We start from the raw sequence: 56,701 nt of genomic DNA on the forward strand, positions 1-56,701 counted from the left end.
CTTCATCTTTCGTTTGTGAGCACTTGATACAAACTTGTGGCGATCCCCGAAGGGTTCGACTCGCTCATTCCAAGCGCCCACACTTATCGGCTGTTAATTGTTAAAGAGCAGTGACAGTTGCCTGTCGTTCTACTGACTAACCCGGCTGGCTCGTCGCGTTTAGCGCTTCGTGCCTTGCTGTGTTAGCAGCAGAGAAACGAGATTATGAAGCAGATCAGGCAGTGTGTCAAGCGTTTTTTTGAAGAAGCTAGAAAGTTTTAAAACCGTCCAACTCGTCCCGCTTAAACCAGAACTTTCGTTCTTTCCTACCTGCTGAACAATCAACCGTGAGGCTAACCATCCAACTTCACAAACAAGGGTAAATTTTCAAATTCGTTTCAACCTTCGAAACCGCTTAAAAACTTAACGTTGCGTTCTCTGGAGCAGAACCTAGAACTTTAACACAGAATTTTCTGTTTTGTCAAGCTCCGGGTTTTACACCGTGTCAGTTACCTGACTCAGTCATCAAAGCTTCGGTGCGGGCCTCTTGGCCAAAGCGGTGAAACTTGTCTAACTGCTCTCTGTAGCGCTTCAGGGAAAACCCTGTGTGTGCTGCAGCGAGAAAAGAACTATAGCATGAGGATTTTCCGCTTTGCAAGCGTTTCATGGGGTTTTTCTCGGTATTTCAGGAGAGAAAACTCCGTAAAACGATGTAGCTGATTGATAACTATGAAGAATAACTATAAAAATAATTTTTTGCTTATTTCGACTTTTTGCCTCCAGGCAGGAGGCTTCAAGCTTCTTCAGAGCAAAACACGAACTGAAAGCTATTTTTCTCACAGAAATTCGTTAAATCATCTCCCCCGTTCTCTGACAACTCCTCCCTCTATCCTCCTCTATATAGATAGAAGAGAAACTCCCTCCGAAAAACAGTCGCCAGTCGATGGGTTGGTTGGTTGCTGGATGGATGGCGGACAAAAGAACGGCCACACGAACACTGCATCGGCCCTGTGCCTTCAACCAACAGTGTCTATATATAGATAACGAGTTGAATGGCCTCCAAGATCGAGCATTATGCAGGGCTGCTAGCCACTCGGGGCCCCGGGACCGGGTGTTGGGGCGAGTCAGAGTACTTGCCGCAGTCGGAGTCACAATCGGGGATGCAAGCAGTCTGCTGTTTGAGCCCAACGTTTGTGATTGGTCCGGGGGACCAATCACTGGGCGAGTTCAGACTGCGCCCCGATGGTGACTTCGACAAGGGTACCGGCGCGTTGCGCCGGCAAGTCGTCCGCCCCAACACCCTGTCCTGGGGCTTCGAGTGGCGCCCTACGTAGAGCGGCTGGAACAATGAGCGCCACCCTCTATATAGCCAGGCCTTTCATCACTGCGACTCTACTCTCTATATATAGATAGAAGACGGCCTCACCAAGAAGTAAACCAATCCGCGCCCCCTCAATGCCTCAATGCCTCAATGCCTCAATGCCTCAATGCCTCAATGCCTCAATGCCTCAATGCCTCAATGCCCTTCAGTATCCCTCCGAGTCTCAGCCTCGTTGCCTTTGATACGTCGGATTTTCGAACCTTTGAGCCTCTGAACCTTTGGGTCTCTAAGTCTCCATCCGTTAGAGCACCAAACACACCACCCCCCCTCTCTTGTAAAGACAGCGCAGCCTTCTCTTACCTATAAAGCTGTCTCTCTCTATAGACCCTCTATATATAGAGGGAACAAAAACACACTTACCTGCTAGATAGACCCAACCACATAAACACAATCCCCCAAGGCGAGCTTTAAGCAAAGCCCCCCTTACACCTCCAAGCAATAAGCTAATCCCCAATTCATTGTTATTTTCTGTAGCCACGTTCATTACCATTCCTTATGCACTTAATCCTCTAAGCAGGCCTCTGCTTACTCAAGAGAGTAATAATGATCAAACCAATCCTCATCTCCCTGGCATTTGCATTCAGCACGGTCCTGGCACCGACTGCCTCCGCGGAGCCAAGCACGCCCGACACAACAGCCAAACCAGCCGCCTTGATCTCGGCTGGCGACCTGGCCACCAAGCTGGATCAAGACAAGCTGCGCATTCTGGATATCCGCACAGACAAAGAATATGCAGCAGGCCACGTCCCCGGCGCCGTTCACACCCCATACGGTGCCTACCGCGGCCCGGCCGAAAACGCCGGTGCTCTGCGCTCCGAAGCCGAGCTGTCTGCCCTGTTCAGCAAAGCCGGCATTTCCAAGGACAGCTACGTTGTCGTCACCTACGCGGGCGCGAACCCCACAGACTTCGGCGCAGCAGCACGCGTGTACTGGACACTGAAAGCTGGCGGCCTGACCCAGCTATCCATTCTGGACGGCGGCCTGCAAGCCTGGGAAGCCGAAGGCAAAGCCCTGAGCAAAGACACCCCCACTGTCACCCCCACCGAATTCAGCTACCACTACAACAAAGACATGGTGGTCAGCACACAAGAAGTCGCTGACTACATCAAGAACGGCCAGGCTCCCGTCTTGCTGGACGCTCGCCCAACCGAATTCTTCAAAGGCGAAAAGCGCGTTGACGCCGCCGCCCGCTACGGCACCCTGCCCGGCGCACGCGAGCTGGACTTCAACAGCTTTTTCCGTAGCGACAAACCTGTCCTGAAAGACACCGGAGAACTCGTCAAGATCGTCAAAGAACAAGGCCTGGACGACAAACCCACCGTTTCGTTCTGCAATACCGGCCACTGGGCTGCCACGAACTGGTTCGTCCTGTCCGAACTGGCCGGCAACCCCAACGTGAAGCTCTACCCCGAGTCCGTCGTGGAATGGAGCCGCAGCAACTTGCCTATGGATAACCAGCCCTCCCGTTTCGAAGTTCTGAAACTCGATGCCAAGCGCGCCATTAACTAAAGAAATCGATCATGCTTTATCTGACTAGACTTGGCTTTATCCTGGCCAGCCTGGCCCTGATTGTTGGGGTCGCTCTGGTAGGTGGACTGCGCCAAGGCCTGCTCGCCCTGCTGGGGATTGGCTTTGGTGCCGTCCTGCAAGGAGCCCGTTTCGGTTTCACGACCGGATGGCGTAACTATATCGAGCGCCGTGACCCTCAAGGTATCTGGGCACAAATGCTCCTGCTGGTATTGGCCGCTGCCTTCACCCTACCCTTGATCGCCGATAGTGGCGGTGAGCTGGTTGGCGCGATTGCCCCATTGACCATCAGCCTGGTATTGGGTGCCTTTCTGTTTGGCGCTGCCATGCAACTGGCCGATGGCTGCGGTTCCGGCACTCTCTATAAAGCAGGCGCAGGCGCACCGATTTCCTTTGCGGTTCTGCCTACCTTTGCCATTGGTAGCTTTCTAGGCGCATCGCACCAGCCCGGCTGGATTGCCCTGGGCGGCCTACCCGCTATCGACCTGACCGTGTCCTTGGGCTGGCCCACTGCCTTGTTGATTACCGTACTAGGCTGCGCCGCCGTATCCTGGTTCGTCGGCCGAGGTGCACGTCGCCATCGGAAAGAGCAAAACAGCCCACCTGCCAAATGGGAAATGCGCTGGTGGATGGGCGCTTTGCTGCTGGCCGTGCTGTATGCCATTCACATGATCGTCGCAGGCCAACCCTGGGGCATCGTCTATGGTATTGGCTTGTGGGGCGCAAAAGTATTCTCGGCTCTGGGTTGGTCCCCAGTTGGCGACGCGTTCTGGGGCGTGGCTCCACATGCACAACGTCTGGCTGAACCCGTCCTGGCTGACGTTACTTCGGTCACCAACTTTGGTTTGATTTTGGGCGCCATGGCAGCCTCACGCTGGAACCATCCTGCCAATTTCAAATCCCCCAATGCCCGCACTTTGTGGGTAGGCGCAATTGCGGGCCTGGTGATGGGCTACAGCGCCCGTATGGCCTTCGGATGTAATGTGGGCGCATTCCTGGGAGGCATCGCCTCGGCCAGCATCCATGGCTGGGTCTGGTTTGCACTGGCCTTTGCCGGGTCCATCATAGGCGTGCGCATTCGTCGCCGCGTTAATCCTTGAGTCGTGCAAGCATGAGCAAAACTACTTTCCGCCTTATTACCAGTACCTTCTGGCTGGTCGTTGTCTTGCTAGTTGTCATGGACAGCCTGCAAGACTATCCCTACCGCCCCGAGCCCGCCCCCATTGCCTGGGGTAGTGGACAAGCCGCTAGCGGCGGCCACTGCTCGGGTCGATAAGCCGGGGCCTACCCGGCCTGCAACACCCCTGATGGGAGAAAACCAGGCAGCCTTACTTGGCTGCATCGGGTTTCACCATCAGGGGTTTTCTTTTGGGTGAAGGAAAGCGCATCCGCTTGTAGTGACAAACCGACAGCCTGCATTGCCCGCCCCCACACAAGCGCCAGAGCACGACAAAGCAAGCACAGAGCCGTGCTAGCATCAATCAGATTTCCCAACCCTCTGTTGTCATGCTGACCTTCCTTCGCACCACCTTTAGCCGCAGCCTGCGCATGTTTTATACCGTTGCGCGCATCATGCTCCCCATCATGATTGCGGTGCGTATTGCCGCGCAGTTGGGTCTGATCGAGCAAGTCGGTAAACTGATAGGCCCGATCATGGCACTGGTTGGCCTGCCAGCCGAAGCCGGTATTGTCTGGGCAACCACTGCTCTGGCCGGTATTTACGCTGGCATAGGATCAATGGCGGCCTTGGGCGACAGCTTGAGTTTCAACGTGGCTCAAATCAGCGTCTTGGGCACCATGATGCTGTTTGCACACAATATGCCTATGGAACAGGCAATTGTGCGTCGGGCCGGAGCCAGCTTCTGGTTTACCGCCACGCTGCGGATTGTCTGCGCCCTGCTTTACGGTGGCCTGCTGGCCTGGGGTTTGAATAGCGCCGGGCTGTTACAGGAACCCGTGTCCCTTGCCTGGCTTTATGGGCAATCCAATGCCACACAAGGCGGTTGGCAAGGCTGGGTAGACTGGTTGTGGGGAACGGCCAGCTCGCTATTCATGACTTGGCTGATTATTCTTGGCCTGCTCCTGATCCTGTCAGTCCTGGAGAAAATCGGCTTCACCCGATTGCTGACTCGACTCCTGCTTCCCTTGCTCCGCTTTTCAGGCTTGGAAGAACGAGTCGCCCCCACCACCACGATTGGCGTATTGCTGGGCTTGAGCTACGGCGGTGCCTTGATTATTGATGAGTCCCGCCAGCAGAACTACAGTCCCAGAACACGCTTGCTGGCCTTGTCCTGGCTGTCATTGAGCCACTCCCTGATTGAAGACACCATTCTTATTCTGGCTCTGGGTGCCAACATCTGGGTGGCCCTGGTCGGCCGACTTGTTCTGACCTTGTTGATTATTGGCCTGATGGCCCGTCTGACATTACCAGGTAGCGCCCTGTACAGACGCTACCTTGCTTCTGCCTCGCACCCTCAGGATGCTTAGCTTTTGACCAGCAGATCCTGAAAACGCTGGTAGAACTTCTTGAGCTTGGGCGCAATGACCATCTGGCAATAGGCTTGCTCGGGGTGCAATGCAAAATAATCGTGGTGATAATCCTCGGCCTCCCAGAAAGTGGAACTGTCGAGCACATGGGTCACGATCGGTGCATCAAACTGCGATTTGATTTCTTCGATGACTTCAAAGGCCTGGCGGCGCTGTTCTTCATTTTGACAAAAAATTGCCGACGCATACTGTGGTCCCTGGTCAGCGCCCTGACGATCCGGCGTGGTAGGGTCATGGGTCAGGAAAAATACCTCCAGCAAATCCCGATAGGAAATGACGGAAGGGTCGAATTCCACTTTGACCACTTCAATATGGCCGGTCTGCTTTCCGCAAACCTGCTCATAGGTGGGATGCTCTACATGGCCGCCACAATATCCGGGCACCACAGACTGCACACCTTGCAAGGCTTTGAAAATCCCTTCAGTGCACCAAAAACATCCGCCACCTAATATGGCTGTTTCCTTCATGAATTCTCCTTTGTTGACGAATTGGCTAGACTCAGCAACCAGGCTGCAATAGCTTGTGCTTGCTCGGCGCTGATCCGGTTTTGAGCGGGCATGGGAATAGCTCCCCAGTTCCCCCGACTACCCTGTTGAATTTGTCGCTGCAAATACGCCTGAGTTTCCTGCGCCGGACCTGACGCGTAGCGTTGGGCGATCTCCCGAAAAGGGGGCCCGACCCGTTTACGATCAATTTGATGACAGGACAAGCACTGCGCCTGCACGATATCCATCAGCGCTACCGTATCAGCCTTTGCCACCGGATTAAAGATCATCAATCCACAAAAAACTACTAATGGTAAACGTCTGGCCCAAGAGACTGAATGCAGCATGATCCTTCCCTTACAATTTACCCAGCCCTGGTCTGGGCTCGCAGTCACGCTATTATCTGATATTCATCTCTGTAATGGGCACGCATGTTAATTCACCCGCAGTTTGATCCCGTCGCCATACAACTTGGACCCCTTGCCATTCATTGGTATGGCTTGATGTATTTAGTGGGCTTTGGCCTGGTTTGGCTGGCTGGCACAGCGCGTATCCGTGCGGGCTATGACTTGCTGACCCGCAAGGACCTGGAAGACCTGATCTTTTACTGCGTCCTGGGCGTGGTGGCAGGTGGGCGTCTGGGCTACACCCTGTTCTACCAACCCTCTTACTACTTGTCGCACCCGCTGGAGATTCTGTATGTCTGGCAAGGTGGCATGTCCTTTCATGGTGGTCTGATCGGTGTGCTGGTGACAATTGCGCTGTTTGCTCGAAACCGTCAACGGCGTTTTCTGGAAGTCAGCGATTTTCTGGCTCCCCTGATTCCCCTGGGGCTGGCCGTGGGCCGCCTGGGTAATTTCATTAACGGCGAACTATGGGGTCGCCCCAGTGATGTGCCCTGGGCCATGGTATTTCCGCAAGTGGATGCAACCCCCCGCCATCCTTCGCAGTTGTATGAGATGGCCCTGGAGGGCATTGCCCTGTTTATCTTGCTGTGGTGGTTCACGCGTCGTCCACGCGCCGTCGGTCAGACCAGTGCCCTGTTCCTGATCGGCTACGGTTTCTTCCGCTTCATGGTGGAATACACCCGCGAGCCCGACGGCTACCTGGGTCTGCTCAGCGCAGGCTTGTCGATGGGGCAGTGGTTGTCCTTGCCCATGATTGTCGCTGGCCTGGCTCTGTTTGCGTATGCCAGCAAACGAGACGTTGCGCCTGGCAGTCAGAAATAAACAAAACAGCAGAAAAGAAAAAAGCCCGTCCAGATCTGGACGGGCTTTTTTTGTAGGTGCCCCACCATTGCCGTCAAGACCGGCATCCTGGAACCGAGGGTCCAAGATCGGCTGTCATCAAGCCAGCTTCGGGTTCGTCGACGAGGACGATCGCTCCTACTGGCTAATCCAACAACCTGTATGCCAAAAGCATTGGTTCAAGGAATGTATGGTCGTGTCACGAACACGGCAGGGACTTACTGGGATGAAGCGGCCCGCGAGGGACAACAAGGGACTGCTTTCAAATTTGGTTTAGCGCGCGGTACCCGAAGGTTCGATGACCTCGTCAATCATTGCGTGCATGTCTTCAATTTTACGCTTGAAATCGCCAAAAGCAACATTAGCCAGAGGACCATCAGGTGCTTTAGCGGATAAAAACTCGCTGGCGATCTGAATGGCGGCCATGACGGCGATACGTTCGTTGCCAGAGACACGGCCCGAACCCTTGATAGACTGCATGCGCTGGTCTACCAGTTTGACAGCTTCCAGCAAGCGCGCTTTTTCGGAAGGAGGGCATGCCAGAGAGTAATCGCGGCCCAACAGGGAAATATCGACTCGTTCCATGACTTACTCCTGTACGGCACCGGGTAAACGCATCAGGATCGAACCAATCTGGTCGCGAGCCTGTCCTGCTACATCACGCAACACACCCATACCCGCGCGTGCGCTGTCCAACTCGCGACGCAAGGCAACTACCTGGGCCTGTTCCTGTTCAAGCAGCTTTTTCAGTTCTGCCTGATCAGCCTGCGCTTGTTGCTGCACCACATCCAGTTGACGCTGATGCGAAGCAACACCGGTGGACAGGGACTCGAACTCATCTTGTTGACGACGATTTTGCTGGCGCAAGGCGTCCAGCTCGGCATCCTGAGTTTTCAGACGAGCTAATAATTGAGCGCGTTCAGCGTTGAGCTGACGAGATTGCTCTACCAGTTGACCGATACGGTCAGCGAGAAAGTCGAGATCTTGCAACATGGGCCTTATCGTAAACCATTGCTAGCGTTACTGGGTAGAGGAATTTCATACTAATGATAACCTTTCACCCATCTTTCCATTACCTTTCAAACTTCTTTCAAAGCCTGCCATCCACCTACGAACACGCTCCCAAAAAACCCTAAATTTCCGGAATTACCGGGAAAACCCTTAAAAACTAGGGTCATCTCAGGGTTTCCAGTCTTCAAGTGCTCCATTACCATGCGTCACCTCTGTTCAATGCAGTCGGCACACGCAGAGTATGGAGCCCGCTCCACTATAAAGAAGCTGACACAGGAAAAAGGAAAACCAATGCGCAAGGCAGACAAGGAGAATCCACCTTATGCAAATTAAAAATAAACAGGACTTCTGGTCCGGGGTCATGTTCGTGGTCGTGGGCGCCGCTTTCGCGCTCGGGGCCACCAGCTACTCGATGGGAACAGCCGCCCGCATGGGGCCCGGCTACTTCCCCTTCTGGCTTGGTGTATGCCTGAGCTTGTTAGGGGCGGTTGTCACTTTGGGCTCGATGTCTGCCAAAGCAGAAAGCACCGAGGTAGAGAAGTTTAACTGGAAAGTGCTCTTCGTTATCATCGGCGCGGTCGTGCTTTGCGGTCTGACACTGAACTCGCTGGGTGTTTACATCTCCATTTTCCTGCTTGTACTGATCAGCAGCTTTGCCAGCCATGAATTTAGCTGGCCTGTTGCACTGGGCGCAGCCGTCTTTTTGGTGCTGTTCGTCTGGTTGGCATTCATCAAGGGCCTGGGGCTGGTGTTCCCCCTGTGGCCAAGTTTTCTGGCCTGATTAGGGGGTGAACGAATATGGAATTATTTGACAACCTGATGCTGGGTTTCTCGGTGGCGATCACGCCCGAGAACCTGGCCTACGCTTTGCTCGGTTGCATACTGGGCACCTTGATTGGCGTGTTGCCTGGCATTGGCCCTGTGCCAACCATTGCCATGCTGCTGCCTATTACGTATGTACTGCCTCCCGTTGCGGGTCTGATCATGCTGGCCGGTATTTACTATGGCGCCCAATATGGTGGGTCTACAACCGCCATTCTGGTTGCCCTGCCGGGGGAAACTTCGGCCGTAGTCACCGTGCTGGACGGACACCAGATGGCCCGTAATGGCCGGGCCGGTGCTGCCCTGGCGATTGCTGCTCTGGGTTCTTTCTTTGCCGGTTGTGTGGCCACCGTGCTGCTGGCCGCTTTTGCACCGCCCTTGGCTGAAGTCGCCTTCAAGTTTGGACCTGCGGAGTATTTCTCATTAATGGTCTTGGGCCTGGTCGGTGCTGTGGTGCTGGCTTCCGGCTCCCTGCCCAAAGCTATCTGCATGATCTTGCTGGGTCTGCTGCTGGGTATGGTCGGTACCGACGTGAACTCCGGTGTTGCCCGTTACGACTTTGGTATTCCAGAACTGCAAGACGGTATCGACTTCGCCGTGGTGGCCATGGGTGTGTTTGGTTTCTCCGAAATCATGAACAACCTGGAGCTGGGCGATCAACGCGTGGAGATCACTGGCAAGGTCGGCTCGCTGTACCCCAACAAGCAAGAGTTCAAGGAGTCCTGGCCTGCTGTCGTGCGTGGTACCGCCATGGGTTCTTGCCTGGGTATCTTGCCCGGTGGTGGCGCGGTGCTGTCCTCCTTTGCGTCTTACACACTGGAGAAGAAAATCTCCAAAAACCCGGAACGCTTTGGTAAAGGTCACCCTGCTGGTCTGGCCGGTCCCGAGTCTGCCAACAACGCTGCCGCTCAAACCTCCTTCATCCCGCTGCTGACCCTGGGTATCCCCGGTAACGCTGTGACCGCGCTGATGATTGGTGCCATGACCATCCACAACATTCAGCCTGGTCCACAAGTGATGACCAGCCACCCTGAACTGTTCTGGGGTCTGATCGCCTCCATGTGGATTGGTAACCTGATGCTGGTGATCCTGAACCTGCCATTGGTAGGCCTGTGGGTGAAACTGCTTAAAGTGCCCTACCGCCTGCTGTTCCCCGCCATTCTGGTGTTCTGCACGGTGGGTGTGTACTCGCTGAACTACAACGTGTTTGACATTCTGGTCACCGCCGCCTTCGGTTTGGTGGGCTACGTCTGGTCCAAGCTGCGTTGTGAAGGTGCTCCGCTGTTGCTGGGTCTGGTCCTGGGACCAATGATGGAGGAAAACTTCCGTCGTGCCCTGCTACTGTCCCGCGGTGATTACACCACCTTTGTGACACGTCCTCTGTCCCTGTCGCTGCTGGTCTTGGCTGCCTTCCTGGTTGTGGTTGTGGCCCTGCCTTCGGTGAAAAAGAAACGCGAAGAGACCTTCGTCGAAGAGGACTAAGACACCGTCCGTTCTCTGGTTTGAACGCTCCCGCTGAAAGGGAGCATTCAAACCGGCGCAGTCAACAAGAAGGCCTGATTTCGTCTCTCCACGAAATCAGGCCTTTTTCTTTGTCAGCTGATTTCGCTGCCTGCTTTCAAGACAGCCAAATCTTTGAAAGAGCGCACAGCCCTACGTCAGGAAACAAGCCTCAGGCAGCCAGAACTGCCTGCGTACACAAGCTTCCCAACAAGGGAGCCAGAATGACACCGGGGTGGGCCACGACGGCGAACAAACCCTCTACAGTCCCAATAGGCCCACACAAGGGCTGCTTGTTACTAGTCATGGGGCGCTGCCCGACCTCTATAGACAAGATGCGCGGGACAGAAGGCAGTTGCAGCAACTGGGCAATGGACTGACAGGTTTGCTCGGCCAGACGCTGCAAACCTGCCTCGCCTTCCAAGGGATAATCCAACGCCGACATCAACCCTCTTTCTTTGCCCGGTCGCAACTCCAGATCCTGAGCACAGAGTAAATGCCGGACCCGATTTCTATCAGCATCCAGGCGCAGTAACACGGCGGGCTGTTGCTGTATAGGCAACGCTACCCCTGCACTGGCTGCCAAAGCCAAGGCACCATAAGCATTGGCCAGCACCACCTTGTTGGCCTCGATGACTTGCCCTTGCACTTCTATACCGTTCACTCGCCCTCCTGCCGACAACACACGCTGTACCGTACCGGACAAAACCGTGGCGCCATTCGCTTGCGCCGCTTGAATAAAACAACGTGCCAGATCTACTGGCTCCAAGGCGAAATCATCGGGCGCCCACATTGCCAAATCCGGTACAGCTGCCAACGACGGTTCTTTCTGACGCACTTGCGCGGCTGACAGGCTTTCAACCCTGGAACCGGCTGCCAGATGCTCGGCAATCAAGGCGGCTGTCTCGTCCGTCGTTTCCCCCCAGGACAAGGCTCCACGCACGGTCACAGGCAATGCCCCCAAGGTCTGCTTCAGACGCGTGTACTCTTCCAGAGCGTGTAGACGCAAGGCAAAGGCGTTAGTGTCATCAGAAGGTGTACTGGCGCTGGCTCGTACCCATCCAAAAGAGGCAGCGGTTGCGCTAGGCACATTACCCGAACCCTGATCGATCAAAGTGACTGCGGCACCCGCTTGAGTCAGATGCCAGGCGACCGACGCCCCCATCACACCACCACCGACGACCAGCACTTTGCATTTATGCGTCATAGCTTTCTACTAATGGGTAAACAAAAAACAGCCAGCCCCTTGTGCGCATGAACAAGTGAATAGCCAGCCAGGCAACAAGATACGGTCTGCTCTCAGCAAAAACAACAAGGGCCTGAATCCCTTGCGGAATTCAGGCCCTTGAGATCAGTCCAACTTACATCGTGCCTTGGCGGCGCTTGTAAAAGTTACCGATATACATGGCCAGCAGCACCAGCACGGTAGAGATCAGAATCATGATGATCCCCAGCGCCGAGAGCTTGCCCCACAAACCATCTTCGGCATAACCCAGCACCTGTACCGCCAGCACTTCCGTACCGGGACGGGACAGCACCACCGACACCGTCAGCTCACGAATGAACATGGTTGCCATCAAGATCCAGGCCGACACCACACCAGGAATCAGCAAAGGAATAATGATGCGGCGCATGGTGGTCCAGGAACTGGCCCCGGCAACGGCCGAGGACTCCTCCAGGTGGGCATGGACCTGCACAAAAGCGGCCGACAAGGGTCGGATACCGTAAGGCAGATAAGCGGCGATATAGGCCAGCAGCAAAGCGGTCAGCGTGGCATACAAAGGCGTTTGCACAAAGAACCACATAAAGCCGATACCAATCACAATCCCCGGGAAGGAAAAGGACAGGAAGCTCAAGGTATCCAGCAGCGCCGCCGCCCGCGTTCGTAACTTGACCACCACATAGGCCACAAACAGCGATAGCAATACACCCAGACTGGCTCCGACCACAGCCAGGAACAAACTGTTCTTCATGGCCACTTTGGAGATCGGATCTTGAATGACATCAATCCAGTTCGCCCAGCTCATCAGGGAGAAGGCGCGAGCACTAGGCACCATGGAATACGGAATCATGGAGGTATACAGCAGCACGGCCACAGGCAGCACCACCATCAGCAAACTGATAATGCCCACAATGATGAACAAGGGGATTTTCGCGCGACGCAATTCCAGCTGAGTGGGTTTGAAACCACGGCTGGAGATCGTCACATACTTGCTGCTTTCTTTCGTCATGTAGCGATACAGAACGATCAGGGCAATGGAGGCCGACAGCACACTCATGCCCAGCGCCGCCGCTTTTCCGTAATCCGGAGCGAAGCCGGTAGAGATCATCTCGAACAGATAAGTGGCCAGCACATCCACACGACCTGGGGTACCCAGAACACGTGGCACGGCGTAGGAAGCCAAGGCCCGCACAATCGCCAGAATGAAAGCCGCCATGATGGCTGGACGCAGAATCGGCAGGGTAACCCGCGTCAAGGTACGCCACAGACCGCCCCCGAATACACGGGAGGACTCCTCCATGGAAACGTCAAAAGAGGCCATGGCAGGCGCAATGATCAGGTAGGCCACAGGCATGTTCAACAAGCCTTCAACCAGAATCATGCCCCACAGGGAATAGATGTTCAGCGGTGCTTCCTGCAGGCCCAATGTATCCTGCAAGAACATATTGATCAGGCCGTTGGACGGGTTCAGCAGCAAGGCCCAGCTAACCGAGAACAGCAAGTGCGGAATCATCATGGGGACGATGGACAGCACCGTGAACACCCCTTTCATGGGCATGTTCGTACGCGTATTCAGGTAGGCCAGGAAAACAGCCAGCGCAGTAGAGAACAGGGACGAGCCCAGCACGAAAACCACCGTATTGAAGGTGACTTCCAGCAAGAAGGGATCGGTGTAGGCGGCTACGTATTTAGCCGTGGTAAAGGAACCAAAAGCCGTCAGGCCCTGCGAGAAGCTGCCCAGCAGCAACATCAGGACCGGGCACAGCGTCAGAAAGCCGACGATCAGAATAAGCGACCAGCTAAGTGGTCTGCGTGTGTGATTCATGATGCCCCGCCCTTATGCCGACAACAGCATGCAGTGTTCAGGGTGCAGGTTAAAGCGTACGGTATCGCCCTCTTTCACCTTCACGTCTGGATCAATACACACCAGAAGCTGCTCTTTACCCACTTTGACCTCGGCCTCGTAGGACTCACCGACGAACTCCAGGGCCTGGACCTGACCGTGGAACAGGTTCTGCCCCACTTCATTGGCCTGGCTGCTGACACGAATAAATTCCGGGCGAATGCACAAGGTAACTTCGGTGCCCACGGGCAGGTCACGCTTCTTGCAATGCAGTTGGCCCAGTTCGCATTCCACAATGGTGGAGTCTGCACGCTGCTCCAGCACTTTGGCGCTGATCTGGTTGGCACGACCAATAAAGTCGGCCACAAAGCGGTGATCGGCATCAAAGTAAATTTTTTCTGGCGTACCAATTTCCAGAATCTTGCCACCACGCATCACGGCGATGGAGTTGGACAAGGCCAATGCCTCGACGCGATCATGCGTCACGTACACAGCGGTAATGTCCAGACGGCTCAGAAATTCGCGCAGTTCTTTACGGGTTTCTTCACGCAGCTTGGCATCCAGGTTACTGAGCGGCTCATCAAACAAAATGACTTTAGGCTCGGCCACCAGGGCTCGGGCCAATGCCACACGCTGCTGCTGACCACCGGACAGACGCGTTGCGGAACGCTGATCCACCCCTTCCAGCTGCACAAACTTCAGGATGTTCGCGACTTTTTCACGAATCACCTCTTTGCGCTCGCCGCGCACTTGCAAGGGGTAAGCAATATTGTCGAACACCGTCATGTGTGGCCAGATGGCGTATGTCTGAAACACCATGCCCAAACCGCGCTTTTCCACCGGCACAGCAATATTCTTGGCGCTGGACCAGACGATCTCATCCCCAATGCGGATTTCACCCTCGTCTGGGGTTTCCAGACCAACAATGCACCGCAGCAGCGTGGTTTTGCCGCAGCCGCTGGGCCCTAACAGTGTGAAAAACTCATTAGCGGGAATCGTCAGGTTGATATTGTCCAAAGCCTTGAAGGTTTTGCCCTCTGAGACATAGGTCTTGCTTAGGCCGGTAATTTCAATTTGCATAATGAGTAAATGTTTTCAATAAAAATAAGGCGAGGCGCCAAGGCGCCCCGTTCTAGACGAACCTGTCGTTCTTGTCGTCCCGATTAACGGACGGCGAAGATACGGCTGAATTCGCGGCCCCAACGGACCAGTTCTTCGTCGCTCAGGTCGCGAATAGGCTCGACCTTGGCTTTATCGATCCCCGCAACCGGAGGGTGTACCCCTGGAGCCAGGACGTATTCGCCAACCTTGTTGGCCAGAATGCCCATGGCTTCATTACCCAGCCAGTAGTCCAGGAACACGCGAGCAGCATCAGGATGCGGGGCATTCTTGGTCAGGGCGATGGCACGTGGGGAGCCCAGCAAGGGCTGATCCGACATGGGGCCCCAGGCCAATGGCGCAGGCGACTTGGTCACGATGTACTTGGGCATGGAAATGGCAATCAACTTCTCGCCACTTTCAATAGGAGCCGGAGTTGGGCCAAACGAGGCCACGAACATGGGCTTGTTGGCAGCCAGGCCTTTCAGGAAGTCCAGCCACTGCTCTTCACTGCTAAAGACCTTTTCCTTCAAACCAATCAGCCAGCCAATGGTGGAGGGGTGGTTGGAAGGGTTGGCCATCACAATCTTGTCTTTCCACTTGGGATCGGCCAGATCTTCGTAGCGTTGTGGCGCATCCTCGGCCTTGAGGTGGTCCGTATTATAGATATAAGACACATATTCGATGCCAAATTGAATAATCGAATCGTCTTGAATGGCCCACTCGGGGTAGCCCTGCACGGCTTCGGACTGATGGGGAATCAGCACGCCCTGCTCTTTGAGCAGTTGCAGCATGGGCAAGGGAGCCTGAACCACGTCCGCCATCAACTTGCCGGCGTTGAACTCGGTCAGGATGGTGGGGATGAACTTGGAGCTGGAAATACGGGTGTATTTGCCTTCAATGCCTTGCGCTTGTTGCAAGGCCTTCATGATGGGCTCTACCGCCGTGATGTTGGCGTAGAAAACAGCCTGGCCTTGAGCCTTTGCTTTTTCCAGTACGGCTGCGTCTGCCGCCCACGCCGCCCATGGCAAAGAGGTACTCATAGACGCCAGTCCGGTGGCACCTGCCAGCTTCAAGAAACGACGACGATCAAAAGTGGTCATAGGATTCAAGTTCCAGTTAATTAGCCAGGAAATTATGTGCGCCCATCATAATCCAGACAGGCAAATTCCATTTATTACAGATCTATGTTTGGTTTAGAACATGAGGGGCCTGACGCCGTCAAGCCTAAAACGTTTTGCCGCTTATTCGGGCAGGCAAAGATCAAGCCGATAAAGCTGCGCTAAGCTGTACGATCGAACAGATTATTTTCAAGGAGGCCCGCGCCATGACCCCATCCATTCAGCCTAAACACTATGAACCCGCCAGCCCGCAAAAAGTGGCGTTCATTGGTCTGGGGGTGATGGGCTATCCCATGGCAGGACATCTGGCCCAGGCAGGGCATCAAGTCACGGTGTACAACCGCAATCCGGCCAAGGCGGAACAATGGAGTGAGGAGTTCAAACAGGCCAGGGCCGCTACACCAGCCCTGGCCGCTGCCCAAGCAGACATTGTCATGGCCTGTGTGGGCAATGACGATGACTTGCGCTCGATTTTTCAGGGGCCGGACGGTGTGCTGGCAGGCATGAGGGCAGGGAGCCTGTTTATCGACCACACCACTGCCTCCGCCGAAGTGGCCCAGGAACTGGGAGCACAGGCGGCCAAGCAAGAAGTTGCATTTATCGACGCCCCCATTTCTGGCGGACAGGCGGGTGCCCAGAAAGGCATGCTCAGCATTATGTGTGGTGGGCAAGCTGAGGATATGGAGCGCGCCCGCCCGCTGATGATGAGCTACGCCCAAGCCTGCACCCTGATGGGGCCCTTGGGGTCCGGGCAGCTATGCAAGATGGTGAACCAGATTGCCGTTGTCGGACTCATGCAAGGTCTGGCCGAAGCCATGGCTTTTGGTGAACGGGCCGGACTGGATATGGAGCAGGCCCTGTCTGTATTGACCAAGGGTGCGGCGCGCAGCTGGCAAATGGAAACTAAAGGCCCCACAATGCTGGCCAGAGACTTTCAGCCCGGCTTTACCGTGAACTGGATGTTGAAGGACCTGGATTTGGTGCAGCGGGAGGCACAGCGTAATGGGGCCCAGCTTCCTGCAACCCGCTTGATTCAGGAACAGTTTGCGAAGATTGCCCAGCAGGGCCATCGCGATTGGGATATTTCTACCCTGTTCAATCTGCTGGCCCGTCCAAACGACGCGGCTTAATTCACGTGTTTTCTGGTTTAGGCGCTTCGGGCTGCAGCAAGGGCAAGCGTAGCGTCGCCTTCAAACCGTAGCCGCCCATATCGTTGGGCTCTCCATCGGTCAGCACAATCGTGCCGCCATTGCGCTCGGCGTAAGCCAGCGCAATGGCCAGACCCAGCCCGGAGCCAGACCCCCGTCCACCCTTGCGTGCCGGGCCGCCCCGGTCAAAACGTACAAATACGCTTTCACGCAAACTGGCGGCCAAGCCCATGCCGTTGTCGGTAACGCTGATCCAGGCCAGCTTGTCGTCATGTCCGGCAGAAACCGTAATTGCACTGCCACTACCAGCGTGATTGATGGCGTTGTGAATCAGGTTGGAAACGGACTCATGAATCTCGGCATCGCTGGCATACACCCACAAAGGTGCCTGCTCGCCCTCTTCTCCTGGCCCGATCCAGCCCAGATCCTGACGATGCTCACGGGCCAAAGGCAGATATTGCAGCACCACCTCGCGCCCCAGACTGGCCAGGTCAACCTGCCCCTGGCTCATGGTGGTGGTATGGCTGGCATGAGCCAAAGCCAGCAACTGCTCGGTCAGGCGAGTGGCCTGCCCCAATTGCTTGATGATCGCCCCCAGGGATTCGCGGACGCGCTCGATATCCGGTTCACGGCGAGCGTATTGGGCCTGGGTATGAATAATCGCCAAAGGGGTGCGTAATTGATGCGAGGCGTCGGCCAGAAACTGGGCCTGCCGATCCAGCACAGAACGATACAACTCAATATGGTGATTGACCGAACGCACCAAAGGCACTACTTCACGAGGAACATCACGCTCGTCCAAAGGCTGCAAGTCGTCCACGCTACGGTTACGCACTTCCTGTCGCAAGGCCTGCAGGGGGCGCAAGGCCCACGCTACGGCAAACCACACCAACGCCACAGCCAGCAGCAACATACGCAAATTGCGGAAAATGCCTTCGCGCCAGGCTTCTTGCTGGGTGCGCAAACGCAAATCCAGGCTTTCGCCCACCATGACCAGAACCTGCCTGTGCTGGCCTTTGTAGTGCAGATCGCGCCACAAGGCCACCATGCGCACGGTGTCATTGCGGAAATAAGAATCGTAGAAAACCGGCACGCCTTCATGGTCGGCCAGATTGGAAGGACGCGGCAGCCCTTCCATCCCCAGCAAGGTGCGCCCTTTTAACTGATTGGCATCAACACCGCCCAGGTTACGCACCAAAGGGGTGATTTCTTCGACGCGGAAATACTTGCGATTACCCGGTCGGGATTCCAGCATGACCTGCGCATAAAAAGGCGGATCAATACGCAAACTGCCGTCAGTATTGAACTCCACGCTGGTCTCCAGCACTTTGGCCGGTTCCAGCAAGGCGCTGTCGTAGACATTTTCCGTGACCGCGTTCATGGCCAGGTAGTCTTCCCAGCTGTCGTAAAGCAGTAAAGCCACCACCCCCGGTATCAGCAGTACCAGCAGCCAAAAGCGCAAACTGCCTTGCCAGGCATTGGCGGGGGGTGGAGAAGGGGCCGTCATGAAACGCCGGATTCCGCCTCAAGCACTTCCAGCATGTAGCCCAGACCACGCACCGTCACGATGTGCACATCGCTATTGGCCAGTTTCTTGCGCAAGCGATGCAGGACAACCTCGATAGCATCAGGGCTGGCATCGCTATCGTGCTCGAATACTCGGGCAAATAGCTGAGACTTTTCTACAGGCATGCCAGAGCGGCTGATCAGAACCAGCAAGGCCGCATGTTCACGCGGCGTCAAATGCACAATGGCATTGTCCAGCAGGAATGCTCGGCTCTCAGGGTTGTATTCCAAAGAGCCACAGCTGACCACTGGAGCCACACGACCACGGCTACGCCGTACCAGTGCCGCCAGGCGAGCTTCCAGCTCTTCCAGGGCAAAGGGTTTGGTCAGGAAATCATCGGCACCCAGATTCAGACCACGAACGCGATCCTGCAAGGCACCTTGAGCGGTCAGAATCAGCACAGGAGTGTGATCGCCGCGTTCGCGCATCTCGCGCAAAAGCACCAGCCCGTGTTTGTCGGGCAGGCGCAAATCCATCACGACCGCATCATACTCATGGGCCGCCAACAACACTTCTGCCGAGCGGGCGTCATGAGCGGGATCGGGCAAAAAACCACTTTGCGCCAAGGCCCGCTCCAGCCATGCGGCCATTTCCCGCTCATCTTCAACCAATAATATGCGCATGATCCCTGCTATCTAAGGTATCGGCATCAACTGCGCTTTGCAGGCGCTGACGTAAATAACGATTTTCCTGCCGTCGTCGGAACAAAATATCCGACAGCTCGTTCAGCGCTTGCTGATAGACTTCCCGCTTGAACTCAATCACTGAATCAAGTGGCACCCAATATTGACTCCAGCGCCATGCATCAAACTCCGGCGTCGACGAGGAACGCAGGCAGACATCACTGTCTCGCCCTACCAGCCGCAACAGGAACCAGATTTGTTTCTGGCCCTTGTAATGGCCACGCGCCTCCCGACGTACAAAATGATTGGGCACGTTGTAGCGAAGCCAATCTCGCGTCCGGCCTAATATACGGATATGCTCAGGCAGCAAGCCCACTTCTTCATGCAGTTCGCGGTACATCGCTTGTACGGGTGTTTCACCGTATTTAATACCGCCTTGCGGGAACTGCCAGGCATGTTCCCGAATACGCTTGCCCCAAAAAACCTCGTTCTTGCGATTAACGAGGATAATTCCGACATTAGGACGGTAGCCTTCACGATCTAACATAGGCCACCTCTAACGAATTCAATACAATTAGATCTGATTATACGTACCTGACGAGTTCCCTACCATGCATGCTAGCCAGTATCACATTAATACCCTGAAAGAAGCGCCTACCGAGGCCGAAGTTGCCAGCCACCAGCTCATGACGCGCGCCGGCATGATCCGTAAAGCCGCCGGCGGTATCTATACCTATATGCCGTTGGGCCTGCGCGTGCTGCGCAAGATTGAAAACATCATCCGTCAGGAAATGGACCGCTCCGGCGCCATTGAGCTGCTGATGCCAGTCGTCCAGCCTGCCGAACTCTGGGTAGAGTCGGGCCGTTGGGAAAAATATGGTGACGAACTGCTGCGAATCAAGGATCGCCACCAGCGCGACTTCGTGCTGCAGCCTACCTCCGAAGAAGTGATCACGGACATTGCCCGCAACGAAATCCACAGCTGGCGCCAGTTGCCCATCAACTTCTACCACATTCAAACCAAATTCCGTGACGAGCGCCGTCCCCGCTTTGGCTTGATGCGTGGCCGCGAATTCACCATGAAGGATGCTTACTCCTTCGACCGCAATGCCGAAGACGCCCAAGCCAGCTACGACAATATGTACGACGCCTACATGCGCATCTTTGGGCGCCTGGGCTTGAACTTCCGTGCCGTGGCCGCTGATACCGGCTCCATTGGCGGTTCGCGCAGCCATGAATTCCAGGTGATTGCCGATACCGGCGAAGACTTGCTGGTTTACAACCCTGACACCGACTACGCTGCCAATATCGAGCTGGCTCCCGCCCCTTGCCTGCTGGCCGAGCGTGCCGCTCCTGGCCAAGCCCTGGTCAAGACCGCCACGCCTGATGCTCCCAAGTGTGAACTGGTGGCCCAATTCCTGGGCTGTGACCTGAGCCAAACCGTCAAGTCGGTTGTGCTGGCAACGGACGTCGAAGAAGACGGCAAGACCAAGAGCACCGTCCACCTGCTGCTGGTTCGTGGCGACCATGAAGTCAACGACATCAAGGTTTCCAAGCTGGCCGGCTTTGAAAAAGGCCACCGTCTGGCCACGGAAGAGGAAATTGTGGCCACCTTTGGCTGCAAGCCCGGTTACCTCGGCCCAATCGGCACCCGTCAGCCTGTGCAAGTGATTGCCGACCTGACCGTAGCCAACATGAGCGACTTTGTGTGCGGTGCCAACGAAGAAGGCTTCCACTACACGGGCGTGAACTGGGGCCGTGACCTGCCCGAGCCCATCAAGGCAGACCTGCGCAACGTGGTTCACGGCGACCCAGCCCCCGAAGGCGGCAAGCTGGCCATCCAGCGCGGCATTGAAGTGGGTCACGTTTTCTTCCTGGGCGATGTCTACTCCAAGAAGCTGAACGCCACCTTTTTGGAAACTGATGGTAAACCGGCTGTCATGCAAATGGGTTGTTATGGCATTGGCGTCAGCCGTATTGCCGCTGCTGCCATTGAACAAAACCACGACGAACGCGGCATGATCTGGCCTCGTGCCCTGGCTCCTTTCGAAGTGGTGATCTGCCCGATCGGCTTTACCAAAAGCGATGCTGTGCGTCAGACTGCTACTGATCTGTACACCCAGCTCAAAGAGCAAGGTGTGGATGTCATTCTGGACGACCGCGACGCCCGCCCCGGCATCATGTTTGCCGACTGGGAGCTGATTGGTGTGCCACTGCGCATTACCATTGGCGAGCGCGGCCTGAAAGAAGGCATGGTTGAAATGCAGGCACGCCGTGACGCCAGCAGCACCAACGTGCCGGTGGACCAGATTGCCCAGGTCAGCCTGGAGCGTTTGGCCACGCTGTAAGGACTCCAAGCAGGGCTGGCCGTGCGCCATGCCCTGCCCGTCAACATAAACTCTTTTACGAACGACATGCTTAATGACAAGTGGGACACCCAGGCTCGGCTTGATATTCGCGTATATTACGAAGACACCGACGCTGGGGGGATCGTATATTACGCCAACTACCTGAAATTCTTTGAGCGTGCGCGCACAGAATGGCTCAGGAACCTGGGCGTAAACCAATCCGATGTGGCCGAGCAGAATCAACGCCTGTTCGTAGTCAAGAAGGTTGAAATACAATATCTCAAACCTGCCCGGCTCGATGATTTGATCTCGGTGCGCAGCCGTATTACCCAGCTGGGTTCGGCTACCATCCATTTCGAACAAGGTGCCCTGCGAGGTGAGGAACTGTTATGCCAAAGCACCATCCAAATTGTTTGCGTTGACGCCAACACGCTTCGTCCAAGCAAGCTGGACTCTGATTTACGTACCCTCTTGGAAAAGGTTCAGGACTGACCATGCAAGCTACTAGCGACCTGTCGCTGATTTCGCTACTTCTCGATGCCAGTATTCCCGTTCAGCTTGTCATGCTGATTCTGTTGGGAATCTCGATTCTCTCGTGGGCCTATATCTTCAGTAAACGGGCTGCACTTAAACGCACGCTGGAACAGACCCGCCGCTTTGAGGACGACTTCTGGGCAGGTGGCGATCTGGCCGTGCTTCAGCAATCCATTTCCTCGCGTCGCGCCGAACACGGTGCACTGGCCCGTATTTTTGAAGCCGGCATGACCGAATTCATCAAGGCCCGTCGCAGCCAAAGCTCGGGCCCAGCCCTGCTGGACGGTCCACGCCGTGCCATGCGCGCCAGCTACCAGCGCGAAATGGACACACTGGAAACACACCTGAACTTCCTGGCCTCTGCCGGTTCGGTCAGCCCATACATCGGGCTGCTGGGTACCGTCTGGGGGATCATGCACGCCTTTATCGGTTTGTCCGGCATGCAGCAGGCCACCCTGGCCTCGGTGGCTCCCGGTATCGCCGAAGCCCTGATCGCCACAGCTATCGGTCTGTTTGCCGCTATCCCTGCCGTGGTTGCCTACAACCGCTTTACCAACGAGCTCGATCGTATCTCGATCCGCTTTGACAGCTTTATCGACGAATTCCTGAACATCTTGCAGCGGCAGGTGAACTGATGCCATCGATGCGTGGAAGCACCGGCCGTCACGGCCGGCGCATGAAAAATGAAATCAACGTCGTCCCTTATATCGACGTGATGCTGGTGCTGCTGGTGATCTTCATGGTCACCGCTCCCATGATTACCCCCGGTCTGGTGGAATTGCCTTCGGTAGGCCAAGCCTCCGAAGTGCCTGCCAAGCCGGTGGAAATCCAGGTTGATAAGGACGGCAAACTGGCCATTCGCTTGCGCGATGCGGGCTCCGAGTTCATGAACATCGAAAAGTCCACACTGCTCAATGAAGTGCGCTCGCGTATGGAGGCCGACAGCCCGGTTGTCATTGCCGCCGACGGCAAGGTTCCCTACGAGACCGTCATGGGCTTGATGGATGAACTGCGCTCCAATGGCATTAACCGCCTGGGTCTGATCGTCGATCGCAACAGCGATCCTGACGCTCGCAAATAACCTCTGGCCGGATAGCGTGCTCGCCGTCCGGCGCGAAAAACCTGAACTGAATGAAGCACAGAACACGCAATACCCGCAATCAGGCGCTGCGCTCGCCTGAGCAAAAGGAAGATCGGCGCGGCTTGCTCATCGCCCTGGGTCTGCACGGGCTGTTGCTGCTCGCCATTTTGGCGGGAGCCCTTTTTTCTGCGCCCAAGACCCCCAATGCGGTGCAGGTCGAATTGTGGATGGACGGTGTCGCACCCGATGCGGCCGTCAATGCTGATCCCGAAGCCCCCGAGGCCGAACCCGAGCCGCAGCCTGAGCCTGAACCGGCTCCAGAGCCAGAACCCAAGCCCGAGCCCAAACCTGAACCGGCTCCGGCTCCCAAGCCGCCTCCAGAGCCTGAAAAGGTCACCCCTCCTGCTGAACCTGAGGTTGATCCCGAAATCGCCCTGGAGCAGGCTCGCAAGGAACGCGAGAAAAAAGAGCGTGAAGAAAAGCTGGAACAGGAGCGTCAGGAGAAACAGCGTCAGGACAAGCTAGCTGCTGAACGTCGCGAACGCGAACAAAAGGAAAAGCAGGAACAGGAACGCAAGGAAAAAGCTGAAGCTGAAGCCAAAGCCAAGGCAGACGCAGAGCGCAAGGCTAAAGCAGAAGCCGACGCGAAAGCCAAGGCCGATGCCGAACGCAAGGCCAAAGCCGATGCAGAAGCCAAAGCCAAGGCGGATGCCGAAGCTAAAGCCAAAGCAGACGCGGAACGTAAAGCCCGTGCCGAGGCCGCCGCCAAAGCCCGTGCCGATGCCGAGCGCAAGGCCAAGGAAGAAGCATTCCGCCGTGCCATGCGTGAAGGTGCCCCCGGACGTGCCGGTGGTACAGCAGACCGCAACCAGGCCGGAGGCGGCGGTGGTGACGGTGGCTACGCCGCCAAGGTGCGCGCTTGCGTGCAGCCTGGCGTGGTCTACAGCACCCCTGCCCGCTCTGAAGTACGTGGCAACCCTGCACTGCAGTACCGCGTGGACCTGAATGCCGATGGCACGCCTAACCGCGTTCAAATCAAACGATCGTCCGGCATCGCGCAGTTCGATGATGCCGTATCCAAGGGTCTTGCCCGTTGCAGCCCTTTCCCCAAACCGCCTAGCGGGCAGTATCCATCGTATATTGATGGCGAATACCGCATGTTCGATTAATCAGGAGATTGCATAATGACCGCCGCTACCCCAGCCCTGGCGACCTTAGGTCGTCATTGGCGCGCCACGGCCACTGGAGCGTTTGCCCTGGCCGCTGGCATGTTCGCCAGCCAACCGGCCCAGGCCCAACTGCGGGTCGATATATCGGGTGTGGGTGCTACCCAGTACCCCATCGCGATCGCCGATTTTGCTGACAACCCAGCCAGCCAATCGCTAGCTGAAGTTATCCGTGCCGACCTGACCCGTTCGGGTCAATTCCAATTGATCAATGCCACTGGTGCTGGTCTGAATGCAGAAAGCACGATTGCCTACGACGAATGGCGCAATCGCGGTGCCGATTACCTGGCCTATGGTTCGGTTGCCCAGACCGGCGGCCAATATTCCATCAGCTATCGCCTGGTGGATTCGGTCCGTCAAACACAACTGGATGGGGTGGCTTTTGCGGGCAGTGAAAAAGAACTGCGCCGTATTTCCCACCAGATTGCAGACCGAATTTATGAAAAAATTACCGGCGTGCGCGGTGTTTTTTCGACTCGACTGGCCTACGTGTTGCAAACAGGCAACAACTACGAGTTACAAATTGCTGACGCGGACGGGCAAAATCCGCAAGTAATGTTGCGTTCTCGACACTCAATCATCTCCCCAGCCTGGTCTCCTGACGGTAAAAAGCTGGCTTATGTGAGCTTCGAAAACGACAAACCTGTTGTATATGTGCAAACTTTGGCCACCGGTCACCGCGAACCGTTAGCTAATTTCAAGGGTAATAACAGTAGTCCCGCATGGGCTCCCAACGGCAATCAGGTCGCTGTTGTGCTCTCCAGAGACGGTATTTCGCAGATTTACACGCTAAATACGGACGGCTCCGGATTGCGCCGCGTGATGCGTTCTCCCTTGATCGATACTGAACCGAGTTTTATGCCCGATGGCAACTCCCTTGTATTTGTGAGCGATCGTGGTGGCGCTCCCAATATTTACAAAGTAAGCCTGGGTGGTGACGATGCACAGCGCATTACCTTCAACGGGAGTTACAATATTTCACCGGAGGTCTCTGCAGACGGTACTAGGCTTGTATACGTCACACGCAGAAACGGTGCTTTCCGAATTGCCACTCAAGATATGGCATCAGGAGCTGAGCAACTGCTGACGACAGGTCCCGACGATCAGTCTCCGAGTTTCGCCCCTAATGGGATGCAGATCTTATATAGTTCTGTTCAGGGGGGCCGCAGTGTCCTAGCTGTGACATCCGTGGACGGTCGCGTTCGTCAGACCCTCTCGTCTTTGAATGGCAAAGTACGCGAACCCACCTGGGGACCATTTACCAACTGACATCCTGTGTGACTCTTTTTCAAAAGGAATTCAAATGAGCTCGCGCATTCTTAAAAGTCTTACCCTCGCCGTTATGGCTGCCGCCCTTGCTGCTTGCAGCTCGGTTCCTCTGGATCAATCTGGCTCCGGTTCAACCGGCGGTACAGGATCGGACTCTGCCAGCGCAGGCCAGATCATGGACCCCTTCAACCCTCAAAGCCCACTGGCACAACAACGCTCGGTGTTCTTTGACTACGACAGCTACGTGGTTAACGACCAGTACCGTGGCCTGGTAGAAATGCACGCTTCGTACCTGAGCAGCCATCCTCAGCAAACCGTACGCATCGAAGGTAATACCGACGAGCGCGGTGGTGCCGAGTACAACTTGGCTCTGGGTCAGCGTCGTTCCGACGCCGTGGCACGCATGCTGGGTCTGCTGGGCGTGAGCAACAGCCAGATCGAAGCTGTGAGCTTTGGTAAAGAGCGTCCAAAAGCATTGGGTAACACCGAAGCTGATTACGCTGAAAACCGTCGCGCAGACATCGTTTACCAACGATAATTCCTGCATCGACCAAGTGGTTCCGACGCCGTGGCGGTTGTTAACGCCGCGGCGTTTTTTATCGGTGCTGTGCCCGATCCACTGAAAATTCGTTATGCTGGACAGCGGGCTCGCCAGGCCGGCACAAAGCCCCCAGATCACAGCCCCCAACAGAGGGGAAACCGGCAGGTGAGGAGCCTGCGCATTGCGGATGCACATTTTTTAACGGACTTCACTATGCACGCTTATAAAAAGCCTTTTCGTCTCGCGACCGTTGCCCTGTTCGCTACGGCCGCCCTGTTCGCCAGCCTGCCGGCCAAGGCCTTTGCCGATGACGAGGCCCGACGCGCCATTTTGGAGCTGCGGCAGCAAATTCGTCAGATGAACGAGCAAAACACCCAGGCTCGCCTACAATTGGCTGATCAAATTGATACCCTGCGCTCCGAAGTGGTGTCGCTGCGCGGCCAGGTAGAAAAACTGAGCTGGCAAGCCAGCGGCCAAGGCCAGGCCAATAGCCCGGCTCCCGGCCAGCAAAGCCCTCATGCCGCCGACCCACAAGAACAAGCCGTCTTTGATAGTGCCATGGACGCTTACCGCGCTGGCCAATACAAGCCCGCCGCCGATGCCTTTGCCGGCTTTCTGGCCGCCTACCCATCCAGCGTTCTGGCTGACGAAGTGCGCTTTTACGAAGGCAGCAGCCTGTATGCTGTCAAAAGCTTCAAGACCTCCATTCAGAAACTCCAGGCTTTTGTGAAGGCCTCCCCACAAAGCCCACGCGCGGCTGATGCCCTGATGGTGACAGCCTCCAGCCAGATCGAACTGAACGATCTGAGCGGTGCCAAAACCACCTTGCAGCGTATCGTCAAGGACTACCCACAATCCGAGGCAGCCGAGACCGCGCGCAGCCGCTTGAAATTGCTGGAATAATCACCCAGCGCGCAGTGCCACAAGGACCGGGTTCAGACCCGGTCTGTTTTTTTCAGGTGGCCCATCCTTGCCTGACCTCTACTGCTTGCCATGACAAACCCTTTTGCCGATTTCTCCACGCTTGAACTGACCGCGCAAGGCTATCGCCACACCTTTGTGGATCAGGGACAAGGCGCACCCGTTTTGCTGATCCACGGTTCCCTGTGCGACTGGCGCTACTGGCGCTGGCAGATCCCCGCCTTTGCTACCCAGTATCGGGTTCTGGCTCCCAGCCTGCGCTCCTACTGGCCCGGAGCCCCCAGCCCCGGCCACTTCAGTACGGCGCAACACGCCCAGGACCTGCAGGCCCTGCTGGATCAGCATATTCCTGATGAGAAAGTGCATATCGTGGGGCACTCTCGCGGTGGTCATGTAGCCCTGCTGCTGGCTCAAAAAATGCCCGAGCAGGTGGCCAGCCTGACCCTGGCGGATCCCGGCTTTCCGACTCCCGGTGCCTACTCCTATGCTCCCTTGTTCCAGCAAGTGGCCGAACGCCTGGAACAGGGCGACCGCGATGGTGCCATGGCTTTGTTTGTGGATACGGTCAATGGCTCGGGGACCTGGAAGCAAATGACACGCTGGTTCCGCGAGATGATTCAGGACAACGCCCACACCATGTTGGATCAGCAGCAAGAGCCCAATCAAGGTCCGGACCTGGAGTGGCTCAAGCAGATGAAGGCGCCCTTAAGTTTCATCACAGGCGAAAACAGCCCCACACGCTATCACCATTGCATGGACATCATTCGTCAGCACCGACGCGAGGATCAGATGCACCGCATCCCGCTGGCTGCCCACGGTATGAATCTGGCCAATCCCAAGGCGTTCAACCAGGCGGTGCTGGACGCGCTGCAAGCCTGAAGCCCAATGCAAAACTGGCCGCATGCAGCGGCCAGCTCCCGGTCTCTATCCAAACGCTAATTACGTTTAATAAGCCTGTGTCTTGGCAGGTCGCAACTCGCACTCGGCTTGGACCTGAGTATCGTCCGACAGATGAATGCTCAAGATGATGCGCTCCCCCAGGGCCAAGTCTTCTTTGGCCTGACCCAGCATCACGTGGAAAGCCCCCGGCTTCAGGCTTAATACTCCCCCTGCCGGGACCTCCACCTCGGAGACATGCGACATGCGCGCCATCCCCTCGCTCTCGCTAGTTTGATGCAACATCACATGCCCAAAGGACAATGAGCTGGCTCCTGTCACGGCTACGGACTGCTCACCCTTGTTCTCCAGTTCCAGATAGGCGGCGGAAGGTGTGGGCTCGGGCATCATGCGCACCCAGCATTGGCTGGCATGGACCTGCGTGCTCAAGGCGCGTACCGGTTCGGGCGTGCCATGACCATGGCCTCCATGCCCCTGTGCCATCACGGTGCCGGTTGATGCCAGCAAACTCAAGGCAAACACAATTGCGCTGCGTTTCATGATGCTCCTCGCTTCTTGTTGATCGATTGGAATGGGTCCAGCCCTGAACAGCCTGGCGCCGAACTACCCCGATACGCGGGACGATCTGATACAGTACCAGCCAGTATGCCCTTCTTACAACGGCCTTCTTTTCAGTGACGACGTCATGACCAGCACACACTCTGCACCCGAGCCTAAAATCGATATTGTTCAGTTTCGTGATCTTCTAGAGCGTCTGCATCCCTTTGCCGCCGTTTTGGGTATTGATGTTGTCCACATAGGCCACGACAACGCCTGTTTGCGCTTGCCCGAACGCAATGCCCACCAGCGCATGGGCGGCATGGTGGCAGGCCCCATGCTGATGGGGCTGGCTGATCTGGCCTTGTATGCCGCTGTAGTCGGAGCCACGGGCAACCCCGATGCTGTCACCTCCAGCCTGACCATCAATTTCCTGCGCAAGGCCCCTCCCGGCGATATTCTGGCTCATGCCCGGATTCACAAGACCGGCCGTACCTGCGCGGGCGATGTACTGCTCGAACCGGCCAACGGTGGCCCGGCAGTCGCACAAGTTATCAGCACCTGGTCCCTGCCTCGCGCCAAATAAACCATGTTTGCAAAGTCTCAAACTACCAGCCCGAGCCAGCTCTGGTTGGCGGAGCTGCAATCCTCCCTGCGATTGGGCGGCCCCCTGATTCTGACCAACCTGGCTCAAGTCAGCCTGTTGGCAACCAACCTGATTTACATGGGCCGACTGGGCCCTGATGAGCTGGCTGCCGGTTCACTGTCCGCCAGTCTGTATCAGGCCTTCATGATTTTCAGCATGGGGCTGGTGTCCGCTGTCGTTCCCATGTTGGCCACAACGCTGGGCCGACGACTGCGCAATGTACGCGAATCCCAGCAAATCATCCGTCACGGCTTTCTGACGGCTTTACTGATTACCCTGCCTGCCTGGATTGTGTTGTGGAATGCCGAGCATATCTTGCTGATGATGGGCCAGGACCCCGTTGTCGCGGCGCGCTCGGTGACCTATATGCACACCCTGCAATGGGCTTTGCTGCCCTATCTGGGTTACATCGTGCTGCGCTCCTTCTTGGCCGCCATGGAAAAGCCGGGATGGACTCTGGCGGTGGCCATCACCGCGATCGGTATCAATGCCGTGCTGGGCTGGCTCCTGGTCTTTGGCAATCTGGGGATGCCCGCCATGGGACTGGCAGGCGCAGGTCTGGCCACCACTTTGTCCAGCATCTTCATGTTCGCAGGTTTGAGCTGGGTGGTACTGCGCGATCCGCGCTTCCGACGCTACTACCTGTTCAACGATGCCTGGCAGTGGAGTGTGAAGCGTCTGTGGAAAATGTGGGCGCTGGGCATCCCCATTGCGATTACCTTCACCCTGGAAACCCTGGTGTTTTACGCCGCCGTCATGATGATGGGCGTACTGGGGCAATCTGATCTGGCCGCACACGCGATTGCCATGCAGATCTGCTCGGTGTCCTACATGATTCCTTTGGGCTTCAGTCAGGTTGCCACTATCCGTGTGGGGCTGGCTGCAGGCCGGGTCGATCCTTTGGGTGCCCGCCGTGCCGGCTGGATTTCCTACATTCTGGGGGTGGGCTTCATGGGGCTGGCGGCTCTGGTATTCTGGTTCGCCCCCTTGACCCTGATTGGCCTGTTTCTGGATCTGGATGTCGCCGAAAACCAGGCCGTTATTCAGTTGGCCATTACCTTCCTGGCGCTGGCGGCGCTGTTTCAGATCAGTGATGGTGCTCAGGCCGTGGCTGCAGGGATGCTACGCGGCCTGCATGACACGCGCATACCCATGCTGCTGGCCTTGCTAGGGTATTGGGTGCTGGGCGTTCCTACGGGCTCTTTGCTGGCCTTCCAGTTCAATATGGGCGGGATGGGAATCTGGATCGGGCTGGTGACAGGTTTGTCCGTAGTTGCCGTGCTGATGACGCTGCGCTGGATGCGGGCATCGACACGCTTGGGCCGCAAGCGGCCTGCACAGGCAGCATAGTTCTGAGGTCGGTTCCATAGATCAATTTTGCATGGCGACTCTGTATTGCAGCTCTGTGCGTCAGCTTTGTCTTCCTGAACGGATGACAAACCAGCCCCGGAACAAACACCGAACAAGCTCGGGCTTGATCCCAGCAGCAGCCTGAAAAGCCACACGGGCCACTTATAACAAAGCCCCGTGTCGGAGAGCCCGACACGGGGCTTTGTTTATCTACAGACTGCGGGGCAGCTTACTGCTTGGGCAGTTTGCTGGCCACGCCTTCCACGTAGTAATCCATGCGATTCAAGGCATCGTCATCCAGGAAACCGGACTCCAGACGCACCTTGCCATCGTTGTCCTTGATAGGAGCGGCAAAGGGTTGCAGTGTGCCAGCAACGATCTCGGCCTGTTTGGCCAGAACGAACTCTTTCACGTCAGCCGGCACTTCAGGACCGAAGCCTTCCAAAGCAGCCATACCGGACTTCAGGCCGCCCCAGGTGCTGTCGTTCTGCCATTTGCCATCCAGAACTTCAGTGGCTTTGCGAGTGAAGTAATCACCCCAGTGGTGGGTCACGGCAGCCAGTTGAGCTTTAGGACCGAACTTGCTCATGTCGGAGTGGTAGGCAATCGCGTACTTGCCAGCTTCTTCAGCCGCTTGCACGGTGGCGGTGGAGTCGGTGTGGTGAGTCACCACGTCCGCGCCCTGACCCAGCAGCGTGACCGCTGCGTCACGCTCTTTACCTGGGTCGTACCAGCTATTGGCCCAAACCACGCGCACTTGGGCTTCGGGGTTCACACTCTTCAAACCGATGGCAAAGGCGTTGATGCCTTGCAGTACTTCAGGAATGGGGTGAGCACCCACGTAACCGACCACATTGGACTTGGTCATCTTGCCAGCCAATACGCCAGCCAGGTAACGGGACTCGTAGAAACGGGCGTTGGTGGTGGCCACGTTAGGAGCCGTCTTGTAGCCGGTAGAGTGCACGAACTTCACGTCCGGAAACTGCTTGGCCACTTTCTGCGTCTGGTTCATGTAGCCAAACGAAGTGGTGAAGATCAGCTTGTTGCCTTGCTGGGCCAGATCGCGAATGACGCGCTCTGCGTCTGCACCTTCAGGCACGTTTTCTACGTACTGAGTGACCACGCGGCCTTTCAGGGCCTCTTCCATTTCACGACGGCCAATGTCTTGCTGCCAGGTCCAACCGGCTTCACCGATAGGGCTGACATACACAAAACCGATTTTCAGGGGTTCTTGATCGTTTGCCTGAGCGGACACAGGCAAGGCGGCCAGGGGGGAAGCGATGGCAGCGGCCAAAAGAGCCTTGCGCATAAAGTTTCCAGTCATGTCAGTCCTCTAGTTGTTGGGATTGAAGTTTTTGCCAAGCGATGCAGGCATATTCAACCTGATCCAGTTAGCGTTTCGGGAAATTAAAACCAGCACAATAATCGTGGCCAGATACGGCATCATGGCCAGCAATTGCGAGGCTACCGGGACACCCAGAGCCTGCGCATGATAGGTCAGGATCGTGACCCCACCAAACAAGTAAGCGCCCAGCATGACGCGCCAGGGACGCCAGGTCGCAAACGTCGTCAGCGCCAACGCAATCCAGCCGCGCCCGGCAACCATATTCTCGACCCACATGGGCGTGTAAACCAGACAGATGAAGGCACCGGCCAGACCGCAGCAGGCACCACCAAACATCAAGGCACCCAGGCGAATGTAGCGCACGTTGTAGCCCAGCGAGTGCGCCGAGGCAGGCGATTCACCCACCGCACGCAGCACCAGACCGGAGCGGGTACGAGTCAGGAACCAGGCCACGGCAATACACAGCACCCAGGACACATAGACCATGTAATGCTGCTGGAAAAAAGCAGGCCCGATCAGGGGAATATCTTTCAGCACGGGAATGGACAGCTTGGTCACGACCAGGGAGTTGCCGGTAAAGGGCAAGCCAATATAGGCCGAGGCCCCTACCCCGAATAAGGACAGGGCCAAACCACAAGCCACCTGATTCGCGCCCAGCCAGACGGTCAGCCAGGCAAAGGCGGCTGCCATGACCATGCCAACCACCGCGCCCAGCACAAAGCCCAAAGCAGGGCTGCCGGTTTGCACGGCCACCGCAAAGCCCACAATGGCCGCCATCAGCATCATGCCTTCCGAGCCCAGATTGATGACGCCCGACTTTTCATTAATCAGCAAACCCAAGGCTGCCAGGAGCAAAGGGGTGCCTGCGTTGATGGTTGCGGCGAGCAAAGGTGCAATCGCGTCCATTACTTTCTCCAGACCAAACGCTTGGTGATGAGCACGTCACAAGCCAATAAGGAAAACAAGAGGATGCCCTGGAAAATGCCAGTAATCGCATTGGGCAAGCCCAAACGACTTTGGGCCAATTCCCCACCGATATAGAGCAAGGACATCACAAAAGAGGAAAAAATCAGTCCCAGCGGGTGCAGTCGCCCCACAAAGGCCACAATAATGGCCGCAAAACCATAGCCGGGAGAAATCGAAGGGGTCAGTTGCCCAACCGGGCCCATGACTTCTGCTGCACCAGCCAGACCGGCCAATGCCCCCGAAATCAGCAAGGAACTCCACAAGGCTTTACGGGAGGAAAAACCGGCGTAACGAGCAGCCAATGGGGCCATACCCCCCACGCGCAAGCGAAAACCGGCCATGCTGCGTGTCAGGAAAAGCCAGGCCGCCACCGACGCGATCACTGCCAGCACAATACCGCTATGCAAGCGCGTGCCGGGCAAGACCGCGGGCAACAAAAAGCCGTCCGAGAACAGGCTGGACTGCGGAAAACCAAAGCCATCGGGATCGCGCAAGGCACCGTGTACCAGATAGCTGAGCAAGTGCTGGGCCACATAGACCAGCATCAGGGACACCAGAATCTCGTTGGCATTGAAGCGATCTTTCAGGAAAGCCACGATAGCAGCCCAGGCCATGCCGCCCAGCATACCGCAGGCCAAAGCCACGGTAATCAGGAAAAAACCACCGTTATCGCCATCGTCCACTTGCAGAATAAAGGCCCCGGCTGCCAAGGCGCCCATCACCAACTGCCCTTCCGCCCCGATGTTGAAAATATTGGCTCTAAAACAGATGGCCAGACCGACCGAGATCAGCAGCAAGGGCACCAGTTTGACGCCCACCTCGGCCCAACCATTCAGGTCACGCAAAGGCTCCAGAAAAAATACGTTCAAGCCCGCCAGAGGATTCTTGCCCAGCGACCAGAACAAGGTTCCGGCGACCACCATGGTCAGCAAGACAGCCAGCAAAGGGGAGCACCAGGCCATCAAGGTAGAGGGCGTGGCACGAGTCTCAAGCCTGAGCATGTTCACCCTCCTCCCACAAACCGCTCATCCATTGCCCAATCTGATCAACACTGGCTTGCGCCACGGGAATAGAGGGAGACATACGACCTTTGGAAATAACAATCAGGCGATCGGCAATCGCAAACAATTCATCCAGCTCTTCGGAGATGACCAGCAAGGCGCAGCCCGCATCGCGCAGAGCCAGCAGCTCGGCGTGGATCTGGGCGGCAGCCCCTACGTCCACCCCCCAGGTGGGCTGGGCAATGACCAGAATGCGAGGCTGACGGGTGACCTCACGGCCAATAATGTACTTTTGCAGGTTCCCGCCTGATAGGCTGTTGGCAGCGGCCTGCTCGTTGGAAGTCTTGACGCGGAAACGCTTGATAATCCCGCCTGCCAGACGGCGAATGCTGGGAAAACGCAGAAAACCGCGCTTCACCGTTTCCGGGTTCTGATGAGACAGCAGCAGGTTCTGAGCCAATGACAATTCCGGCACAGCACCGCGTCCCAAGCGTTCTTCAGGTACGAAGCCCATGCCCTGATCTCGTCGCCAAGCCGCATCGCGTTGGGCAATCGCCTGACCATCCAGCAAAATCATGTCTGCCCGTGCGCGGGTATCTTCACCTGACAAGGCAGCCAGTAACTCCTGCTGACCATTACCGGAAATACCGGCTACTCCCAGAATTTCGCCCTGGTGCAGATCAAAACTGACATCCTGCAATTCACAGGCAAAAGGATGGGATTTGCTTAACTGCAGATTACGCACCTGCAAGGGCGTCCCGCCTTGTTGCATGCTGCGCTCACCCAGAGACTGAGGCTCGGCGCCAATCATCAGGCGCGACAGGCTGGCCGTGGTTTCTTCGCGAGGGTCGCAATAGCCGGTGACCTTGCCCATACGCATGACCGTACAGGCATTGCACAGCTCGCGGATTTCATCGAGCTTGTGGCTGATATAGACAATGCTGCAACCCTCAGCAGCCAGTTGACGCAAAGTGCCAAACAAGCGGCGTACTGCCTGCGGGGTCAATACCGAGGTTGGCTCATCCAGAATCAGCAGCTTGGGCTTGCCCAGCAAGGCACGCACAATTTCAACCCGCTGGCACTCGCCCACGGACAAGGTATGAATGTGACGTTGGGGGTCCAGATCCAGACCATATTGACTGGCCGTTTCACTAATTCGACCAGCCAGCTCCTGCATATTGGTCGAAGCAGGCAGACCCAATGCAATGTTTTCCGTGACAGTCAGGGTGTCAAACAAGGAAAAATGCTGGAACACCATACCGATGCCCAACTGTCGGGCCGCCGCCGGACTGCTGATCTGGACGGGCTGGCCGTCCCACAGAATCTGGCCCTGATCGGGTTTGACCACACCGTAGATAATCTTCATCAAGGTGGATTTACCCGCCCCATTCTCCCCCAGCACGGCATGAATCTGCCCCGGCAGGATAGAGAGGGAAATATTGTCGTTGGCTACCACCGCCGGATAGGCCTTGGTGATATTGCGAAGTTCCAGGCGTGGCACAGCCTTGGGGTCTACGGATACCGTTTGCTCACCGGACTCAGAAGAATGGCCCACGGGAGACGATAGGGTCATGGCTGTATCAGCAAAAAAGTATAAAACGCCCGAGCAAGCGCATCATGGCCTGCTCAGACGTGCAAAAAGGAAGGAAAACCTAGGGCTTAACGCTTGCCCAGGGCTTGCTCGATTTTCTTGTCAGTTTTGTATTGGCTAAGAGAATATACCGCCCAAATAGCGGCCGGTATCCATCCAATGACGGTCAACTGCAAAATCAGGCAAATAATGCCCGCTACAGGCCGACCGATCGTGAAAAAGACCAACCAGGGCAGGAGCAGTGCGATCAATAAGCGCATGAGAACACTCAATTTAGTGAGGAATGGGCGCTATTTTACCCTTTATTGACCGACTGAATCATTTGTGCGCAAACCAGCAAGACCTGCGGCCCGACTCAGGCAGGCTGAGCCGGGCCGCAGCCTGAAACCAGGATTTACAGCAATTCTTTGCGTAATTGCGCAGGCGATTTAGGCGACAACAGGCCAGGAGCCACGTCCAGCACGGACTGGGCACCGATTTGACCTTGCTGGTTCATGCGGTAAGCCGCACGCGCGTAGGCAACCAGCACACTGGAGGTAAATTCCGGGTTGCTGCCCAGGTTCAAGGCGTATTCAACCACTTGTTGCGAACCCGCGCCGGACTGACCGCTACGAATCACAAAACCGCCGTGTGGCATGGCCGCGTGATCGCGTGCCAGGGTTTCAGCGTCAATAAAATTAACTTCCGTGTCGTAGTCCGCGAAGTAATCGGGCATGGTCACAATGGCTTCACGTACGGCGTCGGCGCTGGCGCCCTCTTCCAGGACTACAAAGCACTGACGCTTGTGTTTTTCACGGGTGCTCAGCTCGGGCTGCTCCCCGTTGCGCACACGCTGTACCGCTGCTTCGATAGGCAAGGTGTATTGCACACCACCGGCTACACCGGCCACACGGCGGATGGCATCGGAGTGGCCTTGGCTCAAGCCTTTGCCCCAGAAGGTGTACGTCTGGCCAACAGGCAAGACACACTCGCCATACAAGCGATTCAGCGAGAACAGGCCTGGATCCCAACCCACCGCGATCAAGGCGGTCGTGCCTGCGCCTTTGGCGGCGGCATCCACGGCTTCGTAGTATTCAGGGATACGGGCGTGGGTATCAAAGCTGTCTACCGTTGTGAACCAGCGGGCCAAGGCCGGGCCTTGTTCGGGCAAGTCATTTTTAGAGCCACCACAGAGAATCAGCACGTCAATATCATTGCGATACTGTTCGATCTGGTCCAGGGCGCGCACGGGCACGCCTGCACTTTGCAGACGCAGGGAAGCAGGGTCACGACGAGTAAAAACGCTGACCAGCTCCATGTCCGGGTTTTGTGCCAGGGCCAGCTCTACGCCTCGCCCTAAATTGCCGTAACCTGCAATACCGACACGGATTTTGCTACTCATGGTGTTTTCCTTAAAACTGATAAATAAGTTCTGTCAGAACTGCTGCGCTCTGAAGCAACTGGCTTAGTCGCTGATCATACGGGCGGCAAAGCCCATGAACAGCAGCCCCACCGAGCCATTGCCCATCCGGGACAGACGCTGATGGCGTCGGAAAATTCCTGCCAGGCGATCTCCGCCAAAAATCAGCAAAGACAAATAACAAATGCTGATCAGTTCCACCACCAGGCCCAGCAACATAAAGGCCAGGCCCGTGTGACCTTTGGACGGGTCCACAAATTGCACGAAGAAGGACAGGAAGAACAAGATGGCCTTGGGGTTCAACAAACTCAGGAGCAAGGCCTTGCGAAAGCGGGTCTCGTGACGCAAGCGCGTGTCCACAGACTGAACCGGGCCACCTTGCCTGAAGGCCGACTGTAACAGCCGCACACCCAAATACAGCAAATAGGCCGCACCCAGCCAGCGTATGCCCATATACAACATGGGCAGCGTCTTGAGCAGCGAGGCAGCGCCCAGGGCCGTCAGCGTCATCAAAATGCCGTCGCCCACGACCACGCCCAAGGCTGCTTTATAGCCTTCGCGCACGCCATGTCCGGCGCCACTGGCCAGGACGTATAAAGAATTGGGTCCGGGCAAAAGCACGATAAACACCGTACCCACCACAAAGGCCCAGAAATTGACAATACCGATTTGTTCGAACACGCCGGCCTCGCTAAACGCAGCAGAATCCGCAATTTTAGCGCTAAAAAAATGCCCCTGGCACGGGTGGAATGCCAGGGGCGATCAGGTCAATTTGTAAGGTCTACGCTGCCGGACTGACTCGGCTACGCATTACCGGACCTGATGGACTACGCAGTCGCTAGTTCCTGGGTCTGGAACTGCTCCTGTTTCATGGTGCCTTCTTGCTGGAAACGAACGTGCCAGGACAAGGCCTCTTCCAGGATGTGGGGCGTGTGGCCACCACGTTGGCTGGCGCGCTCAAGATAGTCCAGCAAGGCAGGACGATAGTCGGGGTGAGCACATTTTTCGATGATGACGCGAGCCCGTTCACGAGGAGCCAAACCGCGCAAATCAGCCAGGCCCCATTCGGAGACCAGCACGGCCACATCATGCTCGCAGTGGTCTACGTGCGACACCATAGGCACCACACTCGAGATGGCGCCGTCCTTGGCAACGGACTTGCTGACAAAAATGGACAGGTGCGCATTACGGGCGAAGTCGCCGGAACCGCCAATGCCATTCATCATGTGGGTGCCACAGACGTGCGTGGAGTTCACGTTGCCGTAGATATCAAATTCCAGGGCGGTGTTGATCGCAATAATTCCCAAGCGACGCACCAATTCTGGGTGATTACTGATTTCCTGTGGACGCAGCACCAGCTTGTCGCGGTAGTTTTCCAGGCCTTCCAGGAACTGCGCCATCTTGGGAGCAGACAGCGTCAAGGACGAAGCCGAGGCAAAGCTCAGCTGGCCGGAGTCCAGCATGGCAATCGCGCTGTCCTGCAAGACTTCCGAGTACATTTTCAGGTCGGTGAAGGGAGAATCCAGCAGGCCATACGTCACGGCATTGGCAATCGTGCCGATACCAACCTGCAAAGGCAGCAAGGAGTGGCTCATACGGCCAGCGTCTACTTCGCCTTTCAGGAATTCAATAATGTGACCGGCAATTGCCTTGGTTTCTTCATCAGGTGGCAGCACGCTGGAGGGGCTGTCCAAAGCATCGGTCACTACAATACCTACGATGCGGGAGGGATCCACCTGAATGGCGGTGGTGCCAATACGCTGGTCCACATCCGTCAGTTCAATAGGCTGACGGTTGGGGCGAGCCTCGGGCACATAGATATCGTGCAAGCCTTCCATTTCCACTGGCATGCTCAGGTTCAGCTCAACAATGATTTGCTTGGCTTGCTGGGCAAAGCTGGCCGAATTGCCTACCGAGGTCGTCGGCACAATTGCGCCGGTTTCTGTAATGGCAACGGCTTCAATGACAGCGATGTCAATGGCAGGCAGGTTACCCGAACGCATGTGCTCCACCGTCAGGGACAAGTGCTGATCGGTAAACAGGACCTTGCCTTCATTAATATGACGGCGCAGCACCGAGTCCACTTGAAACGGCGAGCGGCGAGCCAGAACACCGGCCTCGGCCATCATGCCGTCGCTATCATTACCCAGCGAAGCGCCGGTCACCACATTCAGTTTTAATTGCTCGGTCTGGGCGCGCTCGGCCAAGGCACGAGGCATGACCTTACAGTCCCCAGCGCGGGTGAAACCGCTCATGCCGACATTCATCCCGTCTTTGAAGAAGGCGACTGCCTCCTGAGCGGTCATGACTTTGCCTTCCAATTCGGGGGAACGAATGCGATCCTTGAACATCGTGTGCTCCTGTCTCTGTGTCATTGATCTACCTGTTGTTGCTTTCGGAAGGAGCCAGGGCCGAAAGCGCCAGGCGAAATCTTCACGCAACAGAACGACATCACGCTTTAAAAATAGGGGCTGTACAAGCCGGAGATAAAAAGCCGAAATCGCCCTGACAACAGGCGTTTATGTTTTTTGAACAAAGCCAGCATAGCATCGCCATAATGAATAAAATAACTAATACGAAGTCGTAAAAGTCATAGATAAAGGCCAGCCAATCATGGACATCCGATCCTTGCGATACTTCATTGAAACCGTTAAACATCAAAGCTTTACGCAAGCCGCGCAGAGTCTGAACGTAACGCAATCGACCATCAGCAAGATGGTGAAGCAGCTGGAAGATGAGCTGGGCGAGCCCCTGCTGATTCGCGATCACCGTCAATTGCAGCTGACCGATTGCGGCAAGGTAGTACTGGAGCGGGGGCAGGAAGTTCTGCAGAGCATGCAGGGCTTGCTGCGAGAGGTTCACGAAGTTCAGGCCTTGCAGCGCGGCCGCCTGGATCTGGGTATTCCGCCCATGATTAATGTGCTGTTTACGGAAGTGCTCAAGACCTTCAAGAACCGGCATCCGCAGATCGAGCTGATTCTGCATGAAGAAACCGGCATGGGGATTGAGCGTATGGTTGCGGCGGGCACGGTTGAAATGGGGCTGAGTATTCTGCCTTTGGGGCCGGAGCTGAATGTATCGGCTACCCCCGTGGCCAAACATGCGGTTTGGGCGATTGGCCATAAAGATACGCTGTCCGGTGCGCAAAAAAAGATCAAGCTACGGGAGTTAGAGAAACATCCTTTGATATTCCTGGGCGAAGACTATGCCCTGACCCGTATGTTACGGCGTGCGTTCGCCCATGCGGGCTTGCGGGCGAATATTGCTGCCCAGAGCAATCAATGGGATTGGGTGGCTTCCATGGCACAGGCGGGAATGGGAGTCGCTTTGTTGCCCCAGCCGTTTCTTTCTCGGCTGGAACCGGGGGATTGGATTGCCAAAGAAGTGGTGGAACCGGCATTGAACTGGGAAGTGGCGCTACTGTGGAATGGGCGGTATCTGTCGCAGGCGGCCAGAGCATGGCTGCAGGTCTGTACGGATGTATTGGGCGGGAACTGGCCTGAGCTTGAAGGGGATTTATAGCAGGACTATTTATTAGCCCTTGAATACTCATCGTGTACTCGACACTAGGCCAAGGCCGGCCCAATCGCATTGAATTGCTATGTACATGCAGGAGCATGTCTTTCTTATGTGACGTCGCTTCGGTTTGGAAGAGCCTGGATTAATGCATAGGCAATCTCTGTAAAGCACCACTGCTGCGGCCTGCGGGGGCGCCGGGCTTGACCACTTGCCGACGCTGCGCGTCAGTACCCTTGTCAGAAAGACAGGACGGGCGCATTCTGAACTCGCGCGATAGCTCGTCCCCCGGACGAGCTATAAGCGTCGCGCTCAAACAGCAGACTGCTTGCATCCCGTCCTGTCTTTCTGCCCGCGGCAAGTAGTCTGAATCGCCCCGCGCCCCCGCAGGCCGCAGCAGTGGTTTATAGCGTCAGCAAGCATCAAGCCAACTTCTAAGCCTGAGACGGTGTATGCAGTGAGGAAGTATTTACATGTAGAGCTGAATCACAAATCAGCATCAGCACATTCAAATTAGAGCAAGATGATCATGATTGGCCACAGCATCAAAAAATATGTGGGCGGGTAGGTGCTTAGTTGCCAGACAAGCAGATCGACTAACAAGTAAACACGAAGAAATAAATGGACAGACAGCCAAATAGGCAAGCAGACAGGAAGGAAGATAGACCAACAGAAAACAAGAAACCCCGCCAATTTAGCGTCCATCAACAGCTAGTTGGCAGGCTCATGACCATCTGCTCAGAACACATCACAAACCGCCAGTTGTCTCCACATGGAACGTAGGAAATCAAACACCTCTTTTGTTCCACATCCCTGCCAATTTCTCGTACATGAAACGACTGAAAAATCGCGCCATCTCATGCATCGAGCCGCTCAAGCCGTCTGCCCCTGCCTCGGGGCGATTCAGACTGCTTGCCGCGGGCTGTTCTGGAATCCGGGATGCAAGCCCTGTGTTGTTCGAGCGGGACGCTTGTGCTTGGTCCGGGGGACCAAGTACCCCGGGAGTTCACAGGGCGCCCGGATTCCAGAACAGACAAGGGTACCGGTGCGCAGCACCGGCAAGTAGTCAAGCCCCGAGGCAGGGGCAGACGGCTTGAGCGGCGTCTTTCCTGAGACGACTTTTCTCAAAGAACAGGATCAATGCTGAAGCACTCCTGATACACAACAACTATTTGTCACCCCACCCACAGACAAAAAAAGAGCCACCCCAAACAGGGTGGCCCTCTTGAACAGCCAGGTCCAACAATCAGAAATAATTAAGCAGTCACTTTCTCTGCAACCGGCTCTTCAACTTCAGCCGAACTACGGATCAGGTAATCAAATGCGCTCAACGCAGCCTTGGCACCTTCACCAGCAGCAATCACGATCTGCTTGAAAGGAACGGTCGTTACGTCACCAGCGGCAAACACACCAGCCAGCGAAGTCGCACCACGAGCATCAACCTCGATCTCGCCATGACGCGACAGCCCCACATCGCTGCCCTTCAACCATTCCGTGTTGGGCACCAGACCGATCTGAACAAATACACCATCCAGCTTCAGGCTCTTGGCTTCCTGAGTAGCACGGTCAAGGTAATTCAGACCCACCACCTTGGTGCCATCACCCAGAACTTCAGTGGTCTGAGCCTGCATGATGATCGTCACATTAGGCAAGCTGCGCAGCTTGGTCTGCAAGACCTGGTCAGCACGCAAGGCATCACCGAACTCGATCAAGGTAACGTGCTTGACCAAACCAGCCAGGTCAATTGCCGCCTCAACGCCGGAGTTACCACCGCCAACCACCGCCACATCCTTGCCCTTGAACAAAGGACCATCACAGTGCGGGCAGTACGCCACACCACGGTTACGGTAATCCTGCTCACCAGGCACATTCAGTTCGCGCCAGCGGGCACCAGTAGCCAGAATCACGGACTTGGCCTTGAGCTGAGCACCGCCATCCACATCCACAATGACCTGCTTGCCTTCACGGCGAATGCCTTGGGCACGATGCAGATTCATGATGTCCACATCGTAGGCTTTGACGTGCTGCTCCAGCGCCGTTGCAAACGCAGGACCATTGGTCTCAACTACCGAGATGTAGTTCTCGATCGACATGGTGTCCAGAACCTGACCACCAAAACGCTCGGCCAATACACCCGTACGAATACCCTTGCGAGCGGCGTACACAGCAGCGGCAGCACCTGCAGGACCACCACCCACAATCAGCACATCAAACTCGTCCTTGGCGTTCAAGGCTTCGGCACGAGCCGAGTTATCGCCCGTATCCAGTTTGGCCAGCAACTCTTCAGCACTGGCACGGCCTTGATGGAACATTTCACCATTCAAGAACACGGCCGGAACCGACATGATGTTGCGCTGCTGAACCTCGTCCTGGAACAGGGCACCGTCAATCGCCACGTGCTTGATACGTGGGTTGATCACGGACATGGCGTTCAAGGCCTGCACCACGTCAGGACAGTTCTGGCACGACAGCGAGAAATACGTTTCAAAAACAAAGTCGCCGGGCAGATTACGGATCTGCTCAATCACAGCGGCATCCAGTTTGATCTCGTGGCCACCCACTTGCAGCAGGGCCAGGATCAAAGAGGTAAATTCGTGTCCCATCGGGATACCCGCAAAGCTCACGCTAATGTCGGTACCGGGACGGTTAATTTGGAAGGAAGGCTTGCGCTCTTGCGCATCCGCATCTTCGCGATAGCTGGTCTTGTCGGACAGACCATCAATTTCTTGCAACAGTTCGCGCAGCTCGACGGACTTGGCGCCAGTATCCAGCGTCGCAACGATCTCGATCGGTTGCGTGATCTTCTCGAGGTATGCCTTCAATTGAGTTTTGATGTTTGCATCTAACATGTGAAACGCCCTTTATCCTGTACTGAACGAAACAACTTGAGGTGCCTGAACCGGTCAGGCACCGGGGTGGCGGCGCAGCGCGCCGACCACCGCTAAAGACCCGTGTTTAAAAGGTCTTAGATCTTGCCAACCAGATCCAGGGAAGGAGTCAGCGTCTTGGCGCCTTCTTCCCATTTAGCTGGGCAAACTTCACCGGGGTGAGCGGCGATGTACTGAGCGGCTTTAACTTTGCGCAGCAGTTCGGAAGCCACACGGCCGATACCGTTGTCGTGGATTTCCAGGACCTTGATTTCGCCTTCTGGGTTCACCACGAACGTACCGCGCAGAGCGATACCTTCCTCTTCGATCAGCACGTCAAAGTTGCGCGACAGCTGATGAGTTGGGTCACCGATCATTGGGTAGTTAACTTTGCTGATGGCTTCCGAAGTGTCGTGCCATGCTTTGTGAGCAAAGTGAGTGTCGGTGGACACCGAGTAAATTTCTACGCCCATTTTCTGGAATTCGGCGTAGTGGTCAGCCAGGTCTTCCAGTTCGGTTGGGCAAACAAACGTGAAGTCGGCTGGGTAGAAAACGAAAACAGCCCACTTACCGGCAACGGTTTCGTTGCTGACTTCGATAAATTTGCCGTTGTGAAAAGCTTGTGCTTTAAAAGGTTTGATGACGGTGTTGATCAAAGACATATTTGCTCCGGTGAGTGATTAATCATTGACAGTAAAGCCATTATAGGAAGCCACTGCCGATTAGTAAAATTGATTAATGCAATAACGTTAATTGCTATTAGCTATCGCGCGTCGCATAAAAACTTCTTTCTATGCGTCGCACAGACTTATGCTAACAGAGCTAGATGACAGTGCAACTATCAGCGTTCAAGCTATAAGGCTACTTCGCTGGGCACGGGGCTGGAGGACTGCTTGGCGTTGAACAAACAACGGGCAAAATCCTGCCAAAACTGCGCATCGTCGCCTAAAGAAACATTAATACGCATATATGTAGATGGTTGCTGTTGCGGGGAAAACAAGGCCCCCGGCACCAATAAATGCCCTGGTCGCCCCAAAGCACGCACCAGACTTTCCGTATCCACACCCGTATCCACCCAGACAAACATGCCCGCCTGGGGTGGTGCGTCCGGCGCCAGGCCTACATGCGCCAATTGCTCCAGGGTTTTATGCCTGTCGGCATTGGCGTGACGGCGCAACCGCTCCAGGTGTTTGCGATAGGGTCCATCTACCAGCACCCGGTGAATGACCCGCTCACCCAGCTCCGGTGACGTCAGCCCTGCCAGCATTTTCAGATTCACCAAAGACTGCAGCAGTTCAGGAGCTGCTGCCATATAGGCCACCCGCAAACCAGCTGCCATGACTTTGGAATAGCCCCCCACCAATGTCACCCGGTTCAGTTGATCCAATTGCGCTAGACGGCAGGCTGGATTGGCGTGCAGCTCGCTATAGGTATCGTCTTCAATAATGTGGAAGTCCCAGGTCTGGGCCAAAGTCAGAATGCTGTGCGCCACCGCCGGACTCAAACTAAAGCCGGTGGGGTTATGCACCACGGTATTCAAAATGACCAGACGTGGACGATGCTCGCGCGCCAGTTGTTCCAGTACCGCCAGGTCCGGACCATCTGCGCGGCGTGGCACACTCAGCACTCGCACATCCACCACCGCCAGGCGAGCAAACAAGAGATACCAGGCCGGATCTTCCACAACAACCGCATCACCAGGCCGTAGCCAATGGCGCAGAAGCAAATCCAGCGCCTGCGTAACACCACTGCACAATAAAAGCTGCGTATCAGGATCTGCCTGTATGCCGCTATCTTCCAGCTGTCCCGCAATGTGCTGACGCAAGGGTCGGTAGCCATGCGAATGCCCATAGCCCAGCAAGTTGGAGCCGGCGCTACGGCTGACCTGCCGCAAGGCCGCCAGAATCATCTCGTTATCCAGCCACTGACTGGGAATGCCCGCGCTGTCGCTATGCCCCATGAAACTGTTCAACATCCAGTTCACATCTATTTTGCGCGGCTCATTCTTTTCTACATGCAGGGATTCGGAACGCAGGCGTCGAGGGCTGCGCACCCGCACAAAGAAACCGGAACCGGGCCGGGACTCCACCAAGCCCAAGGCCATCAACTTGTCGTACGCGGCCACAACAGTATGCGTACTGACCCCGGCAGACTGCGCCAACCGGCGCACAGAGGGTAAGCGACTGCCGCCCCGATACCGCAAATGCAGGGCCTGCTGCACCCAGGCGACCAGTTGATCGCTAAGTGTCACGTCCGAACCGCGCACGGGCTGCCAATCCAACCATTCCATGATGCTGAGCTCCAAGCGAGAAAACCGACTGTAGCGGAAGTTTGACCAGTACAGCTTGACCGACTGATTGATGAACTGTATCGCAACTGTATTGTTTATTTATTTTAAGCTCAAAGCTGTGATAAACCTATTTCTTATCCGTGGTGATTTTCATGAGCCGCAGCACCAGTCTTCCCATGCCCAGTACCGCCCCAGCATTGCTGATCTATCTCTACGCTTTTATCGGGGTTACCGTCTTTGCCTTCACCTTGCCCATGACACGGCTGGCGGTGCAAAGCTTTGACCCTTGGCTGGTCGGAATGGCACGAGCCAGTATCGCGGGGGTGTTTGCGGCCATCATCTTGCTGGCGACCCGCAGCCGTCGCCCCACGGCGTCGGAATGGCGCGGCATCGCCCTGTCCTGTACGGGTGTAATCGTAGGCTGGCCCGTGTTTTCCTCGATTGCCATGCAGACCGTGCCTTCCTCGCACGGGGCCGTATTGAGCGGGCTGATTCCTTTGGCAACCGCCATTGTTGCCTCCGCCCGTAGCGGTGAACCCTTGAGCCGTCGCTTCTGGATGCTGAGCCTGCTGGGTGCCATCCTGGTGCTGCTCTACGCTTTCTATATCGGTGAAGGCGCCCTGCAAACCGGCGATATCTGGTTGGCTCTGGCGGTCTTCATGTCTGGCGTAGGCTATGCCGAAGGTGGTCGTGTCGCTCGTACCCTGGGTGGCTGGCGCACCATTTGCTGGTGTCTGGCTGCCAGCTTGCCGCTGACCATTCCTGCCACCTTGTGGCTGACTTTTCCCATGACAGAAATGCCTTCTTCCCAATCTGTCATGGCCCTGCTCTACCTGGCCCTGTTCTCTTCCTTGCTGGGTTTCTTCCCCTGGTACAAGGCCATGGCTATGGGTGGTGTGGCTCGTATTGGTCAGGTACAACTGGCCCAACCCTTCCTGACCGTGCTGATTTCGGCGGTATGGTTAAGCGAGCAAGTGGACCTGCTGACCTGGCTGTCCTGCATCGTCATCATCGCCATTATTGCCGCCAGCCGACGCGCTTGAAAACACAATGACAAGGCGGCTAAATACAGCAAGGGCATATTCACCTAACTAATACTTCGTTCCCAGCGAGGGCTCGCGCAAGCACACTGGCTCATCACTTCATGAACCATGTAAAGGCGATAGCGCGGCCCACGTGACTCCGTTTTGAGCAGGGCCGGTACTGGTATTGCCGCAAGGACATCTGATCATGCCCGCCCAAGCCCCTGCCGCGCTTGCCCTGAGCGCCCGGCCACTGATGCTGTGGAAACAGCTGCGCGACGATCTGCAATACATCGCGCGCGAACACACGGATGCCGTTCTGGCCAGTTCTCTGGCTGCGGAAGACATGGTGCTGTTTCATGCCATGTCCATCTACACCCCCGAGTTGCAAACCGTCACCCTGGATACTGGTCGTCTGCACGAAGAGACCTTGCAGCTGGGGCGGGACATCCAGCAGCACTACGAACGCCCCATCCTGTTTTTTCACCCGGATCCGGACCGGGTGCAGGAACACGTCAGCACTCATGGCACACACGCTTTTTACGAAAGTGTGGAGCTGCGCAAAGAATGCTGCGCGATCCGTAAGGTAGAGCCACTGCGTCGTGCCTTGCAAGGCCGATCAGCCTGGATTACCGGTCAGCGCCGCGAACAAACAGCCAGCCGCACCGAACTGTCCAGCAAGGAATACGACAGCGTCTTTGGGCTGCAGAAATTCAATCCCTTGATCGAATGGACGCAGGACGATGTCTGGGCCGTGATCCGTGGCTTGAGCATCCCCTACAACCCGCTGCACGACCAGGGCTACCCCTCCATAGGTTGCGAGCCCTGTACGCGCGCCATTCGCCCCGGTGAGGACGTGCGCGCCGGGCGCTGGTGGTGGGAACAGCGCGACAGCCTGGAATGCGGCCTGCATGCCAGCAATCTGAATAGCAGTGTCAACACCTGAAGGAACCCCATGGGCGAACCACTCTCTACCCGTACTCATCTGGACTGGCTGGAAGCCGAGGCCATTTTTATTCTGCGTGAAATCGCGGCTGAAGCTGAAAAACCCGTGCTGCTGTTCTCCGGCGGCAAGGACTCCGCTGTGCTGCTGCAATTGGCCCAGAAAGCCTTTGCACCCGGCCCGCTGCCGTTTCCCTTGATGCATGTGGACACCGGCCACAACTACCCGGAAGTGATCGAATTTCGAGATCGCCGCGCCGCTGAGCTGAACGCCGAACTGATTGTGCGCAGTGTGGAAGATTCCATCGCGCGCGGCACCGTGGTGCTGCGCAATGAAACCGCCAGCCGCAACGGGGCCCAAGCCGTCACCTTGCTGGAAGCGATTGCCGAGTTTGGCTTTGATGCCTGTTTCGGTGGCGCCCGCCGTGACGAGGAAAAAGCCCGCGCCAAAGAGCGCATCGTGTCTTTTCGCGACGAATTCGGCCAATGGGACCCCAAAGCGCAACGCCCCGAGCTGTGGCACTTGTTCAATACCCGTATTCACAAGGGCGAGAACCTGCGCGTCTTCCCGATTTCCAACTGGACCGAGCTGGACGTGTGGCAATACATCCAGCGTGAGGCCATTGATCTGCCATCCATCTACTACACCCACTCGCGCGAAGTGGTGGAGCGTCAGGGGCTGATCGTACCCATCACGCCATTGACTCCGTTGCTGGATGGGGAAACCTCCGAATGGCGCGATGTGCGTTTCCGCACCGTAGGCGATATTTCCTGCACCTGCCCGGTGCTCTCTACTGCCGCGTCGGTGCAAGACATTATTGCTGAGACCGCCTTGGCCACCATTACCGAGCGTGGTGCGACCCGCATGGATGACCAGACGTCCGAAGCCTCCATGGAACACCGCAAGAAACAAGGATATTTCTAATGAACACAGTCAATGACGCCTGGCTGCAGGCTGCCGATCAAGGCGTGCTACGCCTGATTACCGCTGGCTCCGTGGACGACGGAAAATCCACCTTGATTGGCCGCTTGCTGGTAGACAGCCAGGGCGTGTTTGCCGACCAGATTGCGGCCATCCAGCGCTCCAAATACAAGCGTGGCGAGGACGCCGAACCCGATCTGGCCCTGCTGACCGACGGCCTGGAAGCCGAGCGCGAACAAGGCATCACGATTGACGTGGCCTATCGCTACTTCGCGACCCCCAAACGCAAATTCATCGTGGCCGATACCCCCGGTCACGAGCAGTACACCCGCAACATGATTACGGGCGCCTCCACCGCCCAGGCCGCCATCATTCTGATTGATGCGCACCGCGCCAAGGACGGTGAACTGCTGACCCAGACCAAGCGCCACAGCACCGTTGCCAAGCTGCTGGGCCTGCGTCATATCGTGGTGGCGGTGAACAAGATGGACCTGGTCGATTGGGACCAAGCCGTGTTCGACCGTATCCATGAAGCCTATCGCCAACTGGCTACCCAGCTGGGGATTGAGCACTTTCACATCATTCCGCTCTCGGCCCTGAAGGGCGAGAACATCACCCAGGCTTCGCCACACACGCCTTGGTATCAAGGTTTGCCACTGCTGCCTTTGCTGGAATCGCTGGATCTGCGCGAGAACATTCAGCGCCCTGCCCGTTTGTTTGTGCAATGGGTGGCGCGTCATGGCGGCAGCCGTGCTGATGGCTTCCGTGGCTACGCCGGTCAGCTCAGTGGCGGCCGCATCCAGGTGGGCGATAGCGTTCAGGTATGGCCTAGCGGAAAAACGGCGGTGATCACACAGCTGTTTCGCGCGGGCACAGAACAAACTTCTGTCAGCGACGGGGACGCTGTGACTGTAGTGCTGGATCGTGAACTGGACATTTCACGGGGCGATTTGCTGACACTGGCCCATGAAGAAGTAAGCACCAGCAAACACTTTGATGCGCAGCTGTGCTGGCTGGACGAACAGGCCTTGAACACCACCCGCTCTTACTGGTTAAAACAAGGCACACGCCTGACCCAAGCCAAGGTGCAAGCCGTGCATGCCTTGCGCGATGTGCATAGTTTGCAAGAGCAGCAAGCCACTGGCAGCTTGTCCTTGAACGATATTGGCCGTGTCAGCCTGGTCAGCCGTGATCCACTGGTGCTGGACGATTATCAGGATCATTCCAGCACGGGCTCTTTCATCCTGATCGACCCCAGCACGAACCAGACCGTTGCTGCCGGTCTGGTTCAAAAAGCCGCCTAAGGTCTAGTCGCGAGCCTGCTGTTTGGCACGCACCAAGGCGAGGGACTGCTCAGCAATGATCAGTTCCTCGTTGGTTGGAATCACCAATACACGCACGGCACTGCTGTCCGTAGAAATTACGGTTTCCCCTGCCTGATTGCGAGCCGGATCAATCTCCACCCCCATCCACTCCAGGTGCTTGGCGATGCCTGCCCGAATAGACGGGCTGTGCTCGCCAATCCCCGCCGTAAACACCAAGGTATCCAACCCCTTCAAGGCCACGCACAAGCCCGCCAGATTCTCTGCCGTGTGATAGCAGAAGTACTGCACCGCCAGCTTGGCACGAGGATCATCGGAAGCTTCCAGCGCACGCATATCCGCTTGATCGCCGGACAAGCCTTTCAGGCCGGACTGGGTGTAGAGCACGGACTGGATCTCGTCGTGCTCCATACCCTGCTCCAGCATCCACAGCACGACACCGGCATCCAGACGCCCCGGACGAGTCCCCATAGGCAAGCCGTCCAGCGCCGTAAAGCCCATGGTGGTGTGAACGCTGCGGCCTTCTTTCAAGGCGCAAGCCGATGCTCCGGAACCCAGATGGGCAACAACGACGCGCCCGTCAGCCAGTTCGGGAATTTCGCGACGCAGGTGCTGGGAAATATAGTGATAGGACAGGCCGTGGAAACCGTAGCGGCGCACGCCCTGTTCAAAGAACCGACCAGGCAATGCAAAATGCTGCAAATGCGGGGCATGTCCTTGATGGAAAGCCGTATCCAGACACGCTACCTGGAAGATTTCCGGGTAGTGCTCGAAGATCACGCGAACAGGAGCCAGATTGTTCTGCTGATGCAGTGGTGCCAAGGGTGACAGGCTGTCCAGATACTCCAGCACCTTCGGGGTCAAGGGTACGCTGCTGTCGTAGCGGGCGCCCCCGTGCACAATACGGTGGCCAACGGCAATAGGCCGACCATCCACATGCTCCAGCAGCCAGCGCGCCACCAAAGCCTGCGCTGTATGCAGGTTCTTGGCCTGCTCGCCATCCAGATCCTGCTTGACCATGGATTGGCCCTGGGCATCTTTAACTTTGAAGGCTGGCTGGTTACTGCCAATGCCCGAAACCTGACCGCCAAACTCAAAATCCAGATGGTCGCCCGGCTGGACCTTGTACATATGAAACTTCAGGCTGGAGCTGCCTGCGTTAATGACCAGAATCTGCTCGCTCATTAGTGCGCAGCCTCCACAGCAACTTTACGTTCCAGATAGCCCGCGTAAAGGCTGGCAACGGCGCAAGAGGCCATGCGGGTCTGAGCGCTATCGGCTCGGCTGGTCAGAATGATAGGCACACGAGCCCCCATCACGATACCGGCAGCCTGGGCGCCGGACAGGAAGGTCAGGTTTTTGGCCAGCATATTGCCGGCCTCCAGATCAGGGGCCACCAGAATCTGCGCCTTGCCCGCAACGGGCGACACAATTCCTTTGATGCGCGCCGCTTCGGGGCTGATAGCGTTATCCAGCGCCAAGGGGCCGTCCAGCACACCGCCCGTAATCTGGCCGCGATCAGCCATCTTGCACAAGGCCGCCGCTTCCAGCGTGGTCGGGATTTTTTCGGTCACTTGCTCGACCGCAGACAGGATGGCGACCAACGGTTTGCCCAAGCCCAGGCCGTGGTGCAGATCAATGGCGTTTTGCACAATATCCGCTTTGGTGCTCAGATCGGGGAAAATATTGATGGCGCCGTCCGTCACAAACAAGGGCTCCGGATAGCTGGGCACATCCATGATGAAAACATGACTCAAACGGCGACCAGTCCGCAAGCCCTTGCCCTGGGTGCACAGCACGGCCTGAATCAGTTCATCCGTATGCAGGCTGCCTTTCATCAGCAACTGGGCACGGCCGGCCAGCACTTCCTCTACGGCTCGCTCTGCCGAGGCATGGCTGTGGGGGGTATCAATCAAGGTGACCCCTTCCAGGCTTAAACCATGCTCTGCCGCTACGGAATGCAAACGGGCCTGCGGGCCAACCAGCACGATCTCGAACAGGCCTTGGGCCCGTGCCTGCAAGGCGGCTCCAAGGGACACATCATCGCAGGGATGAGCCACCACACAAATTCGACTGTGCTCTTTGCGAGCTTGCTCGATCAATCGGGAATAATGACTGGAAGGCCCAGTGCGATCCACGGCGGCCGTATCCGGGCCAGCAGGGTGATTCATGATAGAAGACTCCTTGGAGATGAACGAAGGCTAACCCAACACTAAACCATTTATCCAAGCGTGTGTCTTTGATTGCGAACAGGGAAACTTCAATATTTCGCCCTTTATTCTTTCCAGACCATGAAGAATGAAGCATAAAGATTAAATATTAAAAAAAATCCGGTTTAGCCAAATGCAAACCGGATTTTTATTTCCGTGGTGGCTTATTCGTCCCGAACCACCGCAATCTGAGCGTATCCAGGATCAGCCACCCAGGTCTAATTAAAGGCCAAGATCACTCAAACCCGGATGCTCATCGGGGCGCCGCCCCAAGGGCCAACGGAACTTGCGTTCGGATTCTGTAATTGCCACATCATTAATGCTGGCATGGCGCACCGCCATATAGCCATGCTCGTCAAATTCCCAATTTTCATTTCCGTAACTGCGCCACCACTGACCGTATTCATCTTGCCATTCATAAGCAAAGCGCACGGCAATTCTATTTTCATGCCAGGCCCAGATTTCTTTAATCAAGCGGTATTCACGCTCTTTTTGCCATTTGCGTTCTAAAAAAGATTGAACCTGATCTCGCCCCTGCGGAAACTCGCTGCGATTGCGCCAGCGCGTATCCACGGTATATGCCTGCGAAACCTTGACCGGGTCACGACTATTCCAGGCATCCTCGGCGGCACGCACTTTCTGGCGGGCACTCTCCAGATCGAAAGGTGGCAAGGGAGGACGTGTATCCATAGTGATCTCCTAGAAAACAAGAGTGGACCAGACAGTCTAGCGGCAAAACGTAAGCAGTCTCTTACTGGCCGGTATCGGCCCAGGCGGCCTGTTCAAATCCCGCGACCAGAAAATCGATAAAAGCTTGCACACGAGCCGAGCGAGAGCGGCCCGGAGGCGTCAGCAGATGCAAGGTCAGGCTGGGCAAATCCCATTGCGGCAACACGATTTCCAACTGGCCTTGCTCGACCATATCGCCCAGCAGGAATTGAGGCAGCACGCTAAGCCCCAGGCCCTGAAGCAAGGGTGGGATCAGGGCCTGGGCATTGTTGACTTGCAAAGCACAGGGCACGGTTTGGGAGTAATACTCCTGCCCTTGCTGAAAGCGCCAGACACTGCCGCGTCGCTCGTAGGCGTAGCGCAGGCTCATGTGCTGAGCCAGGTCGCTGGGGTGTGAGGGTCTGCCGTACTTGGCCAGGTAACTGGGGGCGGCAACCAGCCGCAGGCGCAAATTGCACAGACGGCGCACCAGAAGGCTGGAATCATCCATGGTCGAGATACGCAAGGCCATGTCGAAACCTTGTTCCACGATGTTCACCTGGGCGTCATTAAAGTGCAGATCCAGCAGCACGGCCGGGTGCTTTTCCATGAAGGCGGGCAGCAAAGGGGCCAGATGCTCCAGCCCGAAGGACATGGGGGCAGCAATCTTGATACGTCCCTGCAGGCTTTCTTTCTGGTCGCGTGCCAGGGCTTCCGCGTTTTGTCCGGCAGCTAGAACGGCTTGGGCCTGTTCCAGGCTGGCCTGCCCGGTTTCTGTCAGGGACAGGCGTCGGGAGGTACGGTGGAACAGGGACACATGCAGCTGTTTTTCCAGCCGGGTGATTGCCTTGGAGACAGTAGGTTGTGACAGGCCCAGAACTTCGGCTGCCTGGGCAAAGGAGCCGGTTTCCGCCACAGTGGCAAAGATGGCCCAGGCTTGTAGATCCGGTAATGTTTTCATGTCGTTTTTGGAATGAATTCTATGCTATTGATTCTATTTTATTCAATCAGCAAGACGCCTAGAATTCTTTTTAGTATCCAATATTAAGGAGCGCATCATGATTGAACATCGGCCTTTTAATGAACTGGGCGGCGCCAACCACGGCTGGCTGGACGCCAAGCACCATTTTTCTTTTGCTAATTACTACGATCCCGCTCGCATGAGCTGGGGTGCCCTGCGTGTCTGGAATGACGACACGATTGCGTCCAACACCGGGTTTCCACCTCACGATCATGCCGATATGGAGATCATTACGTATGTGCGTGAAGGGGCGATCAGCCACCAGGACAGTTTGGGCAATAAGGGTCGTACTGAAGCCGGTGATGTGCAGGTGATGAGTGCCGGCACGGGTATTCGCCATGCGGAGTACAACCTGGAAAGCGGGACGACACGGATCTTCCAGATCTGGATTCAGCCAGAGCGTCGTGGTTTACCGCCAGCCTGGGGGGCCAAGCCTTTCCCCAAGGATGGGCGTTCGGGGCAGTTTGTCGCCCTGGCCAGTGGTTTTGAAGGTGACGCAGAGGCTTTGCCGATTCGTGCCCAGGCCCGTGTGCTGGGAGCGACCTTGAAGAAAGGTCAAAGCACGACTCTGTCTTTGCCTGCCGAGCATCTGGCTTATCTGGTGCCTGCCACAGGGCGGGTTTCGGTAAATGGTCTGGAGTTGAATGCCCGTGATGGGGCGGCGATTCGCAATGAAACGACGCTGGAAATTCAGGCGCTGGAGGATGCGGAGCTGGTGCTGGTTGAGACGGCGCAGTAATTGCGGAAGGGCTGTTTTGAAGATGGGGGGGAGGCCGTTTGAGCGCTCCCCCCGCTTCTTTTTGCTGTTCTGGTGCTCTGAAAATAAACGCAGGTAAGAGAAGATATATGTCTTTTTAAGGTCATATGTCAGCTCGGAAATTAAACAACCCAATAGAACGCTTGGGTTGCCTTGCCGTTTGCTGGCGTAATGTTGTTTGTTCAGTACTCCACCTTGGCAGAAAGACGCCACTTGGAGCCCTGCCGGGGTGTCCGGGCTGAGCACTTGCCGGTGCTGCGCACCGGTGCCCTTGTCAGGAGATAGCTACGGGCGCACCCTGAACTCTCGGGGTGGTTCGTCCCCCGGACGAACCACAAGCGCCCCGGTCAAACAACAGGGCGCTTGCATCACTACGCTATCTCCTGACCGCGGCAAGTACTCTGAATCGCCCCGACACCCCGGCAGGGCTCCAAGTGGCTGGCATCATAAGCAATTTAAGGGCGAAACGTAACTGTGATGCCGCTCTATGAGCTAATTGATGATGGATTCAGGGGTATTTTTCATGGCTCAATTTCCTGCCATGAAAAATACAGTTGGAGGTGGGCTGTCTCAACTGTCTGTTTTCGGTGTGGTTTTGAAAAGTATTCCTGATTTTTTGTTTAGCTTAGGTAAACAATCCTTCCCCTTGTCTGTCCTTCTCATTCTGCGCAGCCTTCCCTTAACGGAAACCGGCTCATAAAGCAGATCAAAACTTCTTCTTTTCTCTGATTAAACTGTTTGTTCTCAATCGATAAGCGTCTGCCCTGCAGCAATATCGTTACAATTGTTGTAACGCCAGTTTTCAACTCTTCTTAATGCACGCGAACACACCGTGTCCTCTCCCAACCAGTATTTCGTTCTGATCGTCCCTGCCTGCGCGGCATTGCTGGGCATCGCGATGATTTACTGCTGGAGCCGTCTACGCGATCACCGTTACCTGCTCTGGATTGCCTCGGGGTATATCTCCACGGCTATTCCTATGGGGATCCATAGCCTGATGCCCAATGAGCAACTCGCCCGCTGGACTCTGCCCTTGTCGGCTATGTATTTATATGGTGTCTGGGCTTTGTCTCATGGGGTCGCTTTACGTTTTGGCGGACGTGCTCATCCCAGATTGGCTGGAGCAATCGTCCTCGTCACGCTGGGGCTGCTTTTTTATTTTTCCCAGATTGATGATGATCTCTGGCTGCGTTTACAAATTCTGAACTGGGGCCTGGCCTTGTTGGTTGCTTTGCCCATCAAGTCGATCTTGTCCGGCAGGTCACGCACGATTCCTTTGGCAACGCTGTTGCGGGCCTCTTACCTGACAGCCTTGCTTTATGCCTTTGTTCGTGTATTTGCGCTGGCCACACTGATCCCTCGCGAGATGCAGCCAGAGCTGACCCGCTCCGGTTTTTGGCTCTTGATGCTGGCGACCAATATGTTCATCAGCATTTGGGTCGCGCTGGCTATTTTGACCAGTACGGCCATGTCGATTGTGCAGACGCTGGATCATGAGCGCAGCCGGGACCCTTTGACCCGTTTGTTGAACCGTCGTGCTTTTTTCGAGCAGGTCAAAAAACGGCTGGAGCTGTATGGACATAGCGGCTGGGCGGTCATGACCTGCGATCTGGACCACTTCAAGATGGTCAATGATACCTGGGGCCATGTGGCGGGCGATCGGGCCTTGAAGGAGTTCGGGGCCTTACTGGCTCGCACGGTTCGCCAGGACGATTTGGCAGCCCGCTTTGGGGGCGAGGAGTTTGTCTTGCTGATACGCAGCACCAGCTTGCATACCGCCGTGCTGGTCGCCGAGCGTTTGCGCAGCAGTGTGATGAATCTGCATATCCCCGCCACGGCGCATACGCTGACGGCCAGTTTCGGTGTGGTTCAGCTAAACAGCAATGGCGACATCAACCAGGCCATTGAGCAAGCTGACCGGCTTTTGTACGAAGCCAAGCATGCTGGCCGCAACAAGGTCGTTTGGAAGGCGTCCTGAGTTATTCCTCCTGCTTGCTGATACCCTTACAGTCTCTTTTTTCAAGACAGCCCCGTTAGAGGCTGATTGATAGGACTATCACAGCAAAAGCCGGGGGCGTTCACGCCTCCCCAGGAGACCCCATGTCACTTACCGAACTTAGCGCCAGCGAACTGCTGGCAGGTCTGGAAAAAAGCCAGTTCAGCGCCCGTGAGATTGCCGACGAGCTGCTCAAACAATCACAAGAAATGGCCCATTTGGGCGGTCTGGCACATTTGGATTCAGAGCTGTTTTACCAGCAGGCCGATCAGTCTGACGCACGCCGCGCCCGTGGCGAAGCCTTGGCGCTGGACGGTGTGCCTTTGGTGATGAAAGACAACCTGAACACCACGGA

At 56.2% G+C, this 56,701-nt stretch carries 56 protein-coding genes and 1 other RNA gene (1 of these 57 cut by a window edge); 29 read left to right on the forward strand and 28 right to left on the reverse strand.

Features of this window, described 5'->3' with window-relative positions; all coding sequences use genetic code 11:
• Positions 1-1,157 precede the first annotated feature (1,157 nt).
• From KOE80_RS14460 to KOE80_RS14480, 5 genes are all read left to right on the forward strand, one after another.
• Positions 1,158-1,313, forward strand: a complete 156-nt coding sequence (locus KOE80_RS14460; RefSeq protein ID WP_226349416.1) for a hypothetical protein — start codon at positions 1,158-1,160, stop codon at positions 1,311-1,313.
• Positions 1,314-1,903: 590 nt separating this feature from the next.
• Positions 1,904-2,869, forward strand: coding sequence for a sulfurtransferase (locus KOE80_RS14465; protein WP_226349417.1), 966 nt, complete (start codon positions 1,904-1,906; stop codon positions 2,867-2,869).
• An 11-nt stretch (positions 2,870-2,880) separates the two neighbouring features.
• Positions 2,881-3,987, forward strand: coding sequence for a YeeE/YedE family protein (locus tag KOE80_RS14470; RefSeq protein ID WP_060186627.1), 1,107 nt, complete (start codon positions 2,881-2,883; stop codon positions 3,985-3,987).
• An 11-nt stretch (positions 3,988-3,998) separates the two neighbouring features.
• Positions 3,999-4,163, forward strand: a complete 165-nt coding sequence (locus KOE80_RS14475) for a hypothetical protein (RefSeq protein WP_009454924.1) — start codon at positions 3,999-4,001, stop codon at positions 4,161-4,163.
• Between the two features lie 230 nt (positions 4,164-4,393).
• Positions 4,394-5,374, forward strand: a complete 981-nt coding sequence (locus KOE80_RS14480; RefSeq protein WP_009454922.1) for a hypothetical protein — start codon at positions 4,394-4,396, stop codon at positions 5,372-5,374.
• Here the strand turns inward: KOE80_RS14480 and msrA are convergent.
• Together msrA and KOE80_RS14490 are read right to left on the reverse strand one after the other, a co-directional pair.
• Positions 5,371-5,901 (reverse strand): peptide-methionine (S)-S-oxide reductase MsrA, encoded by a 531-nt coding sequence (gene msrA / locus KOE80_RS14485; protein WP_035273291.1) that lies wholly within the window; start codon positions 5,899-5,901, stop codon positions 5,371-5,373. The genes KOE80_RS14480 and msrA overlap by 4 nt on opposite strands.
• Entirely contained in the window at positions 5,898-6,266 is a 369-nt protein-coding gene (locus KOE80_RS14490; RefSeq protein ID WP_035275678.1) for a c-type cytochrome, read from the reverse strand. The genes msrA and KOE80_RS14490 overlap by 4 nt, the downstream gene beginning before the upstream one ends.
• Before the next feature lie 84 nt (positions 6,267-6,350).
• On the opposite strand from KOE80_RS14490, the gene lgt reads away from it, so the two are divergent.
• The gene (gene lgt, locus KOE80_RS14495) at positions 6,351-7,148 is read left to right on the forward strand and encodes a prolipoprotein diacylglyceryl transferase (protein ID WP_026485505.1); all 798 of its coding nucleotides are present in this window, start codon (positions 6,351-6,353) and stop codon (positions 7,146-7,148) included.
• 54 nt (positions 7,149-7,202) lie between these two features.
• Here lgt and ssrS read toward each other — a convergent pair.
• The 3 genes from ssrS to KOE80_RS14510 all read right to left on the reverse strand — a co-directional run bounded on the left by ssrS (position 7,203) and on the right by KOE80_RS14510 (position 8,159).
• Positions 7,203-7,386: non-coding RNA, 6S RNA (gene ssrS, locus KOE80_RS14500), on the reverse strand.
• 53 nt (positions 7,387-7,439) lie between these two features.
• On the reverse strand, positions 7,440-7,751 hold the full coding sequence (locus KOE80_RS14505; protein WP_009454914.1) for a cell division protein ZapA: 312 nt from the start codon (positions 7,749-7,751) through the stop codon (positions 7,440-7,442).
• A gap of 3 nt (positions 7,752-7,754) precedes the next feature.
• On the reverse strand, positions 7,755-8,159 hold the full coding sequence (locus KOE80_RS14510) for a hypothetical protein (protein ID WP_035273300.1): 405 nt from the start codon (positions 8,157-8,159) through the stop codon (positions 7,755-7,757).
• A 340-nt stretch (positions 8,160-8,499) separates the two neighbouring features.
• Here KOE80_RS14510 and KOE80_RS14515 point away from each other — a divergent pair, with 340 nt between their 5' ends.
• The gene (locus KOE80_RS14515; protein WP_009454910.1) at positions 8,500-8,958 is read left to right on the forward strand and encodes a tripartite tricarboxylate transporter TctB family protein; all 459 of its coding nucleotides are present in this window, start codon (positions 8,500-8,502) and stop codon (positions 8,956-8,958) included.
• Positions 8,959-8,975: 17 nt separating this feature from the next.
• Positions 8,976-10,481, forward strand: coding sequence for a tripartite tricarboxylate transporter permease (locus KOE80_RS14520; RefSeq protein ID WP_022983204.1), 1,506 nt, complete (start codon positions 8,976-8,978; stop codon positions 10,479-10,481).
• Positions 10,482-10,671: 190 nt separating this feature from the next.
• On the opposite strand, the gene KOE80_RS14525 is transcribed toward KOE80_RS14520, so the two are convergent.
• From KOE80_RS14525 to KOE80_RS14540, 4 genes are all read right to left on the reverse strand, one after another.
• Positions 10,672-11,706, reverse strand: a complete 1,035-nt coding sequence (locus tag KOE80_RS14525) for an NAD(P)/FAD-dependent oxidoreductase (protein ID WP_226349418.1) — start codon at positions 11,704-11,706, stop codon at positions 10,672-10,674.
• Positions 11,707-11,860: 154 nt separating this feature from the next.
• The gene (locus tag KOE80_RS14530; RefSeq protein WP_022983205.1) at positions 11,861-13,546 is read right to left on the reverse strand and encodes an ABC transporter permease; all 1,686 of its coding nucleotides are present in this window, start codon (positions 13,544-13,546) and stop codon (positions 11,861-11,863) included.
• Between the two features lie 12 nt (positions 13,547-13,558).
• Complete coding sequence (locus KOE80_RS14535; protein WP_022983206.1) at positions 13,559-14,644, reverse strand: ABC transporter ATP-binding protein; 1,086 nt, start codon at positions 14,642-14,644, stop codon at positions 13,559-13,561.
• An 83-nt stretch (positions 14,645-14,727) separates the two neighbouring features.
• Entirely contained in the window at positions 14,728-15,765 is a 1,038-nt protein-coding gene (locus KOE80_RS14540; RefSeq protein ID WP_009454900.1) for an ABC transporter substrate-binding protein, read from the reverse strand.
• Positions 15,766-15,989: 224 nt separating this feature from the next.
• Here KOE80_RS14540 and KOE80_RS14545 point away from each other — a divergent pair, with 224 nt between their 5' ends.
• On the forward strand, positions 15,990-16,913 hold the full coding sequence (locus KOE80_RS14545) for an NAD(P)-dependent oxidoreductase (RefSeq protein ID WP_226349419.1): 924 nt from the start codon (positions 15,990-15,992) through the stop codon (positions 16,911-16,913).
• A gap of 1 nt (position 16,914) precedes the next feature.
• Here the strand turns inward: KOE80_RS14545 and KOE80_RS14550 are convergent, their stop codons facing one another.
• Genes KOE80_RS14550 through KOE80_RS14560 form a run of 3 tightly spaced genes read right to left on the reverse strand, consistent with a single transcriptional unit; the run spans position 16,915 to position 19,668 of the window.
• Positions 16,915-18,438, reverse strand: a complete 1,524-nt coding sequence (locus tag KOE80_RS14550) for a sensor histidine kinase (protein WP_009454892.1) — start codon at positions 18,436-18,438, stop codon at positions 16,915-16,917.
• Positions 18,435-19,121 carry a response regulator gene (locus tag KOE80_RS14555; RefSeq protein ID WP_022983208.1) on the reverse strand — a complete coding sequence of 229 codons (687 nt, stop codon included), beginning with the start codon at positions 19,119-19,121 and terminating at the stop codon, positions 18,435-18,437. The genes KOE80_RS14550 and KOE80_RS14555 overlap by 4 nt, the downstream gene beginning before the upstream one ends.
• Positions 19,102-19,668 (reverse strand): RNA pyrophosphohydrolase, encoded by a 567-nt coding sequence (locus KOE80_RS14560; protein WP_009454891.1) that lies wholly within the window; start codon positions 19,666-19,668, stop codon positions 19,102-19,104. The genes KOE80_RS14555 and KOE80_RS14560 overlap by 20 nt, the downstream gene beginning before the upstream one ends.
• Positions 19,669-19,732: 64 nt before the next feature.
• On the opposite strand from KOE80_RS14560, the gene KOE80_RS14565 reads away from it, so the two are divergent.
• From KOE80_RS14565 to KOE80_RS14605, 9 genes are all read left to right on the forward strand, one after another.
• Entirely contained in the window at positions 19,733-21,469 is a 1,737-nt protein-coding gene (locus KOE80_RS14565) for a proline--tRNA ligase (protein ID WP_226349420.1), read from the forward strand.
• A gap of 66 nt (positions 21,470-21,535) precedes the next feature.
• Positions 21,536-21,961, forward strand: coding sequence for a tol-pal system-associated acyl-CoA thioesterase (ybgC, locus tag KOE80_RS14570; protein WP_035273401.1), 426 nt, complete (start codon positions 21,536-21,538; stop codon positions 21,959-21,961).
• A gap of 2 nt (positions 21,962-21,963) precedes the next feature.
• Positions 21,964-22,638: a protein TolQ gene (tolQ, locus tag KOE80_RS14575; protein ID WP_009454887.1), complete on the forward strand. Its 675-nt coding sequence runs from the start codon at positions 21,964-21,966 to the stop codon at positions 22,636-22,638.
• A complete protein-coding gene (gene tolR / locus KOE80_RS14580) occupies positions 22,638-23,084 on the forward strand; it encodes a protein TolR (RefSeq protein ID WP_035273311.1) in 447 nt (148 codons plus the stop codon). The genes tolQ and tolR overlap by 1 nt, the downstream gene beginning before the upstream one ends.
• Before the next feature lie 50 nt (positions 23,085-23,134).
• A complete protein-coding gene (gene tolA, locus KOE80_RS14585; RefSeq protein ID WP_115634346.1) occupies positions 23,135-24,253 on the forward strand; it encodes a cell envelope integrity protein TolA in 1,119 nt (372 codons plus the stop codon).
• Between the two features lie 15 nt (positions 24,254-24,268).
• A complete protein-coding gene (gene tolB / locus KOE80_RS14590; RefSeq protein ID WP_009454880.1) occupies positions 24,269-25,579 on the forward strand; it encodes a Tol-Pal system beta propeller repeat protein TolB in 1,311 nt (436 codons plus the stop codon).
• 34 nt (positions 25,580-25,613) lie between these two features.
• Positions 25,614-26,117 carry a peptidoglycan-associated lipoprotein Pal gene (gene pal, locus KOE80_RS14595; RefSeq protein WP_009454878.1) on the forward strand — a complete coding sequence of 168 codons (504 nt, stop codon included), beginning with the start codon at positions 25,614-25,616 and terminating at the stop codon, positions 26,115-26,117.
• A gap of 216 nt (positions 26,118-26,333) precedes the next feature.
• Complete coding sequence (gene ybgF / locus KOE80_RS14600; RefSeq protein ID WP_022983212.1) at positions 26,334-27,023, forward strand: tol-pal system protein YbgF; 690 nt, start codon at positions 26,334-26,336, stop codon at positions 27,021-27,023.
• Positions 27,024-27,113: 90 nt separating this feature from the next.
• The gene (locus tag KOE80_RS14605) at positions 27,114-27,920 is read left to right on the forward strand and encodes an alpha/beta fold hydrolase (protein ID WP_226349421.1); all 807 of its coding nucleotides are present in this window, start codon (positions 27,114-27,116) and stop codon (positions 27,918-27,920) included.
• Between the two features lie 66 nt (positions 27,921-27,986).
• On the opposite strand, the gene KOE80_RS14610 is transcribed toward KOE80_RS14605, so the two are convergent.
• The gene (locus KOE80_RS14610) at positions 27,987-28,478 is read right to left on the reverse strand and encodes a copper chaperone PCu(A)C (protein WP_226349422.1); all 492 of its coding nucleotides are present in this window, start codon (positions 28,476-28,478) and stop codon (positions 27,987-27,989) included.
• 145 nt (positions 28,479-28,623) lie between these two features.
• Here KOE80_RS14610 and KOE80_RS14615 point away from each other — a divergent pair, with 145 nt between their 5' ends.
• Together KOE80_RS14615 and KOE80_RS14620 are read left to right on the forward strand one after the other, a co-directional pair.
• Entirely contained in the window at positions 28,624-29,061 is a 438-nt protein-coding gene (locus KOE80_RS14615) for a PaaI family thioesterase (RefSeq protein WP_035273402.1), read from the forward strand.
• A gap of 3 nt (positions 29,062-29,064) precedes the next feature.
• Positions 29,065-30,471 carry an MATE family efflux transporter gene (locus KOE80_RS14620; RefSeq protein ID WP_035273323.1) on the forward strand — a complete coding sequence of 469 codons (1,407 nt, stop codon included), beginning with the start codon at positions 29,065-29,067 and terminating at the stop codon, positions 30,469-30,471.
• A gap of 229 nt (positions 30,472-30,700) precedes the next feature.
• Here KOE80_RS14620 and KOE80_RS14625 read toward each other — a convergent pair whose 3' ends face one another.
• The 8 genes from KOE80_RS14625 to KOE80_RS14660 form a co-directional block, all read right to left on the reverse strand.
• Positions 30,701-31,780 carry a BMP family ABC transporter substrate-binding protein gene (locus KOE80_RS14625; RefSeq protein ID WP_009454862.1) on the reverse strand — a complete coding sequence of 360 codons (1,080 nt, stop codon included), beginning with the start codon at positions 31,778-31,780 and terminating at the stop codon, positions 30,701-30,703.
• Between the two features lie 24 nt (positions 31,781-31,804).
• Positions 31,805-32,722, reverse strand: a complete 918-nt coding sequence (locus KOE80_RS14630; protein WP_009454860.1) for an ABC transporter permease — start codon at positions 32,720-32,722, stop codon at positions 31,805-31,807.
• Positions 32,722-33,783 carry an ABC transporter permease gene (locus KOE80_RS14635; protein ID WP_026485492.1) on the reverse strand — a complete coding sequence of 354 codons (1,062 nt, stop codon included), beginning with the start codon at positions 33,781-33,783 and terminating at the stop codon, positions 32,722-32,724. The genes KOE80_RS14630 and KOE80_RS14635 overlap by 1 nt, the downstream gene beginning before the upstream one ends.
• Positions 33,770-35,356, reverse strand: a complete 1,587-nt coding sequence (locus tag KOE80_RS14640; protein ID WP_226349423.1) for an ABC transporter ATP-binding protein — start codon at positions 35,354-35,356, stop codon at positions 33,770-33,772. The genes KOE80_RS14635 and KOE80_RS14640 overlap by 14 nt, the downstream gene beginning before the upstream one ends.
• 86 nt (positions 35,357-35,442) lie before the next feature.
• Entirely contained in the window at positions 35,443-35,634 is a 192-nt protein-coding gene (locus tag KOE80_RS14645; protein WP_009454854.1) for a YqaE/Pmp3 family membrane protein, read from the reverse strand.
• A 134-nt stretch (positions 35,635-35,768) separates the two neighbouring features.
• Positions 35,769-36,755 carry a diaminopimelate dehydrogenase gene (locus KOE80_RS14650; protein ID WP_009454851.1) on the reverse strand — a complete coding sequence of 329 codons (987 nt, stop codon included), beginning with the start codon at positions 36,753-36,755 and terminating at the stop codon, positions 35,769-35,771.
• A 63-nt stretch (positions 36,756-36,818) separates the two neighbouring features.
• Positions 36,819-37,454 carry a leucine efflux protein LeuE gene (gene leuE / locus KOE80_RS14655; protein WP_026485490.1) on the reverse strand — a complete coding sequence of 212 codons (636 nt, stop codon included), beginning with the start codon at positions 37,452-37,454 and terminating at the stop codon, positions 36,819-36,821.
• A gap of 146 nt (positions 37,455-37,600) precedes the next feature.
• Positions 37,601-39,124 carry an acetyl-CoA hydrolase/transferase family protein gene (locus tag KOE80_RS14660; protein ID WP_226349424.1) on the reverse strand — a complete coding sequence of 508 codons (1,524 nt, stop codon included), beginning with the start codon at positions 39,122-39,124 and terminating at the stop codon, positions 37,601-37,603.
• A gap of 262 nt (positions 39,125-39,386) precedes the next feature.
• On the opposite strand from KOE80_RS14660, the gene KOE80_RS14665 reads away from it, so the two are divergent.
• Positions 39,387-40,295: a LysR family transcriptional regulator gene (locus KOE80_RS14665; protein ID WP_226349425.1), complete on the forward strand. Its 909-nt coding sequence runs from the start codon at positions 39,387-39,389 to the stop codon at positions 40,293-40,295.
• A 1,250-nt stretch (positions 40,296-41,545) separates the two neighbouring features.
• Here the strand turns inward: KOE80_RS14665 and ahpF are convergent.
• The 3 genes from ahpF to KOE80_RS14680 all read right to left on the reverse strand — a co-directional run bounded on the left by ahpF (position 41,546) and on the right by KOE80_RS14680 (position 45,446).
• Positions 41,546-43,138: an alkyl hydroperoxide reductase subunit F gene (gene ahpF / locus KOE80_RS14670; RefSeq protein WP_026485487.1), complete on the reverse strand. Its 1,593-nt coding sequence runs from the start codon at positions 43,136-43,138 to the stop codon at positions 41,546-41,548.
• Positions 43,139-43,254: 116 nt separating this feature from the next.
• Positions 43,255-43,818 carry an alkyl hydroperoxide reductase subunit C gene (gene ahpC / locus KOE80_RS14675; protein WP_009454841.1) on the reverse strand — a complete coding sequence of 188 codons (564 nt, stop codon included), beginning with the start codon at positions 43,816-43,818 and terminating at the stop codon, positions 43,255-43,257.
• Positions 43,819-44,009: 191 nt separating this feature from the next.
• Positions 44,010-45,446, reverse strand: a complete 1,437-nt coding sequence (locus KOE80_RS14680; RefSeq protein WP_083054464.1) for a PLP-dependent aminotransferase family protein — start codon at positions 45,444-45,446, stop codon at positions 44,010-44,012.
• Between the two features lie 152 nt (positions 45,447-45,598).
• Here KOE80_RS14680 and KOE80_RS14685 point away from each other — a divergent pair, with 152 nt between their 5' ends.
• The 4 genes from KOE80_RS14685 to KOE80_RS14700 all read left to right on the forward strand — a co-directional run bounded on the left by KOE80_RS14685 (position 45,599) and on the right by KOE80_RS14700 (position 49,636).
• Positions 45,599-46,489, forward strand: a complete 891-nt coding sequence (locus KOE80_RS14685) for a DMT family transporter (protein ID WP_226349426.1) — start codon at positions 45,599-45,601, stop codon at positions 46,487-46,489.
• A 187-nt stretch (positions 46,490-46,676) separates the two neighbouring features.
• A complete protein-coding gene (locus KOE80_RS14690; protein WP_153230905.1) occupies positions 46,677-47,414 on the forward strand; it encodes a phosphoadenylyl-sulfate reductase in 738 nt (245 codons plus the stop codon).
• A gap of 9 nt (positions 47,415-47,423) precedes the next feature.
• A complete protein-coding gene (gene cysD / locus KOE80_RS14695; protein WP_009454833.1) occupies positions 47,424-48,335 on the forward strand; it encodes a sulfate adenylyltransferase subunit CysD in 912 nt (303 codons plus the stop codon).
• Positions 48,335-49,636: a sulfate adenylyltransferase subunit 1 gene (locus KOE80_RS14700; protein ID WP_035273339.1), complete on the forward strand. Its 1,302-nt coding sequence runs from the start codon at positions 48,335-48,337 to the stop codon at positions 49,634-49,636. Before cysD ends, KOE80_RS14700 begins: the two co-directional genes overlap by 1 nt.
• A gap of 3 nt (positions 49,637-49,639) precedes the next feature.
• On the opposite strand, the gene KOE80_RS14705 is transcribed toward KOE80_RS14700, so the two are convergent.
• The 4 genes from KOE80_RS14705 to KOE80_RS14720 form a co-directional block, all read right to left on the reverse strand.
• Complete coding sequence (locus KOE80_RS14705; RefSeq protein ID WP_226349427.1) at positions 49,640-50,839, reverse strand: acetate/propionate family kinase; 1,200 nt, start codon at positions 50,837-50,839, stop codon at positions 49,640-49,642.
• Positions 50,839-51,825: a phosphate acetyltransferase gene (locus KOE80_RS14710; protein ID WP_009454816.1), complete on the reverse strand. Its 987-nt coding sequence runs from the start codon at positions 51,823-51,825 to the stop codon at positions 50,839-50,841. The genes KOE80_RS14705 and KOE80_RS14710 overlap by 1 nt, the downstream gene beginning before the upstream one ends.
• Positions 51,826-52,086: 261 nt before the next feature.
• Positions 52,087-52,554, reverse strand: a complete 468-nt coding sequence (locus tag KOE80_RS14715) for a DUF1348 family protein (RefSeq protein ID WP_060186612.1) — start codon at positions 52,552-52,554, stop codon at positions 52,087-52,089.
• Positions 52,555-52,615: 61 nt separating this feature from the next.
• The gene (locus KOE80_RS14720) at positions 52,616-53,533 is read right to left on the reverse strand and encodes a LysR family transcriptional regulator (protein WP_115634352.1); all 918 of its coding nucleotides are present in this window, start codon (positions 53,531-53,533) and stop codon (positions 52,616-52,618) included.
• Positions 53,534-53,630: 97 nt separating this feature from the next.
• Here KOE80_RS14720 and KOE80_RS14725 point away from each other — a divergent pair, with 97 nt between their 5' ends.
• The 4 genes from KOE80_RS14725 to iaaH form a co-directional block, all read left to right on the forward strand.
• A complete protein-coding gene (locus KOE80_RS14725) occupies positions 53,631-54,332 on the forward strand; it encodes a pirin family protein (protein ID WP_060186610.1) in 702 nt (233 codons plus the stop codon).
• A 541-nt stretch (positions 54,333-54,873) separates the two neighbouring features.
• The gene (locus KOE80_RS14730; RefSeq protein WP_155624362.1) at positions 54,874-55,050 is read left to right on the forward strand and encodes a hypothetical protein; all 177 of its coding nucleotides are present in this window, start codon (positions 54,874-54,876) and stop codon (positions 55,048-55,050) included.
• Between the two features lie 132 nt (positions 55,051-55,182).
• Complete coding sequence (locus KOE80_RS14735) at positions 55,183-56,328, forward strand: sensor domain-containing diguanylate cyclase (RefSeq protein ID WP_035273354.1); 1,146 nt, start codon at positions 55,183-55,185, stop codon at positions 56,326-56,328.
• 122 nt (positions 56,329-56,450) lie between these two features.
• Positions 56,451-56,701 carry the beginning of an indoleacetamide hydrolase gene (gene iaaH, locus KOE80_RS14740; protein ID WP_226349428.1) on the forward strand. 1,168 nt of this gene lie beyond the right edge of the window, so the window shows 251 of its 1,419 coding nt (coding positions 1-251); its start codon is at positions 56,451-56,453; its stop codon lies off the right edge, out of view.

It is taken from the genome of Alcaligenes sp. 13f (assembly GCF_020496585.1).
Classification (GTDB): Bacteria; Pseudomonadota; Gammaproteobacteria; order Burkholderiales; family Burkholderiaceae_B; genus Alcaligenes; species Alcaligenes phenolicus.

Coding starts and splice junctions, on each gene's coding strand:
- tolA (WP_115634346.1), top strand. CDS start 23,135: ATGAAGCACAGAACACGCAATACCCGCAATCAGGCGCTGCGCTCGCCT.
- KOE80_RS14705 (WP_226349427.1), bottom strand. CDS start 50,839: ATGAGCGAGCAGATTCTGGTCATTAACGCAGGCAGCTCCAGCCTGAAG.
- KOE80_RS14650 (WP_009454851.1), bottom strand. CDS start 36,755: ATGAGTAGCAAAATCCGTGTCGGTATTGCAGGTTACGGCAATTTAGGG.
- KOE80_RS14640 (WP_226349423.1), bottom strand. CDS start 35,356: ATGACCCTATCGTCTCCCGTGGGCCATTCTTCTGAGTCCGGTGAGCAA.
- ahpC (WP_009454841.1), bottom strand. CDS start 43,818: ATGTCTTTGATCAACACCGTCATCAAACCTTTTAAAGCACAAGCTTTT.
- ahpF (WP_026485487.1), bottom strand. CDS start 43,138: ATGTTAGATGCAAACATCAAAACTCAATTGAAGGCATACCTCGAGAAG.
- KOE80_RS14725 (WP_060186610.1), top strand. CDS start 53,631: ATGATTGAACATCGGCCTTTTAATGAACTGGGCGGCGCCAACCACGGC.
- KOE80_RS14665 (WP_226349425.1), top strand. CDS start 39,387: ATGGACATCCGATCCTTGCGATACTTCATTGAAACCGTTAAACATCAA.
- KOE80_RS14685 (WP_226349426.1), top strand. CDS start 45,599: ATGAGCCGCAGCACCAGTCTTCCCATGCCCAGTACCGCCCCAGCATTG.
- KOE80_RS14715 (WP_060186612.1), bottom strand. CDS start 52,554: ATGGATACACGTCCTCCCTTGCCACCTTTCGATCTGGAGAGTGCCCGC.
- KOE80_RS14475 (WP_009454924.1), top strand. CDS start 3,999: ATGAGCAAAACTACTTTCCGCCTTATTACCAGTACCTTCTGGCTGGTC.
- KOE80_RS14700 (WP_035273339.1), top strand. CDS start 48,335: ATGAACACAGTCAATGACGCCTGGCTGCAGGCTGCCGATCAAGGCGTG.
- msrA (WP_035273291.1), bottom strand. CDS start 5,901: ATGAAGGAAACAGCCATATTAGGTGGCGGATGTTTTTGGTGCACTGAA.
- KOE80_RS14730 (WP_155624362.1), top strand. CDS start 54,874: ATGGCTCAATTTCCTGCCATGAAAAATACAGTTGGAGGTGGGCTGTCT.
- KOE80_RS14465 (WP_226349417.1), top strand. CDS start 1,904: ATGATCAAACCAATCCTCATCTCCCTGGCATTTGCATTCAGCACGGTC.
- KOE80_RS14630 (WP_009454860.1), bottom strand. CDS start 32,722: ATGGACGCGATTGCACCTTTGCTCGCCGCAACCATCAACGCAGGCACC.
- KOE80_RS14545 (WP_226349419.1), top strand. CDS start 15,990: ATGACCCCATCCATTCAGCCTAAACACTATGAACCCGCCAGCCCGCAA.
- KOE80_RS14490 (WP_035275678.1), bottom strand. CDS start 6,266: ATGCTGCATTCAGTCTCTTGGGCCAGACGTTTACCATTAGTAGTTTTT.
- KOE80_RS14535 (WP_022983206.1), bottom strand. CDS start 14,644: ATGCAAATTGAAATTACCGGCCTAAGCAAGACCTATGTCTCAGAGGGC.
- KOE80_RS14525 (WP_226349418.1), bottom strand. CDS start 11,706: ATGACGCATAAATGCAAAGTGCTGGTCGTCGGTGGTGGTGTGATGGGG.
- tolR (WP_035273311.1), top strand. CDS start 22,638: ATGCCATCGATGCGTGGAAGCACCGGCCGTCACGGCCGGCGCATGAAA.
- KOE80_RS14540 (WP_009454900.1), bottom strand. CDS start 15,765: ATGACCACTTTTGATCGTCGTCGTTTCTTGAAGCTGGCAGGTGCCACC.
- KOE80_RS14515 (WP_009454910.1), top strand. CDS start 8,500: ATGCAAATTAAAAATAAACAGGACTTCTGGTCCGGGGTCATGTTCGTG.
- KOE80_RS14555 (WP_022983208.1), bottom strand. CDS start 19,121: ATGCGCATATTATTGGTTGAAGATGAGCGGGAAATGGCCGCATGGCTG.
- KOE80_RS14710 (WP_009454816.1), bottom strand. CDS start 51,825: ATGAATCACCCTGCTGGCCCGGATACGGCCGCCGTGGATCGCACTGGG.
- KOE80_RS14620 (WP_035273323.1), top strand. CDS start 29,065: ATGTTTGCAAAGTCTCAAACTACCAGCCCGAGCCAGCTCTGGTTGGCG.
- ybgF (WP_022983212.1), top strand. CDS start 26,334: ATGCACGCTTATAAAAAGCCTTTTCGTCTCGCGACCGTTGCCCTGTTC.
- KOE80_RS14635 (WP_026485492.1), bottom strand. CDS start 33,783: ATGCTCAGGCTTGAGACTCGTGCCACGCCCTCTACCTTGATGGCCTGG.
- KOE80_RS14505 (WP_009454914.1), bottom strand. CDS start 7,751: ATGGAACGAGTCGATATTTCCCTGTTGGGCCGCGATTACTCTCTGGCA.
- KOE80_RS14720 (WP_115634352.1), bottom strand. CDS start 53,533: ATGAAAACATTACCGGATCTACAAGCCTGGGCCATCTTTGCCACTGTG.
- KOE80_RS14520 (WP_022983204.1), top strand. CDS start 8,976: ATGGAATTATTTGACAACCTGATGCTGGGTTTCTCGGTGGCGATCACG.
- KOE80_RS14610 (WP_226349422.1), bottom strand. CDS start 28,478: ATGAAACGCAGCGCAATTGTGTTTGCCTTGAGTTTGCTGGCATCAACC.
- KOE80_RS14615 (WP_035273402.1), top strand. CDS start 28,624: ATGACCAGCACACACTCTGCACCCGAGCCTAAAATCGATATTGTTCAG.
- KOE80_RS14605 (WP_226349421.1), top strand. CDS start 27,114: ATGACAAACCCTTTTGCCGATTTCTCCACGCTTGAACTGACCGCGCAA.
- cysD (WP_009454833.1), top strand. CDS start 47,424: ATGGGCGAACCACTCTCTACCCGTACTCATCTGGACTGGCTGGAAGCC.
- KOE80_RS14690 (WP_153230905.1), top strand. CDS start 46,677: ATGCCCGCCCAAGCCCCTGCCGCGCTTGCCCTGAGCGCCCGGCCACTG.
- pal (WP_009454878.1), top strand. CDS start 25,614: ATGAGCTCGCGCATTCTTAAAAGTCTTACCCTCGCCGTTATGGCTGCC.
- tolB (WP_009454880.1), top strand. CDS start 24,269: ATGACCGCCGCTACCCCAGCCCTGGCGACCTTAGGTCGTCATTGGCGC.
- KOE80_RS14680 (WP_083054464.1), bottom strand. CDS start 45,446: ATGGAATGGTTGGATTGGCAGCCCGTGCGCGGTTCGGACGTGACACTT.
- KOE80_RS14480 (WP_009454922.1), top strand. CDS start 4,394: ATGCTGACCTTCCTTCGCACCACCTTTAGCCGCAGCCTGCGCATGTTT.
- tolQ (WP_009454887.1), top strand. CDS start 21,964: ATGCAAGCTACTAGCGACCTGTCGCTGATTTCGCTACTTCTCGATGCC.
- KOE80_RS14530 (WP_022983205.1), bottom strand. CDS start 13,546: ATGAATCACACACGCAGACCACTTAGCTGGTCGCTTATTCTGATCGTC.
- KOE80_RS14565 (WP_226349420.1), top strand. CDS start 19,733: ATGCATGCTAGCCAGTATCACATTAATACCCTGAAAGAAGCGCCTACC.
- KOE80_RS14550 (WP_009454892.1), bottom strand. CDS start 18,438: ATGACGGCCCCTTCTCCACCCCCCGCCAATGCCTGGCAAGGCAGTTTG.
- lgt (WP_026485505.1), top strand. CDS start 6,351: ATGTTAATTCACCCGCAGTTTGATCCCGTCGCCATACAACTTGGACCC.
- KOE80_RS14625 (WP_009454862.1), bottom strand. CDS start 31,780: ATGCGCAAGGCTCTTTTGGCCGCTGCCATCGCTTCCCCCCTGGCCGCC.
- KOE80_RS14645 (WP_009454854.1), bottom strand. CDS start 35,634: ATGCGCTTATTGATCGCACTGCTCCTGCCCTGGTTGGTCTTTTTCACG.
- KOE80_RS14510 (WP_035273300.1), bottom strand. CDS start 8,159: ATGTTGCAAGATCTCGACTTTCTCGCTGACCGTATCGGTCAACTGGTA.
- ybgC (WP_035273401.1), top strand. CDS start 21,536: ATGCTTAATGACAAGTGGGACACCCAGGCTCGGCTTGATATTCGCGTA.
- KOE80_RS14470 (WP_060186627.1), top strand. CDS start 2,881: ATGCTTTATCTGACTAGACTTGGCTTTATCCTGGCCAGCCTGGCCCTG.
- KOE80_RS14660 (WP_226349424.1), bottom strand. CDS start 39,124: ATGTTCAAGGATCGCATTCGTTCCCCCGAATTGGAAGGCAAAGTCATG.
- KOE80_RS14560 (WP_009454891.1), bottom strand. CDS start 19,668: ATGTTAGATCGTGAAGGCTACCGTCCTAATGTCGGAATTATCCTCGTT.